Origin of the sequence: Varibaculum vaginae, from assembly GCF_900604285.1 — a bacterium.
GTDB classification, from domain to species: domain Bacteria; phylum Actinomycetota; class Actinomycetes; order Actinomycetales; family Actinomycetaceae; genus Varibaculum; species Varibaculum vaginae.
Genome location: NZ_UWNY01000001.1, coordinates 806233 through 863903 on the forward strand (window position 1 = coordinate 806233; position 57671 = coordinate 863903).

Consider the following 57671-nt stretch of genomic DNA (forward strand, 5'->3'; position numbering starts at 1 on the left):
ATTGGAAATTTCGGCAGAGCGACGGGAGGGAACTAGATTTACCACTCCGTCTGGCACTCCTGCCTGTTTCAAGAGGCGCATTATGGACAGGGCAGTTAAAGGAGTTTCAGAGGCAGGTTTTAACACCACCGTGTTACCGGCGGCGAGGGCGGGGGCGATTTTTCTGGTTGCCATTGCGGCGGGGAAATTCCAGGGGGTAATCAGGGCACATACCCCGACCGGGCGGGCAGTGACCAGGGTGCGCGAGCCTCCTGCTGGCGGGGTAGTGAAGTCGCCATCAGAGCGGACTGCTTCTTCGGAGAACCATCGGAAGAATTCTGCCGCATAGGAGGCTTCGGCAAGAGAATCTTTGTATGCCTTTCCATTTTCCCAACTCATTAAACTAGCGAGTTCCGGGGCGGACGCGATCATCAGTTCCCAGGCACGGCGCAAGACCTCGGCACGTTCTCGGGGCGAGTTAGCCGCCCACCCTGGTTGGGCACTGGCTGCAGCGTTGAGAGCAGCGCGAGCATCGGCCGCGGTACCGCAACTTACTTCGGTAATTTGATTGGCGGTGGCGGGATCTATTACTGGGAAAGTTTCTCCATTGGCAGCTGATCTTGCCGAGTTGTTAATCCAAATGGCTTTCTCCGGCTTCAAGTCTGTTAGGTACTGCCTTAGTTCTGCGTTATCCATGATTGCCTCTGGTTTCTGTTAGTTTTAAATACCGCTTTTTCTGCGCTTTTGCGCTCAGTTTATATTGTTACCGTCTGTAGAGGGGAAAAGTTTCTCCCCCGAGCGCTAAATCCGCTCGGGGGAGAAACGTGTCACCTCAGGGCAGTTTTTCCTGCCTAGACGGCAATCACGGGTAAAGACCGCGCCGTTTGTGTGCTTGTAAAACCCGCTCTACCGCCAAAACAGTGGCAGCTACCCGCAAGGTCACGCCCTTTTCTTCGGCGTAGGCCTCTACGTCTTTCCAAGCAGAGGTAATCCGCTCTTCCTCTTCCTTTTGTACCCGCTCTAGTGGCCAGAAGAAGTTATCGCGTCCTTGTACCCATTCGTAGTAGGACACGATTACCCCACCGGAGTTAGCGAGAATATCGGGAACGATCATCACGCCCTTTTCGTTCAGGATTTTGTCGGCGGCGGAATCGGTTGGGCCATTCGCGCCCTCCACGATAATCTTGGCTTTTACATCGGGTGCATTATCTTTGGTGAGCACGCCTTCAATCGCCGCTGGTACGACTACATCTACGTCTAGGACTAGCAGCTCTTCGGCCTCCAAGGGCTCGGCGCCGGGAAAGCCTACTACTTTGCCCTTCTCGTCAACGTATTCGCCTAGCGCCTTGGTGTCGATGCCGTCAGCATTGTAAATGGCGCCGAAAATGTCCGAGATAGCGACTACTTTGCCTCCGCGGCGCTGTGCGATTTCCGCAGCTCCCCGTCCTACTTTGCCGAAACCTTGGATTGCCAGGGTAGCTTCTTCAAACTTGAGATTTAGTTTTGTGAGGGCGGCCTGCACCATGAGAACTACCCCCAGGGAGGTGGCTTCCGCGCGTCCTAAGGATCCACCTAAAGAAACCGGTTTACCGGTGCAAATCCCGGGTACTGTATAGCCTTGGAACTGCGAATAGGTATCCATAATCCAAGCCATGGTTTGTTCATTAGTTCCCACATCAGGGGCGGGTACGTCCTTTTCTGGGCCGATAATGGGCAAAATTTCTGAAATGTAGCGGCGTGTTATCCGCTCTAGTTCGGCCTGCGAATACTTGCTGGGGTCGATGGTTACCCCGCCTTTGGCTCCACCGTAGGGCAGATTTACGAGAGCGCATTTCCAGGTCATCCACATGGAGAGGGCGCGAACTTCGTCGATGTCTACGTGTTCGTTGTAGCGAATACCCCCCTTGGCCGGCCCCCGGGTGAGGTTGTGTTGCACCCGGTAGCCGTGCAGTACCTCGTAACTACCGTCATCGCGACGAATGGGAATCGAAACGCTCATTTCACGCCGGGGTGTGGCGAGCATCTCGTAATCCCCTGCGGAAAAACCCAGGATTTTCTGAGCTTCTCGCAGCTGATTCTTCGCGTCCTCGTAGGGATTTGGTTTGTAATCCTCGGACATATGTTTTTATCTCCTTTAAGGTTTTGATTAGGGTTGGTACCGCAAGAGCAATTTGCCTTCATTAGGGAAACTGCCACCTGAAAGTTATTTCGGTTTTAAAGCTGGTACCCTCCCCACCTACTTCCGGGCTCAGGTGGAAGTACTTTCAGTCTATATAGGACGTAAGTCGGGGGTAAGTGTGTAAAGTGCACTAAAGCCGCGATAAATATATGCATAATGTACATATGGTTACTGTGCAGGCGCTATTGGAGCGACCACATTTACGTATTCAATCCCTGTGGTGTCCTAATCCTCTGGCGAAGCTGCGCTGGGTAGCAACCTCGGAACAAATAAATCCTGCTACTTTTTTAGAAGGAAACGAACTAGTTCTAACTACTTCCGCGGGTAATCCAGAAGGTGAAGCCGGCTGGATAGCATACGCGCGGCGGTTGGTGGCTGGGGGAATTACTACCTTGGGATTCGGCTTGGGAGCAAGCCATGACAAAGTACCTCCATTGTTGGTGCAGGCAGCCCGGAAAACTGGTCTTAATTTGATTGAGGTCGCTGCCAATCAGTCTTTTGTAGCGCTTTCCCAAGAGGTGGCACGGATGATAGAGGCGGAAGCCGCCTCGGGACAATATAAGCTCACGGCTCTGCAGCAACGCCTGATTCACGCTTCTGCCCAGCCTCGCAGCGCAGAAATGATTACTGGGGAGTTGGCGCGGGGCATTGGAGCCCGGGTAATAATCAGGGATAAGGTGGGCAGGATAATAACGCAGGCCGCCGCGCCTACGATAACTACCGATTTCGAGAACTTAGTGGCAGAGTCCTGGGAACTGTTTTCTGCCCCCAATTCTCCGCTTTCTTTTGAAACCGAGGAAGGCTACTGCCTTTTCGCTGCTATCAATGCTCTGGGACAGGAAACTGCCTGGTTACAGGCCTGTTGGAGCGCCTTCCCGCAGCCGTGGCACCAGCAGGCGCTTTCTCAGGCCGGTTTGTTAATTGCGTCGGCTTTGGCTAACTCACGTTTTGTGGCCTCGTACCATGCACGTTTATTGCAGCGAGCTTTTGAGCTTTTGCTTTCAGAAGAACTGGGGTCGGCGCAGATCTTGACCGAGATGGCTTTCCCGCATGCTCGCATCCTTAGTGGCCGGTATGTTCCGGTGGTAGTAGCGGGAGAGGAGAGCGAATTGCGGGCTTTGACTGCCACCATCGAGCGGGCAGCGACTAAAACTATGCCCCCGCCGTTGTGGCGTTTTCACTCCTCCCAGCTGGAAATGGCGATTCCGGTCACGGCGCTCCCCTTGACGCTATCTCACTTTTCCCGTAAGGAATTTTTAGATTTGCGGGCGGGAGTAGGACAGGATTACCCGATTACTCGTTTTGGTGCGGGTCTGGCCGGAGCTCGTCAAGCCCTGCGACACACTGGAAATAGCCTGCGGGTGGCACGGTGGGAGCAGATTTCTCGTTCTGGACTATTACAGGTGATGGGGCGAGAAACCGTAACAGCTTTCTCCCAGCGTTTTCTGCGGCCAATTCAGGGAGAGACAGATTTGCTGGAACTGCTGGAACAGTACGTAGTTACCAAGGGGAATCGGCAGCAGATGGCAAAGGCACTGGGAATACACCGCAACACCGTGGTAAAACGGCTGGAAAAACTGCAAAGTAAGCTGGGGATTAACCTGGCAGAAGCCGGTGCCCAAGCCTCTGCCTGGGTTGCGTTACAGGGACGGGAAATCTAACGCTCTTCCCGTAGCTTGCGAGCCGCCAGCACCCCGGCACCGCCCAGCGCCAAGATCGCCGAAATCAAAGCCAGGGTGGCTCCGTTAGCACCGGTAATAGTCAGTGACGAAGGTGCAGGACCAGCTACAGAGCTAGAGGCCATCGAGCCACCGCTCATATAGGCATCGGCAGGTGCCTCGATAGCTCCGCCTGCGTGGCTGTCGGACATCTGATTTGCTCCAGCGTTGTCACCTGGCTGGGGTTCAGCGGTGGGTGTAGTACTGGGCGTATTCGGCCGTTCGGTGGAATCGGTAGTTGGATGCCCCTCGGGAGCAACCGGATTAACGAACGGTTCAGCAGGGGTTTGCGACCATTGTTCCTCTGCTCCCTTGCTAAAGGAAAGCATACGCGGCGCTGCTAGTTGCAGACCCTTGGCTGTAGTTAGCTGTTCTAACTGGTACTTTAAGGTGACGTCGCTAACATTAACCCGGTAGGCTCCAGTAGCAGCATCTAGGTCAGTGGGAACCGCAAAGGTACTGATGCCACTAACAAAATCTTTAACGGTGAAGGCTGCCGAAGTAATTGGTTTACCGTTATTCCCGTAAGGGGTAATTCGGAAAGAAGTCCCGGCTACTGCCTTACGCTGAGCATCGAGCACTTTCCAGGTTAGCTTGCCACTAACCCGTTTTGGATCAGTGCTGGGGCTAGTAGTCGGCGTGGTCGGATCAGTGCTGGGGCTGGGATCCGGTGAGGGAGTCGCGGTTTTCTGGTTTCTAATCACCAGGACGCCATCGACAAGATCCACTCCAGTGTCACCGATCGCTACCTGAATTTTTCCATTCTCAAAGCTGATGGTGTAGATTTGGGGATCTTTATCGTAACCTTGGTGCGCGGCGATTTGCTCTAACTTGTAGGTTTTAGCTTGATTCAAGGTGGCCTGGAAGGAGGCATTCGCCGCATTTTCAGTTACATTGACCTTTTCTGTCCCGTTGGTCAGCGAGAAGCCGCCTCCTGATAGCGGCTTAGAATCCTTGTCAACTAGTTTCCAGGTGAACTGCGCGGTCTTAATCACTGGGGTGTTTTCAAATTTGAGACCGCCCAAGTCAACGTTTTGGAGGTAACGTCCGTCAGTTTGCTTCGTGAAGGTAACCTTTTGAGCGCCGGTTTTGATGGCAAAATCAGGGCTGGTGCTTAGTTGCTGTATCTGATAATTGAGCGAACCATCCGGGACTATCACTCGGTATTGTCCCTCGCCCTGATGTAAATCAGTACTAACGGAAGTGGTGGCATCAGATACGGTGAAAGATTTAGCTTCATCTAAAGTCTGGCCATCAGCTTTGAACGCAGTCACCTTAAAGGACGTGCCTGGCACATACTGGGAGGTGTCTGCCGTGGAAACTACTTCCCAACGAATCTCTGCCTTGGTGGGCAGCTTAACGTTTTTAAATACCAGCCCTGCAGCAGGCAAAGGCTTCCCATTTACCTGCGGTTGATAGGTGTCACCATTGGCCACGAAGGTTAGCTTGTAGCTGGCATTATCGGCTTTGTATCCAGCGGGAGCCGCAGTTTCGGTCAAAGTGTAAGTCTGCTTGGGGTCAAGATTCGAAGCGCTGTAAACCCCGGGATCGGCCGCATCTTGCGAGGTAATCGCGAGCGGTGCTTTTCCACCACTGAGGGTAAAGGTTGCCCCGTTAAGGTTTTTGCCGTCGGTGCCAACCAGTTTCCAAGAGAAAGAGGTAGTTGCTGGAGGCTGCGGTAGCGCCACGTTGGTGAAGGTAACGGTGTTGGTTTCCTGACCGGCAACCACCGCTGCCCAAATACCGTTGGCCTTATCTTTTTCTACGAAACTAATTTCGTAGGAGGTGACATCACCCAATTTGTAGCCTTCAGGGGCTGCGCTTTGAGTGAGGGAGCATGATTCCTTAGTGGGATCTAAAGTCACGTTATAAGCGCCTGAGGCGGTGCCGGCGGCGGGAATCTGTTGCTGTTTAGAGTTGCAAACCAGTTTGAAAGTACCGCCGGGCAGCATTTTCTTAGCGGCATCTTGCAGCTTCCAGTTGAAAGCTACCGGCTGGGGAGGAAGCGGAGTCTTAGTATTTTGCACGACAAAAGCATCGCCGGTTACCGCTGTACCGTTCACTTTTGCCTGGTAGCCCTGCGAGGTCTTTTCAAAAGTAACGGTATAGCTGGTTTGCTGCGGCAGGTCATAGCCCTTGGGAGCAGCGGTTTGGGTCAGCACATAGTTCTTAGCCGGATCCAGGTCGCTAGCTGTGAAAGTACCGGAAGCAGAATCTGGTACGGTAACTGCTGCGCCATCTTTTTCCTTCAAAGTGAACTGCCCGCCGCTTAACGCCTGGCCTTTAGAATCTTGCAGCTTCCAGGTGAATACGGTTTTTTCTGGCTGAGGAGCCGGGGGAGTAACCGTATCCTCGCACTTAGTCACGGCTTTCACCACGGTGTCGGTGCTCAGTTTTGCCTGAGCGATCTCGGCCTCACCAGTCGCGGTGCCGTTCAGTTCCCAATGATCTACCGCGCAGGTCTTACCAGAAACCTCAGGTAGGGTGACTGTCGGTAGGGTCTCGATAGCAGTGTTTGGGGGCAGGTAGCGCGCAGTGCTGTAAGCCGGAGGGAGTGAGCCACCATCGCCTGCTACCTGGTACTTTAAGGAATAACCCGGTGCCCACAGCAGTCCGTCCTGGGTGTAAATTGACCCGTTAACCGGGAAGATGAAGGCATCTGCCGCGTTCTTGTCGCCGTGATAGGCGAACAAGCTGGGGGATACCCCCGATTGCAGGTAATAGTTCCCCTTCTGGGGTACCGACAGCGCCAAGTTGTTGTAAAGGGTACTGGTGAGGGCAGAAGAAAGCACAGTTTTGCCCGCGGGGGTGACCAGCTTGAAAGGCACTGCCTGTTTGTTTTGGGTAAGTTTATCTACCGCCGTGGTCAGACCCAGGGTCTTGGGATTTCCAGAGCTGTCCGCCTGGCCATCAGCAAAACGCAAATTCAGAACCTGTCCCTTGCCTCCGGTAGTATCGAGCGGCATGTTCTGCCCTTGAGCTAGAGAAAAACCGCTGCGGACTGCGGAGCCATCTGTCCGAGGTGTGCCCACGGGGGAAGTTACCTGAATCTTAGCGTCCGCATCCAAGTTGGCGGTCACCGAGCTGTTTCCGCGGGTACTCTTGAAGCCTAGTCCCACTCCGGAGCTGGCTTGGCCGCCAATTAAGTCCAGATTGGGACTGCCGGAAATCGTGATTTGAGCAGGAACCTGGGTCTTGTATCCAGAACCAATTGCCGCTCCTAAACCGTAAGCTAGCTTTTTTGCACCTGATTGAGACACCGGCTGCACTACTGCCTGTACTTTGGGGGAGCCGGAAATTGTAATCTTGAAGGGGTCAGAAACATAGGAATCAATCCAACCTGCGCTACCTATAACTGCGCCCCGGCGAACACCGTACACTTTGGCGGTAACTGTAGCATTGTCCGTGATGTCGACCCGGCCAGAACGGTTAGTGGCGGAGCCAATTGCACCGTTAAGGGGCTGTTCGATTTCAGAAGAATCCTTTGCGGTTTCCGCGTTTACCTGTGCATTTCCAGAAATAATCACCTGGTTTTGATCTGCTCCGCGCACGGTGTCGTCATCTAGGCGAGAGTTGCCGGCAAACTCGGCCTCAGCGGGCAGCCCACCCGCTCCGATAGCAGGGGATTCGCGCACTACTCCTAGGGCTTGAACCCGAGCGTTATCGGAGATAGTGACTTTAGAAGTTCCGGAGGCGTAGCCCCCACCAATCGCGGCGCCGCGCCCATTGGAGTAGGCGGTTACCTGCGCTTGCCCAGAAATATTTACGTTTGTGCTGGCAGAATCGGGACCCGATCCAATAGCCGCGATATCCCCGGTCTGGTTTAGCTTGGAGTTAGCAGTTCCCACCGTGACTTTGCCGCCGCTGATCGCGACTTCACAGCCTGGAGCTAGCGGCCAGTCAAAACTGGCAAAATTTTTGTTCCAGTTGCCCACCCCACGGCAACCAATATTCATCGCACTATTTCCGGTATCAGCAGCAGTGGGGGTTACCTGAACTGTGCCACCGGAGATGTCTACCCGCGCATAAGGTTGGGTGAACGTAGTGGTGACCTGACCTGAGGAATCCTGTAGGGGCGTAGTGAAGCTGCCCGCCCCCAAGGCGGTGTGATTACCGTGGGCATTGATTTGCCCCCCGCTGACGTTGATGTTTACCGCAGCATGTTTTTGCGCCCAATCAGCACTTGCCGAATCCGGGAGTTGCACCGCGCCGCGGCCAGTCCCAATGAAAGCCCCGCCGTAGTCGTGGTTACCATCTTTTTCCAGGTTAATAGTGCCGCTAGCAATGTTGATAGTGCCCCCCGCGTTCCAAGGGGTCTCGTCGTAGTTGTTGAGCCAGCTAGGATTAGTATTCGGATTGACCTCATAGAAGGCACCCCCGGAGCCAATCAGAGCCGCACTTTGGGAAGAACCTTTTAGGTTCAAAGCCCCGCCTGCAATGTTGATAGTGCCGAAAGCTGAAAAATATTGGGTCCCGATTAGGGCAGCTTGGGAACGGGGAGAATCCGGGTTAAACAGATTTAAAACTCCGGAACCGTTTTGTCCAATATTCAAAGTGGTGCCTGCTTTTACCTGCACTAATGGCAGAGGAACGGCATGGTCTTTAGAAGCGTTATCCGAGGTAGCCTGCTTGCGGGTGAAGGTGTTTTCCCCGGTAAAGGCCAAACGGTTGTTTTCGTTATCGTCCCCAGCAGTCACCATCGCCCGCTCTGGGAAATCAGAGTTATCGATGTTTAGATTATTTAGCGTCAGGGTATGTCCCTCGTTTACCCGAAAAGATAACCCTTTAAAAGTCCTGTTAGTCGCACCAGTAACAGTCACATTTTCACCCACGGTAAGGGTGCGTCCCGCAGCTTCTGTGGGCAAAGCAGAATCGCTAAGGTCAATATCTGCGGTGATGACCGAGCCGATTTCGTTCCAAGATTTAATAACTTTACCGTTGGCGGCGTTAGCTGCTCCCACCGCCAAAACCGGCCCGATAAGGGCAATCATGTAGCCGATTAGAGATAGGGCAAGGACGAGTGCGGTAGGGCGCTTGGCTGAGGGATTGCGCATCAAAACTCCTGCTGATTTCCTTAAGGTCAAAAAGGTTACAATTCTGTAACGACTTTATCAGGGAATAGGGTCAAAATGCTAGTGGATTCACCCTATAAAAATCAGTATATTCACTGGTTAATGTGACTGTGGCAGAAGTAGCATTAGCGCTTCTAAGGGGATGCTAACCCAGTCGGGGCGTTGTTCCGCTTCGTAGCGCACCTCATAGAGGGCTTTTTCCACTTCAAAAGCCCTTAAAATCACGAGGGCGGGAGCGGGGAGTTGTTCCTCGCCAAAGTATCCGGCCAGGAAAGCTAGCCGTGCCCGATTAAGCCAATCTCCGTCAGCACCACCTTCAACCCGGGCATAATCAAAAGAACGCAACATGCCGGCAATATCTCGCTCTACCTGGTCAGGGGCGGTACGTTCTTCCAGGGGGCACAAAGGTTCGCCCTCGAAATCAATTACGTACCAACTGTCGGAACTGCGTAAACACTGTCCCAGGTGATAATCCCCGTGTACGCGCTGGGTAGGGGGCAGTGCCCCCATTCCGGTTAGGGCTTGGGCGAGGCGATCAACTTCTTCCCCGATTTGCGGATGCTCCCGCAGCGGAGGGTAGGCTGCTTCTGCCTGCTGGTATTGATGACGAAGCCGAGTAGCCATCATAGTGCCTGAGGTCGGATCTTCACCTGAGCCAAAGGCAGCTAGCAGGTGGCGATGCATATCCGCAGTGGTCTGCCCTAACTGGCGAGCCAGCACCGTAGGGTCTTCACCGTTGCGCGCCAGGGAACACACCAGGCGAAAACCGTCCTGGGCTTCATCGAGGCGCACCGCCGCGCAAGCAGTAGTGACCTGTTGGGGTTGACCATCTGGATCCCACAGGTTTATCTGGGAATATCCGCGTGGTTGCGGCACCCCTTGCCAACCGGTGCGGGCTAACGCCAGCGGTACTGTCACCTCTGGGTTGGATCCAGTAACCAGCACTCTAAAAAACTTGATAATCGTAGGGTATTTCCCGCCCAATAGCACCGACGAATTGGACTGTTCCCCACTTAAAACCTTGCTTTCTAAACTGGCTGTAAGCAGATTAGGCAGTACATCTTCGGCTTCGGATAACAGGGGTAAAGTGCCAGCCTGGTGAGTGGAACGAATCCAATAGTGGATGTAGGCCGGGCAATAAGGGCCATCGATTAGATATCCGAAATTTTCGGGAGAGGGGGTGCGTCCCGCAATTCCCGCACCATCCCATTTAGCAACCAGCGCCAAGGGAACGTGGTACCAAACTCCTTGCGCTTCTAGAATCAGCAGCCGGAACTGAGCGTCATCGAGTTCTCGGTAATCCAACACCCTAACCTGGGAGCGTTCCAAATGGGAAGGAAACCAACGTCGCAGGGTAAGGTAGTCCCAAATCGTGTCAATGATAGCCTCTCTGCCAGGCCATTTAAGCTGGTTATTAAGGGAATCAGTGGTCATCTTGATGCTCCTTTAGTGCCGAGAAATCTAAAGCCGGGTAGGCATTGGCAGCTTCCTTGGCCTCGGTAGCGAGCAGTGCAGAGTCCGCCGAGGTGGTGCTGTGAACAATCACCGGCAAAGAAGTAGTGGTAGTAGAGGGTTCTGTGGTTTCTTCCTGGGGCTGTTCCGCCTGTTCGGCAGGGAAAAGCTCCAACCAATAAAAGCCGTGCCGATTCATAGTGACCGTTACCGTTTCATCGGCGATCACAGTGGGGAACCAGCCTCCATCAAAAGCTTCACGCAGGCGCCAACCGGCCATACCCGGTAAAGATAGCCGCGCCGCCACCGCGCCCTCACCCAAGTTATATACACAAAGAACCGTGGAGTTTTGGTCGCGGCGAATAAACGCCAACACCGAGTTTTGATCTGACCCTACCTGCGATAATGATCCTTGCCCGAAACAGGTAAGACGCCGGCGTAACTGGATAGCGTCACGCAGCCAATGCAACAAAGAAGTGGGGCGGCCTAAGGATTCTTGCACGTTGATAGTGCGATTATCCCAACCGGGAGCATCAATCAATGGAACTAGGAACGACTGTGGGTCAGCAGAAGAAAAACCGGCAGTCGCGGAAGTATCCCACTGCATCGGGGTGCGCACCCCAAACCGGTCGGGCAACCAAATATTGTCTCCCATCCCGATTTCGTCACCGTAGTAGAGGAAGGGGGATCCGGGCATAGACAGTAAGAGGGCGTGTGCGAGTTCTATTTTGCGACGTGATCCCCCTAAAAGGGGCGCCAAACGGCGACGAATCCCCACATTGGCTCGCATTCGTGACTCGGGAGCATACCAGGAATACATATCTTCACGTTCCTGGTCAGTAACCATTTCCAAGGTAAGTTCATCGTGGTTACGCAAGAAAGTTCCCCATTGAGCACCTGCCGGCAACTCCGGTAGCTCTGCCAAGATTTGTCGCAGCCCTTTCGAGGAGCCGGTACGTAAAGCGGCAAATAGTTTCGGCATTAGGGGGAAGTGGAAACAAATATGGCATTCTGGATCAGTCTCGGAACCGAAGTAGTCAATCACATCTAAGGGAGGTTGATTGGCTTCGGCCACCATCAAAGTTCCCGGGAACTCCGCGTCTACCATTTTGCGTAGCTCGCTCACAAACCAGTGAGTTTTCGGCAGGTTTTCGCAGTTAGTGCCATTTTCTTCAAATAAGTAGGGGATAGCGTCCAGACGGAAACCATCCACCCCGGTGCGACACCAAAAGCGCACCACATTCATTACTGTCGCCTGTACCTGGGGATTCTCAAAATTCAAATCCGGTTGGTGGGAAAAGAAACGGTGCCAATAATACTGTCCGCGTACCTCGTCATAGGTCCAGTTAGAGGTTTCGGTGTCGATAAAAATAATGCGGGCATCCTGATAGTCCTGGTTGTTGTCACGCCAAACATAGAAATCCCCGTATTCGCCCTCCGGATCCTTGCGAGAAGCCTCGAACCAGGGGTGCTGATCGGAGGTGTGGTTAACTACGATATCGATCAGGATTCGAATCCCGCGTTCATGGGCGGCCTCCACCAAGGCGGTGAAATCCTCCATCGAACCGAACGCCGGGTTCACATCGGTATAGGCACTAATGTCGTAGCCGCCATCGCGCATCGGCGAAGGATAAAAAGGTGGTAGCCACAGACAGTCCACCCCTAGCCACGCCAGGTAATCCAGACGCGAAATTAGCCCCTGGAAATCACCGACCCCATCTCCATTAGAATCCGAGAACGCCTGAATCAGAACCTCGTAGAAAACTGCGCTGCGATACCAGGAGGGAGACTCCGCGGGGGAGGGAACCGCCTGGGAAGTGGGGGGCGGGAGCAGCAGTTTGCTTAGACTCTCGCTTTCCTCAGTTCGGTTTTGGTTCAACAAGGACTCCTTAAAATGGTTGCTCTCAACGATTAAGCAGACTCCACGGACATAATATGGGCAGGCCGCTCATAGGGATTTAACTCGAAATAGTTATCTGCCCCCCAATCATAGACTTTCCCATCTAGCTCATCACGTACCCTAAAACAGGACGAAGAAGAACCACTAAGCTTAAGAGCCGATAAATCCAGGTGAACGCTGCCAATCGCGGTTTCGTGAGGATTCAGGTTTACCACCACAATTACGGTGTCTGCTTCCCCGCTGGGAGATTCCCAAGCATCGAGGTGCCGGGAGAAACACACCACTCCCGGATGGGTGGTTTCATGAATCTTCAGGTTACGTAAACGCTGCAAAGCCGGATGGCGACGGCGAATTCCATTCAAAACCGTCAACAACCCCATCATTTCTTGGGCGGTTTTCCCGGAGTAGTCTCGCGGCTTGAACTGATATTTCTCGTTATCTATTTGCTCTTCAAAACCGGGACGTTGCACATTTTCTACCAGCTCGTAACCGCTATAAATCCCCCAGTTAGGTGCACCGGTAGCAGCCAAAACTGCCCGCAGTTTGAAGGCTCGCATCCCCCCGTCAACCATGATCTGAGTCAAAATATCGTGAGTAGTCGGCCAGAAAGAAGGCCGCATGTAAGGGCTGGATTTCCAGGCGACTTCGTGAAAGTATTCTTCAATCTCTTGACGAGTATTTCTCCAAGCGAAATAGGTATAAGACTGATGGAAACCTACCTGAGCCAAGGTGCGCATCATCGCGGGGCGAGTGAAGGCCTCAGCCAGGAAAAGCACCTCGGGATGCTTCTGATGAAACTCTGCCAAAATCTCTTGCCAGAACTGTACCGGTTTGGTGTGGGGATTATCGACCCGGAAAATGGTTACTCCATGGTCAATCCACTTTTGAATCACATCCCGTACCGCGTTATAGAGACCGCGATAGTCCTGATCGAAAATCAGGGGATAAATATCTTGATACTTCTTGGGAGGATTCTCTGCATAGGCAATGGTGCCATCCGGGCGGTGCTTGAACCATTCCGGATGATTTTTAACCCAGGGATGATCCGGGGAGCATTGCAGCGCTAAATCTAGTGCAACCTCTAATCCCAACCCCTTCGCTTTATCTACGAAATAATCAAAATCATCAAAATTGCCTAGATCAGGGTGAATAGCGTCATGTCCGCCATCGGGGCTACCAATACCGTAGGGAGAACCGGGATCTTCCGGGGTGGCCTCTAAAGAATTATTGCGCCCCTTTCGGAAAGTAGTACCAATCGGATGGATGGGAGTTAAATAGGCAACGTCGAAACCCATACCCGCAATGCGAGGCAAATCAGCGGCCGCAGTGCGCAGGGTTCCCGAATGCCAATGACCTTCCTGATCTTGATAGGCACCGATAGAACGGGGAAAAATCTCGTACCAGGAACCATAAAGCGCCCGCTCGCGGTCAACCCGTAAAGGATAGGTGCGGGAAGAATCTAGCAGGTCACGAAGGGGGAAAGCCCGGAAAATTCCCCGAATGGAAGAATGTAATCCCACGGAGAGACGCTCTTGGGGAGGACGGTTCGGGTCTCGCATCGCCTGGGCAGCGTCACGGAGGCGTGCGACGCGTTCAGCATCTGGCGCTTTTTGGGTCGGATTATTGATAGCTTCTCCGCGGGCAGCCCGTTCGAAAAGCCGCGCCCCCAACTCGAACTCCATCTCTACGTCTTGGTCAGCTTGAACCTTGATAGAAGCTTCTTTAGTCCAGGTCTTATAAGGGTCGCAGAAGGTATCGATCCTAAAACTCCAGTCCCCAACGCCGGTGGGCTTTATCCAAGCCTCCAAACGATCCAAACCGGGGGCAACATCATACATTGGCACCCGCATGGTTTCTTTACCTTGCGGATCCAGCAGCACCACTTCCGCCCCTAACGCATCATGGCCTTCCCGGAACACAGTGGCGCGCACCGGGAAAGACTCATTTTCGACCGCTTTAGCTGGCCACAGGCCATCCTCGAAAACTGGTTCCACTTCGGTGACCGGAATCCGCGCCAAACGTGCCTTTGGGGGAACTAGATTTAAAGATTTAGTGGTAGCCACTTTCACCCGGCTCGCCCGCTTGCGCGGAACGCTAGCACTTTCAGCTTTGCTAGCCGCAGCGGTTTTCTTTATCGAGGCTGTCGTCTGGGTAGCCGGGATGCCTGCAGTAGAAGATTTAGCCTTCTGGCCAGCAGAACTGATAGTTGAGCGAGTATTGCGGGAACGAGGCGTATCGCCGGCCATAGTGTCTCCTTATTAGACGGACTCATTCCCCTCCAGCCTAACAAGTGGCACCGTGCCTCGTGTCATTTCCGTCCGCAGCTCAGAGGAAAAGTGAAACCAAAAAAGAAACAAATACGCCGAAAAGAGAAAAAAGTATTAACCGTCAGTGGCGGAAGCAGGGCCATCTAAAGAAATCTTAGGACCCAGATAAGTCGGTTTTTGATCAGTAATCGCCCAGGCAACATCCTTGGTACGCGCCAAATACTCGCGAATATTACGTTCCGTTTGCCCCGGGTAAGCATTGCCGGCAGCCCCCACGCCCCAAACTTCGATACCGCGGCTTTGACAATCGTAGAGCGCACGAGGCAAGTGATAAGGCTGCGTGACCACAATGGCGCGTTGTACCGAAAAAATCGCTTCTGCACGATAAGCGGACTCGTAGGTAGAAAAACCGGCATGGTCAGCATAGATTACCTCGGGGGAGACCCCCTGGTTTAGCAACCAATTTTTCATTGCCTTAATTTCGTCGTAGTTTACCTGCCCATGGTCACCGCTAATTAAAATTTTCTTGGCCACGCCCGCCTGATACAGATTCAAGGCAGTTTGCAGACGGTGCGCAAGCATCGGTGAAGGAGCACCATCCGGATTCACCGCCGCACCCAAAACCAGGATCACCTGTGCGTTTTTATCCCGCGCCTCGGTCAAAGAAATAATCTCATCCTTAGTCCGCTGCCACACGTACACATTGGCTCCCGCCACAATAATTACGGCGATAACCAGCAAGGTAATCACCAGCCGGATCAGGCCACCTAAAGCACGCATAAGGCTAGTAAACCATGTTCATCGCCTGACGAACTTCCGCCAAGGTCTGGTCAGCAACCTCGTTAGCGCGCCGATTCCCACGCTCTAGCACCTGCCACAAATAACCCGGATCAGCCAATAATTCGGCACGCCGCGCCCTAATCGGAGACAATGCGCCATCCAAAGCCTCCGTGAGCACCTGTTTTAGTTTGCCGGCCCCCTGATCCCCGATCTCCTCGGCCAGAGTACGCGGATCCTGCCCGCTAGCCAGACCCGCCAGGCGCAACAGGTTCGAAACCTCGGGGCGATTCTCTGGATCATAAGTAATCTGGCGCTCAGCGTCCGTCTTAGCGCGTTTAATCAGCTTCGCAGTTTCATCACTGGTCATGCCCAGTTCAACCGTGTTCCCGCGCGACTTCGACATTTTCTCGCCATCCAACCCCAAAATCAGGGCGCCATCACCAGAAAGCAACCCCTCCGGACGGGGGAACACCCGATGCTGCAAAGAAGACTTACGCCGGAAAACCCGCTCGAAACGATCCGAAATCACCCGCGCCTGCTCCAAGTGAGGAAGCTGATCCTTACCCACCGGCACCAGGTTCGCTTTACAGAACAAAATATCGGCCGCCTGATGCACCGGGTAAGTCAGCAACAACCCCGACATAGGACGCTCCGAAGCCTCCAGTTCTGCCTTCACCGTGGGATTGCGGTGCAGCTCCGCCTCCGTAACTAGTGAGAGGAACGGTAACATTAACTGGTTCGCCGCCGGCACCGCCGAATGCGTGAAAATCGTGGTTTGTTCCGGATCGAGGCCGCAAGCAAGATAGTCAGCCAGCATATTCAGGACACGCTCACGGATCGGGCCAGTACCCTCCCGGTCAGTGATTACCTGGTAGTCAGCAATCAGAATCCAAGTTTCCACCCCGCGCTGCTGGATCGTGACCCGATTCTTAATCGTCCCGAAATAATGCCCCAGGTGGAGGGCACCAGTGGGGCGATCCCCGGTAAGTACCCGGAACTTGGAAGGATCCTTATCAATCGCTGCCTCAATCTCTTGAGATTTCAGCTCTGCCCGCTTCAAAGAAGCCGCATCAGTGGAATTTTCTAGTTTCTCGCCGCTATCGCTCATGGTTCCCAGTCTACGGTGCCAAGGATATTCCCGGAAAACCGGGTGCAACTGATAAGCCTCTTTCTGGTTGTTAGTTGTGTGCGGGGGAAAGTTTTTCCTCCTGCTAACCACCCGGGGGCGAGATTTTTCCTCCTGCCCAAGAATTCGGAAAACATGGTCACGTTTTCCGAATTCTTATGCCCACCGCGCCTGCTCGGATAAAATCTCGCCCCCGGGTTCACTCGGAAAAACTTTTACCCCGCGCTTTCCCAATACATTGAAGCTGCTAGCTCTGGTTGCACCCCAGTTTTGGGAATGGAGGTAAATAACAGAGTGTGTTACAGGGTAGTTGTCCGTGCAGTTGATTTTCTATTGCCTTCACAAATGGATGTTAGTTACGCGCGGGTAAAAGTTTTTCCTCCTGCCCAAAATCTAAAAAGACTTTGCCTTTTTAGATTTACGCCCACCTAGCCTGCTCGGATAAAACTTTTCCCCCGCGCATTGTCTGCAAATCTCGCAGTTACTTTGCAGGAGTGAAAGTTAGTAGTTGGTCGCGGTAATACTCGTACTGTTTACGCCGAGCCGCAATCTCTGCCGGTAAACCAGAAGAAAGATCGTTTACCAAAGCGTCAAACTTGTCCAGAACCGCCACAATGCGCTCCTGCTCCTTTAGGGGAGGGACGGGAATTTTTACCTTTTTTAGTTGCGGCGCAGTCAGTTGCGGTATACCCCCGTTTGGAAGTTGATATTTTTTACCTTGCAAACAGTAATACAGGTATTTTGTGTTTAGGAAAGAATTATCTTTAGGGATAGCAGTTAGTAAACGTATTATTGGAAAGTAAGGATAATCTCTGTATTCTGCATATCCGATAGTTCCTCTAGCTGCAATAGTCACCGCAGGAGTATTTATTTTTGCAATGTCGGTGTATCCGTAGAGGGCATTTTCCCCAATGCCGTTGCTTAGAATTGGTACTTTATATTTATCTGTTTTGGATTTACACATTGATTCTTTGGGAGCATCAGCTCCCGTCGATATATCGCATGTTTCTGCCAAAGCGATAATTTCTACTTTTTTCCCTAAACGGTTTTCTTGATTACTTACATCTCGTAGCGAGTCGCGGTAGTACTCGTACTGCTGGCGACGAGCTTCTAGTTCCGTTTGTAGATTCGCTTCTAGCTCCGTGAATGAATCTAGAATCCGTACGATTTCATCTTGCACTTCCAGTGGTGGCACTGGAATCTTTAACTTGGCGATATCTTTTGGATAGACGTGGGGAACTCCGCTTCCCTTTTTTAGGGAATGCAAAAAGTCTTGTTTATTCTTCAACCAGTGGTAGAGAAATCGGGTATTTAGCTGAGGATTAGTGATGATGCTAAAGGCATCTGAAACAAAAATTGGTGAGTCCCAATACTGAACAAAGCCAGCGTAAGCGCCTGAACCTGCAACCGTTAGCAGCTCACCACTTCGGTTGGCTTCGTTATGCCAATAGGCGGGGCCTCTACCACCTGCAATCACTGGAATATCTCCAGGAATCGCAGTTTTCTTAGATATGTACTTTCCCCGCTCTAATGTCGCAACATCAGCTAATAACTTCTGTTCCACCCCGTCGGAGCAGTATTTCTCGATTAGGTCTGCTATGTGGCTCATGTGGTTACCTCGATGTTTGGGGTGCTGCTGGCGCTTTTGGGACTTGGTGTTTGCGCTGTTGCAGCTTTCAAGGTTGACCTCCCGATAATCACAGCCTCGCCCTCTATCGTACAAAGTTAATAGTCATCTAGCGATAAACTTGCCGCCGGTGATCTACATCGATTATTAGGACAACTAGCTCGGCGTCTTCCAGGTAACAAATAATCCGCCAGTCACCCACGCGATATCGCCACAGACCAGATAGGTTCCCGGTGAGCGGCTTTCCCATCTGCCGTGGGTTATCTAGCTGCGCAATTTGGCGGAGTTTACGGACAATTCTTTTTGCGGTGGGCTTATCTATTTTGCCCAGGGTGCGCTCGACACCCTTATCGAGCTTAATCTCCCAAGCCAAGGTGGTCTTCTAACTGGTCAATCGATACCGTTTCTAACCGTCCTGCCCGGTAGTCTTCAACTTTTTTGAGGAGGCCGTACTGGTATTCGAGTTGCGCGATTGATTCTTCGAGTGCCTCAGTAACGTAATAGGTTCGGCTGCGTCCGGTAGCCTTGGCCAGATTGTCATAACGTTCTACTAAATCCACCGGCAGTCTGACCGCAGTCGGTGCAGTAGTAGCTGTTTTACCCATGGACACTCTTTCTGACTAGATATTTGTAAACTTTGTATACATTGTACTACAAATATACATTTAGTAGCGCGGGGGAAAGTTTTATCCGAGTAGGCTAGGTGGGCGCAAATCTAAAAAGGCACAGTCTTTTTAGATTTTGGGCGGGAGGAAAAACTTTTCCCCGGGGGATTAGCGGGAGAAAAAATCTCTCCCTCGCGCACATGACGAATTCCGCGTGATTTACATTTCTGCAGCTACAGCTGCAGGCTAATCCCCACTGGAATCGGCTAGGAAAAGTTTGATGGAGAGGGGCTCCAGGAGGATATCGTCGCCAGCGAGATTGAATGGGGGAGCTTCCTCCTCCGGTTCAGAAACCGCAGAATCCCAAATCTCTTGATAGGCGGTTCCTCGCCCCGGAGCTAACCGCACATGTTTGGGGGACAAGGTTCCGTTGAAAACCGCCAGCAAATCCTGATCTCCATAGGGGCGGCCAGAACGGAGCATTTGGAAAACTCGGCTGGCGGGATCATGCCATGCCCGATCGCCCATTAATAGTCCCACCTGGTTATACCAGGAAAGATCGGGGATGGTATCTCCCGGGGATCGTTGGCCGGTCAAATAGTTTGCAGGGCGGAAAACCGGGTGTTCACGGCGTAGGGTAATCAGCCTGCGTACCGCCGCATAAAAGTCTTTTTGCCAATCCACCAGATCCCAATTCAGCCAGGTAGTTTCATTGTCTTGGCAATAAGCATTGTTGTTTCCGCCTTGGGTGCGGGCAAACTCGTCACCAGCCAAAATCATGGGGGTTCCGGAAGAAATAAGCATGGTGGTAAACAAATTGAGCGCAGACCGTACCCGGGCGGCGAGCAGTTCAGCCAATGGAGAATCCCCATCTGTCCCCGGTTCCAGGTCGTTACTGAGCTGGAAGGCACGCCCCTCACTGCCATGATTCCAAGACAGGTTGTTAGGGGAGCCGTCCCGGTTGTTCTCTAGGTTTTCCTCGTTATGTTTATGGTCGTAACTAACCAAATCTCCTAGGGTGAAGCCATCATGGGCGGTTACGAAGTTAATCGAACAGCGGGGAGGACGAATGGCGGGAATATTGCCCACCCCGTACATATCTTGGGAACCAGAAAGCCGAGAAGCCAGCTCAAAGGGAGGCGCGCCGCGCGATTCGCCGCGGGATTGGGCGCGTCCATCAGCTATCCAAAAGCCGCGGACAGTGTCGCGATAACGGTCATTCCAGGTAGAGAAGGGGAGGGGGAAGTCTCCGGTGCGCCACCCATCTGGTCCTATATCCCAGGGTTCTGCAATCATTTTCTTGTTTCGCAAAACCGGATCATCTAGGCAGGCTTGGAAGAAAGGATGGGAGCGAGTGAAATATTCTTCGCCCCGCCCGCAGGTAACCCCTAGGTCGAAACGGAAACCATCAACTCCCACATCGCCAGCCCAGTAGCGCAAGGAATCTAAAATCATCTGGATTACTCGGGGGTGACCAGTATCTAGGGTGTTGCCGCAACCAGAATAATCGATATTGGCCCCCTGGGCATCTAGGCGATAATACATGGCGTTATCGAGGGCACGCCAAGAAAGTGCCTGTCCGTCACCTCCGCCTTCACAGGTATGGTTATAAACCACGTCTATCAGCAGTTCGATTCCATTTTGGTGCAGAAGTGACACCATTCCGCGGAACTCATCCAAAACTGCCATCGGTCCGAGCAAGCGAGCGTTCTTGGTGGCATAGGAAGGTTCTGGCGCGAAATAGGACAGGGTAGAGTAACCCCAATAGTTAGTTAATCCCCGCTCGTTGAGGAAAGTTTCCGAGAGCTTTGCATGTATTGGCAATAACTCTACTGTGGTGACCCCTAAATCTTTCAGATAGGCGATAGTGACTGGGTGTGCCAGTCCCGCGTAGGTTCCTCGCAGCTCTTCCGGTACTCCCGGTAACTGTTTGGTGAGCCCCTTTACGTGTGCCTCGTAAATAACGGTGTTTTCCCAGGGGATAGCTGGCCCGGGTGCTACCTCGAACTCCTTGCCAGTAACCACCCCGCGCACAGTGTAGGGAGCTGAATTAGTCGGGTCTAGTTGGAAAGGATGCAACGGGTAAAGCTGATCATCGGTCTTATGGGCATAGGTTTGACTAGAAAGATAAACATTACCGCTGATAGCGCGGGCGTAAGGGTCAAGGGCGAGTTTATAGGGGTTGAAAACATGTCCCCGTTCCGGATCCCAAGGCCCCCAGGTGCGAAAACCATAGTAAGTTCCGGCCAAAACCCCGGAAACATGCCCATGCCAGATACCATCTACCGGCCCTAAAAGACGGTAGCGACTTTCGGGAGCTGTAGGCTCGGCAGAAGTGAAAAAACAGACCTCTACCGCAGAAGCATTGGGGGCTACTACCGCGATGTCAACCCCGTTGCCTTGCAAGTGCACCCCTAGGCGGCAAGGGTCGGTGGCGCCAGCATGCACCGGGGAGCTGGACGGCTTAAAAAAGTCGTCTAATACTTGTCTTGACACAGGTGTCATCTTATCTGCTGCTCCAAAATAGAGCCATTCCTATGTATATAGGGAATCGCCTGAACATTCATTTTCCTCCCATAGCTTAGGGGGTAGGGCTTCTCACTTTTTCATCAGGAAACCTTGTGGCAAGGTAGAACTATGAGGATTGTCGTAACTGTAAAGCATGTACCCAACCCGCAATCTGAGCGACGGATCGAAAATGGCCGTTTGGTGCGCGGGGAAGAAGATACCCTGAACGACCTGGATGAAAACGCGATCGAGGCGGCGCTCAGCGCGAAGGCAGCAGCATCCGATGCCGAAATTATTGCGCTCACTATGGGGCCTGAAGGGGCGAAGAAAGCTTTGCTGCGCGCCCTCCAAATGGGGGCAGACCAGGCTTACCATCTATGCGACCCGGCTTTAGCGGGCTCCGATGTGACCGTGACTGCCCGGGTGCTGGCGCGCGCCATCCAGAAAATCGGGGATGTTGATTTGGTTATATGCGGAAGTTCCTCTCTGGACGGGATGACCTCGATGCTGCCGGGAGCCCTGGCTGCTACCTTGAATCTACCGGTGATTAGCGATGCCTCCGAAGTTAGTTTTAGTGCCGAGGGGGTTGCTGCCACCAGTTACCAAGAGGGAACCTCGTTGAGCTTGCGCGTAAAATACCCCCTGGTGATTTCGGTAAATGACGAGGCTAATCGGCCACACTATCCCGGATTTAAAGAAATGTTGGCGGCAAAGAAGAAACCGGTGCAGCAGTGGAATCTAGCCCAGCTAGAGCTAAGCGCGGAAGAAGTTGGGGCTGCTGATTTGGGAACCGAAGTGTTAGATGCCCAGCTTTATCAGCAAACCAAGAACCAGGGAACCATCGTTACCGATTCGGCGAATGCGGGCGAAGCGCTAGCGAAATACTTGGTTGATTCAGGTTTTGCGCAGGAGAAGTAGGAGGAAATCGTGAGCGAAAAAATAGAAAAAGATGTTTTAGTTTTTGCCCACCCGGATGCTGATCGTCCCCAACATCTATCGGTAGCGGCGGCGCGGCTGATTACTTTGGCGCGCGAAATTACTAGCGGTAGAGTGGTGGCTCTAGCTCCCTCCTCCATTGCTTCTCACCAATTTTCCCAGGTAGGGGTAGCAGCAGTGCGCTACTTTGACCCCGCGGAAACCGGAACCTGGCAGGTGGGGGCAGTTCTGGCGGACTTGCTGGTTTCAGCGGTGCGTAGTGGGGACTTCGGGGCAGTGCTGCTGCCCTCGACCTCATGGGGACGCGATAGTGCCGCCCAAAGCGCAATTATTTTAGGTTCCGGAGCCAGTGTGGATGTCACCAGCCTAAAGGTATCCGATGGCAAGCTGGTTGCCGGTAAATCGGTGCTGGATGGTACATGGGAAACCAGCTACTATATCCGCCGTGGCATCCCCATTGTCGCTATGCGTACCACTTCGCTTTCAGCAGTACCGGTGGCCGAAGCTGGCGAGGTAGAAACTGAAAATCTGCAGGTAGAGCTACGGGAATCTACGAAACAGATCCAAGTTGTCTCTCAGGAACAGACCGGATCTTCACACGCTGGTCTCACCGAAGCGCCAGTAGTGGTTTGTGCCGGTAGGGGGGTTAATGGCGATTTCGGTCCCGCTGAAAAATTAGCAGAAGTATTGGGCGGATCCGTAGGAGCTACCCGGGTGGCCTGCGAACAAGGCTGGATTGACCGCTCCGCCCAAATCGGGCAATCCGGTATCTCTGTTGCTCCTAACCTTTATATCGGTTTGGGAATCTCTGGGGATCACCATCATGTTTGTGGGATCCGCGGAGCTAAAAAAATCGTGGCCATCTGCGATGATCCCGAGGCAAGAATTTTTGAAATGGCAGACTTTGGGGTAGTCGGGGATCTATTCACGGTAGTTCCGGATGCCCTATCTAGAATCAAGCCCTTGGACGCATAGTGGAGCTGGCCTACCTAGATAACGCTGCCTCCGAGCCGCTACGCCCCGCAGCGCTAGCGGCTATGAATGAGGCTGCAGCCTCCCTGGCTGGAATCGGGGCTAATCCCTCTTCGGCGCATGCGGCTGGGCGCAAAGCTGCGGCGATGTTAGAGACCGCGCGCGCCCGGGTGGCGAAAGCGCTGGGAGCGGAACCGGCAGAAGTTATTTTCACCGGGGGTGGCACCGATTCTTGCGCGTTGGCGCTGCGCGGCCTGGCTGGGGCAGCGCATAGCCAAGACCCTCGTCGCACCCAAATAGTAGTTAGCCAGGTAGAACATGATGCGGTCGGACTCAACGCCGCTGACCTGCAGGGTGCAGGGTTCCAGGTGCAGGTGCTGCCGGTAGATAGCGGCGGGGTATTAGAGCTGGAAGCAATATCCGCCCTCGACACCTCCCAAATAGCAGCGGTGTCGGTAATGAGTGTGTGCAACGAAAATGGGGTTGTCCAGCCAGTTGCTGAGCTGTGCCGATTGTTGCGTGAAAAAGAAGTTGCGGATAAGCGGGAAACTAAGAGTCATAATGATGCCTTCGGGAAAGGCATCGGGAGTGGCTTAGATAGCGGGTTCGCTATCCACACCGATGCGATTGCGGCTGCTGGACGCCAAGAAATAGACTTCACATCTTCCCCGGTAGATGCCATTTCGCTTGCCTGTCACAAGGTGGGAGGCCCGGCAGCGCTAGGGGTGTTGCTGGCGCGCCGAGAGACAAAAATTGCTAGCGACCGGCGTGGAGGTGGACAAGAACGGGCGCTGCGAGCCGGCACCCAAGATGTAATCGCCGCTGTAGGGGCAGCGGCTGCTTTTGCTGCCGCTCAGCAAGAACTAGCAGAAACTACCCGGCGCCACCAGAATTTACGAGAAAAACTGCTGCAAGGTGCGCTAAAGATTCCAGGAATCAAGCTAGCCAGCCATGCCCCGGCAGTCCCTGGCATTATCCAGTTTGCGCTTGAGGGAGCAGAGGCAGAAGGGTTGCTGTTTGCTCTGGATCAGGCAGGGATCTGTGCCTCGGCGGGTTCTGCCTGCCACACCGGGGTAGCTCGTCCCTCCCCGGTGCTCTTGGCGCAAGGCTACAGCGAACAGGACGCGTTGGGATCTTTACGGATATCCTTTGGTTGGTCCACGCGCCAAGAGGACGTTGATCGGCTTTTAGCGGCATTGCCGGGCGCCCTCAGTGCCTCCCGGAAATTAGCAGAGCGGGAGAGGAAATAAATGAAAGTATTAGCAGCGCTATCTGGAGGGGTAGATTCCGCGGTTGCCGCCGCCCTTGCCAAAGAAGCCGGACACGAAGTTACCGCGGTACACATGGCTCTGTCTGCTAACCAGACCCAAAACCGTTGCGGATCGCGAGGATGCTGCACCGTGGAAGACGCTTCCGATGCCCGCCTCGCCGCTTCCATGCTGGGGATCCCCTTCTATGTATGGGATATGGCGGAAACCTTTGAAGAAACCGTAGTAGAAGATTTTCTGAACGAATACCGGCGCGGACGTACCCCCAACCCCTGTGTACGCTGTAACGAGTTCGTAAAATTTCGTGAACTCGCTACTCGCGCCGATGCTCTCGGATTCGATGCCGTATGTACCGGGCATTACGCACGAGTAATGCCCGGAAAGGCAGGCGTGGAACTGCACCGCGCCAAATGTATTGAAAAGGATCAATCCTACGTATTGGCGGTAATGGGACGTTCGGCTCTAGAAAAAGTGGTTTTTCCGCTGGGAGAGTATGAATCGAAAAGTCAAGTGCGCGCAGAAGCTGAGCGGCGCGGCCTGCCCATGTCGGCCAAACCCGATTCCTACGATATTTGTTTCATTGCTGACGGGGATACTCGCGGATTCTTGCGTTCCCACCTGGGTAGTAAAGCCGGGAAAATTGTGGATACTACCGGACAGGAGGTGGGTACCCACTCGGGGGCCTATCAATTCACTATCGGACAGCGTAAAGGGCTAAATCTGGGTCGGCCGGCTGCCGATGGGCGGCCTCGCTATGTACTGGGTACTGATATGGAAACCAATACGGTAGTAGTCGGTGCCAGCGAGTTACTGAGCGTAGATGGCATCACTGCCACCGATGCAGTTCTGCTAACCGAACCGGATGATCCGGCATTAGCGGGGCAGGCAGAAGTGACTTTGCAGTATCGAGCACACGGGCAACAAGTCCCGGCGAAAGTTTATTTAGAGGCAAACGGTACCTTGCGTGCTCGGCTGCTTACGCCCACCCGCGCGGTTGCCTCCGGACAATCCCTAGTGGTCTATTCCGGGGATCGTGCCATCTGTGAGGCAACTATCGAAGAAGCGTTTAAGCAGGAAAAACGGCAGTAGCCAATTCTAGGACTGGAAAGGGTGCCTATCCTTAGGTTAATATGTTCTAGCCAGCGCGAGTGGCGGAATTGGTAGACGCGCTAGATTTAGGTTCTAGTGTCTTACGACGTGCGGGTTCAAGTCCCGCCTCGCGTACCAGCTATATCGGCTCTGACCAGCTTAAATAAAGTGGTAGAGTTAAAATCAGTAATGCGTTTCGGCGCAACTGTCTCTACGTTTAACTATTTATAAGGGAGTTTCGATGTCAGAGTTAACCGCAGGTCAAAAGGCTCCAGATTTTACTTTGCCTACCGATCAAGGCACAGAAGTTAGTTTGCAGGGTCTCTTGGAACAATCCGAAAAAGGAGCAGTTATCTATTTCTATCCCAAGGCTTCTACCCCGGGATGTACTACTGAGGCCTGCGATTTCCGCGACTCTTTGAATTCCTTGAAATCAGCCGGATATGCAGTCGTGGGGATCAGCCCCGATAAAATGCCGGCACTAGCAAAATTCCGGGAAAAGCAAGAACTAAACTTTCCGCTAGCGTCCGATCCAGAGCGGGAAGTGATGAGCGCCTGGGGAGCCTATGGGGAAAAGAACTCCTATGGCCGCCTGGTAAAAGGAGTAATCCGCACTACCGTAGTCGTAGGCAAAGACGGGAAAATTATATTGGCAAAATATCGGGTACGCGCCAAAGGACATGTTGCCCGTCTGCGCAAAGAACTGGGAATCGACCAGTAGGCAATTCTGAAAACCAGGGGATAACAGTCAAATAGCAGGTAAGTTTGGTACGCCACCGGGGACTCGAACCCCGAACCCTCTGATTAAGAGTCAGATGCTCTAGCCAGTTGAGCTAGTGGCGCAGCTTGAAAGGAAAATCGTGAGATTTTCGTACGCCACCGGGGACTCGAACCCCGAACCCTCTGATTAAGAGTCAGATGCTCTAGCCAGTTGAGCTAGTGGCGCATTCGCGTGAAACGCAACGAATAAACTCTAACCCGTCAGGCGCGTCCTGGCGAAACTAATGCCGGCATTGGGAGCAGTTTCACATGCGGAAGAAACAAAGTCAGCGCCAGGCTAAACTGGTGGGCATGGCGCCAGCGAAAGATTTTGTTCATCTTCATGTTCACACTGACTATTCCATGCTGGATGGAGCAGCTCGGATCGGGAAACTGGTGGAACGGGCAGTTGAAGTTGGTCAACCGGCGGTAGCTATCACCGATCACGGCTACCTTTTTGGTGCCTACGAGTTTTACGCTGCGGCTCGGGAGGCCGGAGTCAAGCCCATAATCGGCCTCGAAGCCTATATAACCCCCGGTACCTCTCGTTTTGATCAAACTAGGCAACGCTGGGGAGAAGAAAGTCAAAGAGCCGACGATGTATCTGCGCGTGGCGCCTATACCCATATGACTTTGCTCTCGCGCACCACCGAAGGGATGCATAACCTGTTTCGCTTGGGATCCCTAGCCTCAATAGATGGACAGATGCAAAAATGGCCCCGCGCCGACCGGGATCTGCTGGAACGCTACTCTACTGGGTTAATCGGAACCAGCGGTTGCCCCTCAGGAGAAATCCAGACCCGCTTACGTTTAGGACAATGGGAGGAAGCCAAGAGAGCGGCCGGGGAACTACAAGATATTTTCGGTAAAGAGAACTTTTTTATCGAACTTATGGATCACGGTCTAAAAATAGAGCGCCGAGTGCGCAATGAATTGCTGAAACTAGCAAAAGTTATCGACGCACCGTTACTGGCCACCAATGACTCCCACTACGTCCTCGAAAGCGATCAACCCACCCAAGATGCGCTGCTATGTATTAACTCAGGAGCGCGGATAAACGACGAAGATCGCTTCCGTTTTGAAGGTTCCGGCTACTACCTTAAAACCGCAGAGCAGATGCGAGAGCTATTCTCTGATCTGCCAGAAGCCTGCGATAACACCTTGAAGATTGCGGAAATGTGCGAGGTGCATTTTCAAACTACCGCCGAAGGCGCCGACTATATGCCCCAATTCCAGGTGCCTGCAGGGGAAGACACCACCAGCTGGTTCGTAAAAGAAGTCCAGCGCGGACTACATAAACGCTATCCGCAAGGGATCCCCGAAAAATCACAGAAACAGGCCGACTATGAATGCGGGATTATCACCCAAATGGGATTCCCCGGCTACTTCCTGGTAGTCGCGGACTATATTAACTGGGCAAAAAAACAAGGCATCCGGGTGGGTCCGGGCAGGGGATCAGGAGCGGGATCCATCGTGGCCTACGCAATGGGAATCACCGAACTAGACCCTCTAGAACACGGGTTAATGTTCGAGCGTTTTCTTAACCCCGAACGGGTATCTATGCCCGATATTGATGTGGACTTCGATGAGCGTCGCCGTGGAGAAGTCATAGATTACGTGACCGAAAAATACGGGAAAGACCGGGTCGCACAAGTAGTAACCTACGGCAAAATCAAAGCTAAACAGGCGTTAAAAGATTCTTGCCGAATTATGGATAAGCCCTATGCGCTCGGCGACCAGCTAACCAAAAAAATGCCGCCCGCGATTATGGGCAAAGATATCCCCCTATCCGGAATCTACGACCCGAAACATCCACGATACGGGGAAGCTAGCGAGTTTCGGCAGTATGTTTCCGATAACGAAGGTGAAGTAAAACCGGTTATCAAAATGGCACAAGGTCTCGAAGGACTTACCCGTCAATGGGGAGTACACGCCTGCGCCGTCATCATGTCCAGTCATGATTTGACCGATATCGTGCCGATGATGAAACGCTTAGCCGACGGAGCGATCATCACCCAATTCGACTATCCCACCTGCGAAACCTTAGGACTGTTAAAAATGGACTTCCTGGGGCTTCGTAACTTGACGGTCATTTCGGATGCCCTCGACAATATTGTGGCTAACGGGAAAGAACCTCTAGATCTAGAGCAAGTTCCCCTAGATAATCGCCCCACCTACGAGTTGCTATCGCGTGCAGAAACCCTGGGTGTATTCCAGCTAGATTCCGCGGGCATGAGGTCGTTGATGCGGCTAATGAAACCCACCGAATTCTCGGATATTTCCGCGGTTGGCGCTCTCTATCGCCCCGGCCCTATGGGGGCGAATTCGCACACCAACTATGCTTTGCGAAAAAATGGGCGGCAAGAAATCGAGCCCATTCACCCCGCGCTCTCCGAAGCCTTAGCCGATATTTTGGATGAAACCTATGGGTTGATCGTTTACCAAGAACAGGTGATGGCAATAGCCCAAAAAGTGGCGGGATATTCCCTGGGGCAGGCAGATATTTTACGGCGTGCCATGGGGAAGAAAAAGAAAAAGGAGATGGATAAACAGTATTCGCGCTTCCACGACGGGATGATTGAGCGTGGATACCCCGAGGAAGCCGCCAGCAAACTGTGGGAAATTCTGGTTCCCTTCTCGTCCTATGCCTTCAATAAATCACACTCGGCTGCCTACGGGTTAGTTTCCTATTGGACGGCCTATCTAAAAGCCAACTATCCCACTGAATATATGGCGGCACTGCTGACCTCAACTAAAGATAATAAAGATAAACTTGCTCTTTACCTGCGAGAATGTCGTCGAATGAATATTGCGGTGCTCCCGCCTGATGTAAATGCCTCCGACTCTGATTTCACCGCAGTGGGGGAGTCTATCCGCTTCGGTCTGTCTGCCGTGCGCAATGTGGGCACCAATGTGGTGGCCGAAATCGTTAAAACTCGAAACGAAAAGGGAACCTACACTTCTTTCCACGATTTCCTAGATAAAGTTCCTATCGAAGTATGCAATAAACGAGTAGTGGAATCCCTGATTAAAGCCGGGGCTTTCGATTCCCTGGGGCATGCTCGTCGCCCCCTCGAAGCTATTCATATCGAGGCCGTAGACTCGGTTATCGACGTGAAGCGAAACGCTGCTCGCGGACAAGAAGACCTCTTCGGAATGATGAATACTGGCACGGAAGTTACGTTCACCGTACAAATTCCAGATCTGCCTGAATGGGATAAGCGGCAAAAACTAAAATTTGAGCGCGACATGTTAGGTCTTTACGTTTCCGACCATCCCTTACAGGGAATGGAAACCGTGCTTGCTCACAATAGTGACACTGAAATCGTGGATCTTTCCACCGAAGACGGAGTTCGGGATGGGCAACAAATCCAGATTTGCGGTCTAGTTACCGGGCTACAACGTAAAACCACCAAACGTGACGGAAATTTGTGGGCTATCGCCACCATCGAAGATATTTCTGGTTCCACCGATGTTTTATTCTTCCCGCAAACCTACCAAAAGTATTCACAAGACCTGGTGGAAGATGAAATTGTGAGTGTACGTGGGCGGGTTAGAATCCGTGATGAAGAAGCTGCTTTGTATGCACAAGAAATGACCCTTCCCGATATTAGCCAAGTAGCAAACGGGCCGTTAAATATCTATCTTGCTGCCAATCGGCTAACCGCGGAGGTAGCGGAGCAACTGCGGGAAATCTTAGGTTCCAGTCCGGGACAAAGCGCAGTTAGGATGCATTTACGCAGTTCCAAGGGCATTACTATCGTGCAGCTGGGCGATGATTTGCGGGTAAACCGCGGCTCGGGTTTGGCTGCGCAGCTGAAAACTCTGCTCGGCCTCCATTGCCTAGAAAACCGCAAATAGCTCTCCTACACTTACACTGCGGGTCAAGCCGTAACATACCGTGTGGGTCGAGCCGTAAAAGCGCTCGGGGAACCCCGGTGATTCTCGCTTCGCTCGACTCAAGCCCCCTCTCGCATCTTTTACGGCTCGACCCTTGTGCGCGGGGTTTAGGTTTTCCTCGCTTCCGCGCACAGGGGCGGATTTTGCCTCGCGCCCCGAAATCCGGAAAATGCTCTGGCATTTTCACGGATTTAAGGCTCGAAGCCTACCCTTCGACATGAATCTGCCCTGCACGCTAAGTGCGTACCTCGCGGGATTCTCGTACCCGCCGTAACCCTTGCGCGGGGGAGAAGTTTTATCCGAGCAGGCTAGGCGGGCGTAAAACTCGGAAAATGCCCTTGGGGCTTTTTCGAGTTTTTGGGCAGGAGGAAAAACTTCTCCCCCGTGCTTAGCCCTACCGTCCAGACTCGCTACCGAGGCAGGGTTTTCAGCCAGGGAAATTAACGGGAGACTTGGGCGCCAATAGTGCCGCTGGGAAGATTTATCTGCACGATATCGCCGGGGGAGAGGGAACTGCCGCGGCGGGTTTCTACTTCGCCGTTGACTGTTACATCACCGGATTGAATAATTAGCCGAGCCTCCGCGCCGTCCTCGACCAAATTTGCCAGCTTTAAAAACTGTCCGAGTTTGATAGTGTCACGCACCGGAATAGCCGGTACAGAGGTGCTGTTATTATCTGCCACGCAATAAATGATACTAAAATGGGGAAAGATGACTTTATTAGCGCATTTTGGAGGAGCTAAATGAGCAACCCCGAACCGCAAGGATTTACACCGAGTAATCCTCAAAGCGGAGCTAACTGGCCTTTCCCCACGCCGCAGGGGCAGATTAAATCTGGTCAGGAACCGGTTCCGGCTTTCCCGGCTCCGGCGGCTCCGCCGGCTCAAAATGTTCCTCAATATAGCCAGCAGTCTGTCCCATCAGCAGCATATCCGCTAGCAGGAGGAAGGCCTCTGTCAGCGGCAGTGCAACCAGTGTCGGCTCCTCCGGCTTCTACTCAGGATAATCCGCAGTTCCCCCAACCGCAGCCGGTAGTTGCTGATAATCCCCTGCCCTCCGCGCAGCCAATAGCGACGCCGGGAGAGCAATATATGGCTTTCCCAATTTCTGATCCGCTGCCCGAAAAACGCGTGGCTGAACAAGCTGCCAGTGATATTTCGATTGTCGCTGTGCCACAAGCAGTCGGTAGTGCAGATGAAAACGGAGCGGAGCCGGGGCAAACAGAAACCGACAGTCTATCTGGTTTGGATGAGATTCAAGAATCTTTGCAGCAGCAGGCATTAACTCCCTGGTGGCTGGATGGCTTAATGGCCTTGTCACTGGCGGGAGTGATGGTGTTCAACGGGTTCGGAGTGTCCATGGGCTTGCGAATTGGATCCTTGATTGCCATGGTGATTGCGCTGGTTTTAATCACCTGGTATCAGGGGGATGCGCAAGAAAAATCCAACACTTTCCTAACGGCAACGCTGCTCGGGGTGATATGCGGATTTTTGGCTGGACTAATTGTGGTGGCTGCCTCGCTATATATGGTGGCGCCGATTCCTGCCTGGTATCCCTGGGTTTTGTGGCTAGTTAGCGGGGCTCTGCTGTTTTTGACCTATCGCGGATTCCGTGACTGGGTAATGCAAAATTTACAAAAGAAATCTCACCGGAAGTCCACTAAATAAGTCAAAACATTTTATCTACTGGACTTAACCGTTAAGAGCAATCAGTTAACAACTAATATATCCCCATGCTGTCAATTACTGATTTTCGTGGGAACATGCCCAGTGGTCTGGCGTTACGCCAGGCGCTGCCCCGTGCTCAAATGAACGTAGAGGATGCGGCAGAGAAAATCCGTCCCGTTATGCGAGACGTTAAGGAACATGGCGCCGCCGCCCTACGCGATCTTTCGGAAAAGTTTGATGGAGTGCGGCCAGAGCATTTGCGAGTTCCACACCAGCAGCTCTCCCAGGCGTTGGAGCAGCTAGACCCGGAAGTTCGTGAAGCCGTGGAGCTGTCTATCGAACATAATCGGGCTGGTCATCGGGCACAGCTCCCCACTGAACGGGTAACCGAAATCATGCCCGGCGGTGTAGTTAAGCAACGTTGGATCCCTGTCGAGCGAGTGGGACTATATGTTCCCGGGGGTTTGGCAGTCTATCCGTCCTCGGTAGTCATGAACGTAGTTGCTGCCCAAGAAGCCGGAGTCAGCGAGATCGCAGTTGCCTCCCCGCCGCAATCTCGTTTTGGCGGAGGAGTCCACCCCACGATTTTGGCTGCCTGCCAGCTGCTTGGAGTTCAGGAAGTCTACGCCGTAGGCGGGGCGCAAGCAATCGCCATGTTTGCGTATGGGGCTAGCGGAGAAGAAGGACTTGACCCCGATCCGCTCTGCCGGCCAGTAGACGTAATCACCGGTCCCGGTAACATCTTCGTGGCTGCAGCGAAACGCCTGGTACGGACGGTTTGTGGGATCGACGCGGAGGCTGGTCCTACCGAGATCGGGATTATCGCAGATAACACCGCCGATCCTGTTCTGGTAGCTGCAGATATGATTTCGCAGGCAGAGCATGATCCCAACGCCGCATCAGTGCTTTTCACCGATTCCGAGGAACTTGCTCGCGAAGTAGAAAAGGTAATTGTTCCTGCCGTCCAAGCTACTAAGCATTCCCAGCGGATTTGCCAGGCGCTCAGTGGGTCGCAATCAGGGATTGTACTGGTTAAGGACATCGCAGGCGCTATCGAAGTAGCTAATGCCTATGCCCCCGAACACTTAGAGATTCATACTGCCCAAGCCAGCGAAGTCGCAGAAAAAATCCGGAATGCGGGCGCGATTTTTGTTGGTCCATACAGTCCGGTTCCCCTGGGAGACTACCTGGCAGGCTCCAACCACGTCCTTCCCACGGGGGGAACAGGTCGTTATGAGGGCGGATTATCAGTGATGGCTTATCTTAAACCGGTGCAGCAGGTCGAGTACCAGCGTGGCGCCCTCGAAAAAATGGCGCGTCCGTTAACCGCGTTTGCGGACGCCGAAGATCTTCCGGCACACGAAGAAGCCGTGAACTGCCGATTTAGATAAATGACAGATAGGAATAACTATGGCAGAAAAAAATGTACGTATCCCCACTGTTTTTAGACAGTTGCTGTTTTGGGTATTAGTCGCGATCGTAGCTGGTGCCTTGATTGGTATGCTCCCGGGTCTACCCAAAGGATTCATTACGCCCTTCGCAACTTTTAATGACATTTTCGGTAAGTTTTTGAGTTTTTGTATTCCCCTAATTATTTTGGGGCTGGTGGGGCCAGCGCTGGCAGACTTAGGGCGCGGAGCCGGTAAATGGTTGCTGGCTACGGTAGCTATCGCTTACGGTTCCACCCTGTTTGCCGGTTTTGGAACCTATGGAGTTGCCTCGCTCGTATTCCCGCGCATCCTCACCGAATCGGCACCCGAACTAAAAGAACCAAAAAACGCGGTGGCTTCCCTACTGGGAGATAACCTGAACATTACCCCGGTACTTGACGTGACTGGCGCCTTGATTCTGGCATTTATCTTGGGGATTTGCATGGCGGCATTGAATACTCCCACTTTGCATCATGCCTACTCGGAATTCCGAGAAATCACTATGCTAATGATCAAGCGAGCAATCGTTCCGCTGCTGCCGCTATTTATTTTCGGCACTTTCCTGAATATGTCGTACTCGGGGCAGATTGCACTGGTCATTAAGGTAATGATCAAAGTAATATTAGTTTCGGTAATCCTCACGGTGGTGCTTTTGCTACTGCAGTACACAGTGGCGGGTGCGATTGCCAAAGTGAACCCGTTTGTGGCTTTGGGAAGGATGGCGAAAGCCTACTTCACCGCACTGGGTACTGCTTCTTCGGCGGCCACAATTCCGGTTACCTACCAGTGTGCCCGTAACAACGGGGTGTCTGCAGAGATTGCGGGGTTCACTATTCCCCTCTGCGCCACGATTCATCTTGGTGGCTCCACGGTCAAGATTACTGCCTTTGCCCTGGCAGTTATGCAGATGACCGGGCAACCTATTACCTTTGGAAAAATGGCGATGGCCATCATCATTTTGGGTATCACCATGGTGGCGGCACCGGGAGTTCCCGGCGGTGCTATCGCGGCTGCCCAGGGGGTATTGATGGGCTTCCTAGGATTCTCCCCGGAGCTTTACTCCCTGATGGTGGCGTTGTATGTGGCGATTGACTCTATCGGTACTGCCACTAACGTTACTGGTGACGGCGCCATTGCCCTTGTAGTTAACAAATTGGCAGGTGGCTCACTAGGCAATGAAAAAGGTAAAGCCATGGCTACCGCCGAAACCATGGTTTCGGCAACGGACTAGAAGATAACCTCTGTTTTTCCCCCGCCTGATCACCAAGGCTGGTTTTCGTCCTTAGAAAAAGTGAAACCAGCTGATCGGCGGGGGCGAAACATTCTAGGAGTAATGCCCTTAGAATGGGAGCAAGAAAGGAACCAACATTTATGGAACAGTCCCCCTTGCTACCGTTGCGAGAAGAGCTTGCTCAGGTTGCCCCCTATGGGGCGCCGCAATTAGAGGTGGCTGCCCGGTTAAATGTGAATGAAAACCCCTATCCGCCCAGTCCAGAGATGATTGCCGACATTACCCGGGCGGTCAGCCAGGTGGCGGCGGGTTTAAACCGTTATCCGGATCGGGATTTTACCGCCCTCCGGGCAGCATTAGCCGGTTATGTGCTCCGCGAGTCCGGCTTGGATTTTCCAGTCGAACAAATTTGGGCAGCTAACGGCTCTAATGAGGTGATGGTGCAGCTACTGGGAGCTTACGCGGGGCCAGGACGTACAGTTTTAGGAACCGAGTATTCCTATTCTATGTATCCCGAATATGTACGTGGCGCTCACTCTACATATGTGACGGTTCCTCGGCAAAGCGACTGGAATCTGGATGTAGATGCTCTGCTTCAGGGACTACGGGATTTCCGCCCCAGCGTGTTGCTACTGGCAAACCCGAACAACCCGACAGGGACTGCCTGTAGGGAAGCCGAACTAGTACAGATTTTGCAGCAAGCCCGGGAAACCGGGCCGGATATTTCCGGCAAACCCAGTTGCACCGTGGTGGTTGTTGACGAGGCCTACGGGGAGTTCCGTGACCCTGGTAAGCCTAGCGCCCTCGCCCTCTTAGAAAAATATCCGCACTTAGCGGTTTCCCGCACCATGTCGAAATCTTTTGGGATGGCGGGGCTGCGACTGGGATACCTGGTGGCGGCAAAAGCGATGATTACCGATATTATGCGGGTGCGTTTACCCTATCACCTGTCGGCACTCACCCAGGCGGCCGCGATTGCGGCTCTGGGGCATGCAGAAGAACAACTGTGCCAGCTGGCTGAGCTGCGCCAGCGCCGCGATACCTTGGCGGCTTGGCTGGAAGACAAAGGTTACACGGTACCCAGATCTCAAGCTAACTTTGTGCTTTTTGGTCCTTTCCCGGATAGACACCAAGTGTTCAGTGATCTGTTAGATCGCGGAGTACTAGTCCGCGAGGTTGGCCCGGAAGGATTTTTACGGGTAAGTATCGGCACCGCCGCAGAAGATCAAGCATTTCGTCAAGCATTCGAGGAGGTAACCGGATGAGTCGCAGCAGTAAAATAACGCGAAAAACCGCGGAATCGGAAATCACAGTAGAGATTAACCTAGATGGCACCGGGAAGAGCGAGATTAGTACCGGGGTTCCGTTCTATGACCATATGCTCACCGCCCTATCTAAGCATTCTTTGATTGATATGAGCATTTCATCCCGTGGTGATATCGATGTCGATGTGCATCACACGGTAGAAGATACCGCTATTTGTTTGGGAATAGCGTTGCGCCAAGCTCTGGGGGATAAAGCGGGGATTCGCCGCTTCGCCGATGCTACGGTCCCCCTAGATGAAGCGTTAGCTCGAGCGGTAGTTGACGTGGCCGGCCGTCCCTATTGCGTACACAGTGGAGAACCAGCCGGCCAGGAGTATCACTTGATCGGCGGGCACTTTACCGGATCGATGACCCGTCATGTGTGGGAATCTTTTGCCTATAACTCCGGAATCTGCCTGCACGTCCAGGTACTTTCCGGGCGCGATCCGCACCATATCGTAGAGGCACAGTTCAAAGCAGTAGCCCGGGCGCTGCGAGGAGCGGTGGAAACCGATCCTCGGGTCAGCGGGATACCTTCCACTAAGGGGACCCTGTGAACGCCGCGAACCTGCCGGAAGAGGACAATCCGCACGAGCAAAATCCAATAGAGGATCCCGCACCGGATAATGGAGCCAAGCCAGAGGACTACTTCGACCAAGTAATCGCGCAATCAGGCATTAGCGGTGAGGATTTAGATGGCTTTGGTAAAGAGGTAGATCAGGATTTGCAGGCTTGGCAACATCTAGAATCCTTGCCCCCTGAGGCTGGGGATGTGGCGTTAGTATTGACCAACCTGCTAGAACCGGTGCCTTTAGCCACGATGATGGCAGCTCACGAGATTGATGCCCGGATTGTGGAGACCGAGTCTGGGTGCGTGGTGTGGAAACGGCTCCACCCGACCCCCGATGATGAACTAGGGGCACTGTTAGGGGAGGAACGTCCGGTGTCTCCGGAGGCTGAGGAGCTAGCCCTCGCGGTATCAAAAATTACGCCCTATGGGGCGGTGCTATTTGTTTCCACGTTACGTTCGGACTCTGATGATGATCCGGGGGTGCAAGGACAAATCACGGCGCGCGTTTACTATGACGGGCATTTTGACCGCACTATTCCTGCTGGTCCCTTGGTTTCTTGCGCTGATGAACGTGTTGAAGATTTACTGTTGGGACGCACTTCCCCCGAGGACTATCCCCAGATCCGTCCTCCTCGACTACGGGATTTACCGGGACTTTTGCTGCGGCAATTGCGGGGAATGCAAGAAGATATTAACCGCCGGGATAACCCAGATACTTCGGAGGAAAAGGGGCGTGAGTAAAAAGGTAGCCGTGTTTGACTATGGCTCGGGAAATGTACGTTCGGCGGTTAATGCTTTCCGTCGCCTCGGAATCGATGCCAATCTGACCAGTGACTTTTCCACCTGTCTGGAGGCTGATGGCCTGCTAGTGCCGGGGGTAGGGGCTTTTGCAGCAGTAATGAAGGATTTGCGTGCTCGTCGGGGTGACACTCTTATTGACCGGCGTTTGGCTGGTGGCAGGCCGGTACTGGGAATCTGTGTGGGGATGCAAGTCATGTTTGAACGCGGCCTCGAACATGGTGAAGATACCCCTGGGATGGGGGAATGGCCGGGAACGGTAGAAAAACTGCGTGCCCCAATTCTTCCGCATATGGGTTGGTCAAAGATTCAGGTAGGGGCAGATTCGCAATTATTCTCCGGGATTGAGGACGAGTATTTTTACTTCGTACATTCCTACGGGGTCACCGCTGACCCTACGAAACATTATCGGCAATCTGCTCGTATGAAACCCCCGATTTTTTCTTGGGGAACCCATGGGCAACGTTTCCTTGCCGCGGTAGAAAACGGGCCTCTATCGGCTACCCAGTTCCACCCGGAAAAGTCAGGTGATGCCGGCATGGAACTACTTCGCAACTGGATCCAAACCTGTTAAGGGAGAAAAATGTTAGACCTGTTACCGGCAGTAGATATTGTTGCAGGCCAAGCGGTACGTCTTCATCAAGGTAAGGCCGGCAGTGAAAAAATTTACGGAGTTCCTCTGGAGGCAGCGCGCACTTTCGAAGCAGCCGGAGCCCGTTGGTTACATCTGGTAGATTTGGATGCCGCCTTTGGGCGGGGAAATAACACCCAGGTGGTGCAAGAAATCGTTGAGCAGGTAGATTTGCAGGTAGAGGTATCTGGAGGGATTCGCGATGATGAGTCTTTGGCGCGGGTTCTGCAAGCAGGGGCGCGCCGGGTAAACCTGGGAACTGCGGCGATTGAGAAACCAGAATGGACCTGCCAGGTGATTGCCGAGTACGGGGAGCAGATTGCGGTCGGATTAGATGTGCGTGGACATACTGTGGCTACTCACGGATGGACTAAAGATGCAGGGAATCTTTTTGAAATGATCACCCAGCTTGATGCGGCAGGGTGCGTACGCTACGTAGTCACTGATGTGATGCGGGATGGGACTTTAACCGGTCCTAATACTCAACTGTTGCGGGAAGTGTGTGAAGCAACCTCCGCGAAAGTGGTGGCCAGTGGAGGCGTCAGTACTCTAGATGATTTACGAGCTTTGCGCGAGCTCAACAGTATCGGGGTTGAGGGCGTGATTGTGGGTAAAGCCCTTTACTCCGGGCAGTTCACTATTGAGCAGGCGCTAGCGGTAGCTAACGGAAGAGCATAGCCTTGTCTGCTTCTCATACGAATTCAGAGATTTCCAACGGGAAAATTATGTCCCCTGTCCAGGAAAACGCGATTTTACGTGCCCTGGGCCGCAGTGTTAATTCCGCAGATAGAGGGGATTTAGAACCGGCGATGGCGCAGGCGTTGAGCCGCGGTAACCTAGAGGAATGTCTCTTAGGGATAGCAGAGGCATTACGCTTTGGGCGGGTAATCTTGCCGATACTTCCGCATGAGCTAAATAACCAGGCTGAATGTCCCCGCGGACAACTCCCGCAAGTTAGCTTAAGTGCTGTTACCCGCGCGCTAGCGGTTCCTGTCTTTTCTTCGCTTTCTACATTTGAGGAAGCCGTAAAGAATGGTTTAGCCACCCAGATGGAACCACGGGAAGACAGTTCTCACCCGGTACGTCCTATGCCAGTAAAGGGGCGTGCCCTCGCGATTGCTGCCCTAGATTCTCCTGGTCGGATACTTCTGGATGGGCGTTACCTCTTACCGCGTCCACTGCTTAACGCTTTGGTTTGTTCTGATACCTGGGTTCCAAGCTGGAAAAATCAGCATTTCTTAACCTTAATAGCGCAGCTATTTGCGGAAAAGCTTCCCGGGTCTACCTGGAAAATTATTCCTCAAGAAGCAGCTCCTGATCGGTTAGTAGTTTGGGTTGACCCCGCAACTCCGGCTCTTGCCCAATCTCTAAATGCTTTACAAATGGGAATCAATGACCTCTACAACTTGGAGGCTGCCGCCGATCTAATAGAGGTAACCCCGGTGCCCACCGGTTGTACAAGCGATAGCAATCACCAGGTATATGTCCGCTAATGCTCGCCCCCAGAAAAGTTCGCTAACGGTCAACGTAAATCATTCGTTTAGCGACAGGCAGGTCTTTTTGCGGTAGGACACTATCTCCCTTGGTTCGCAAAGGCTTATTGGTTTTAGGGAAGGCCTTGACTAGTGCCTGCGAGAAATGCAAGGAACGCTGGGTGTTACCCTCTTGGTTGTAGTGCACCCCGTCGCCCTCCAGGAACCAGCTTTGATCAACCTCCTGATCCCAGCGATAGACCCACAGATTAGGGTAGGTGGACATTGCCGCGAATAAGGATTCGTTCCAATGCTGCATTCGGGGAAATCGTACCAACGGGGAGCCATATTAGAATGACCACCCCAGATACTCCGATAAGGCCGGTTATTTCTGCCCAAAGGCGATTTGAACCGGTTTTATTGCGGTTGCTGTAATATATCGCCAGCGCGGCTCCCACTAACAATCCTCCCGCTCGGGTGTCAGTACCTTCATAGATGCGGGTGGGGTCGGCTCCGGGAGTGAATAAATACCACATCCAGGCAAAAGAAGCGGCTGCTAATAACAGGGTGAAAACTGTTATCAGTAACCGTTTTTTGCGAAAAATCACCAGTAACAGCAGCAAGATTAGTGGCCAGAAAACATAGAATTGTTCTTCAATCGACAATGACCACATATGTTCCAGCGGGCTGACCTGGAACTGGTCAAAATAAGAATTCCCCGAGAAAATGGTGGTCCAGTTGTTGATGTAGAAGATGGCAGCGAGTCCGGCGAAAAGATTTACTCTGAAATCTTCGGGTTTGAAGAACGCGGTCAGCATCCAGATTGTCAGTACCGTGACGATTACTGCCGGCATTAGGCGGCGGATGCGGCGCAGCCAGAAGTTCCCTAGGTGCAGGGTTCCTTGTCGATCCCAACTGCGCATTAAGTTTCCGGTAATCAGGAAACCGGAGATGGTAAAGAATACTCCCACTCCTAGCAGGCCGCCGGGTATGAAGTTAATCTTCATGTGGTACAGAACCACCCCCGCAACTGCGAGGGTACGAATCCCGTCTAATGCTGGGTTATAACGTGAGGAATCTTCGATGGGCTTAGGCACTGTTTATTAATCCTTGGGGTTGAATTACAGGCTGTTCATTCAGCATATGCTTCCCGTGCGTTGTCTTCGCGTCGCTAGTTGGCCACTATCTATCCAAAATAATGGGAAAAACATCCTTAAAATCCCGGGTAAAAGGTAAAGATAGGGGACGGGACGCAAGATTTTGTCTAATGGTTTAGTGATGCTCACAATCTGGAGGCTCCTGAGGAGTGTGCAGATGTCGACGGTAAACCAGAGGACGTAGTGCGGCTGCTAGGGCATAGAGGGCGATGAGTCCCATAACGATAGCCGAGCCCGAGGCCGCGGCAGTGAAATAGGAAAACACCAGACCTGCGATACACATTATTACCCCCAACGCCATTGCCCATCCCATAGTGGCGCTAAAGGAAGGAGCGTAAATCTGGGAAATAGCTACCGGCACAATCATCAGGGCTGAGACTAGTAAAACTCCCACCACTCGCATCGCGGTAGAGACAGTTAGGGCGCTGACAACCGCTAAACAAATTGTTAGCAGCCGCACCGGAATCCCGGAAGCTAGCGCGAACTCCTCGTCATTGCAGATAGAAAATAGTTCACGGCGTAGTCCCAGCCCGAATAGGAGGATTAATACCGATAGAGCAATGGTTAAGTAAACATCCGACCAGGAAACTGCAGCGATGGAGCCAAAGAGATAAGAATTTAACTGGTTCGTGGTGCCTCCCGCCAGGGAAATTACTAGTACCCCGGAGGCAATTCCCCCATAAAAGAGGAGCGCCATCGCCACGTCTCCGCTGGCGCCGCCTTTGGCGCGCACCAGTTCGATAATTACCGCTCCCACAATTGAGGCGATTACCGCTCCTGGTACTGCTAATGTATCCCCACCGGCAACTGCAGTCAGGTTACCGATAACCCATCCCAGAGCCACTCCGGTGAGAGCAACATGGCCGATGCCATCTCCTAGCAGGGATAGACGTCGTTGTACCAGGTAGGTGCCAATAATTGGGGCACTGAGACCAACCAAAACCGCCACGATCAGAGAGCGTAGGAAGAAGGGAGAGGCTAATAAGCTGTTCCAATCGGCAGTAAAGCTCGGCACGGATGAGCCACGGCTAGGGGAGAGCGCGAAGGTAAGGTGCAGGCTGCTAGCTACTAGAGCCTGGTAAGAAAAGCCGGTGGTAGAAGTAATCATTATTCTTTACCCTTCGCTCGCGGAAGCGGAGGTAGCGCCTCCCTTAAGCTATCGCTGGCGATCCGTCCTGATTTTAAGGTGATAGTCCGGTCGATTAGGGGAGCTAAGAAACCGTGTTCATGCAGCACAATCAACATAGTTTTACCGGTGGTTTTTGCCTCCGCAATCGTTGCGGCCAGGCTTTGCGCGCTTTGGCGGTCAATCCCGGCCAAAGGCTCATCCATAATTAAGAACTCCGGGTCGCGCACCAGCGCGCGAGCGATCAAAACCCGCTGCTGTTGGCCGCCTGACATAAACTGAAATTTTTTGCCCGCTGCCTCCGCTAAACCCACTTTTCTCAGAGCTTTTAGAGCACGTTCCCGGTCGGATCGTTTTGCTCCGATGTGTCCTCGCCGTAATAGCCCGGAGCGGACTACTTCCAGGGCAGTAGCTGGAACCGTGCCGAGCGCGCTTTTACGTTGGGGAACATACCCCACTTTTGCCAGGGCTTTAGGATATTTTTTCTCGCCGGGGTGGGCATCAAAAATCTCTAGGCTCCCGGAACTTATCGGATTAAGTCCTACGGCTGCTCTGACCAGAGTCGATTTACCGGAACCGTTTTCTCCGCACAGTGCTACCGTAGTGCCGGGAGCAATCTGTAAGTTGATATTTTCCAGGATTAAATTGCCCTGAAGGGCGACAGATAAATCTGTCGCCCTAAAAGGTAGAGATGTTTTATTCTCAGTTACTGGCATTTCATCGCTTTACTTAGTTTTCCAAGATTATCCCGCATAACCTGCAGGTAATCCCGATTCTTATCCACTTGGATTTCTAAGGGATCAAGTACCTCAGACTTAATCCCCAGCTGCTCGGCTAAAGTCTTGGTATCTTTATCGCCGAGAGCGCTCTCTGAAAACAATACGTTTACTTTTTTGGCTTTCGCGATATTGGCAACTTCCTGTAGCCGCGTAAGTGAGGTTTCGGCTTCCGGGTCGACTCCCTTAACTCCCACCTGTTCGAATCCGTAGCGATCCGCCATATATCCATAGGCTTCATGCGCGGTAACTGCGGTAGGGGTAGCGCATTTAGTCAGGCCTTCCCGGTATTGCTTATCCAAGGTGGACAGTTTGTCTTGCAAAGCTTTCCCATTTTTCTTAAAAGTGTCGCCGTGCTTAGGGTCAGCTTTGGTGAGGGTGGCTACCACCTGCGGTACCACTTGGGATAGCCGCTGTGGATCTAACCAGAAGTGAGGGTCAAAAGCGCCATGGTGATGGTCATGCCCGGCTTTCTCCTCGTGTTCGCCTTCATGGTCTGCCTCATGCTCGTGTTCTTCTTCGTGCTCAGCGGCCTGCTCGGCAGAAAGTTTCTTTAGCTTGGCGGCCTTGGCTACATCCAAAGTGTTCTTAGGAGCTGCTTCTTTCACTGCGTCATCAACGGAAGCTTGGAAACCGGACAGATAAATCAACGCATCGGCCTGCGACATGGTGGTGAGGTCTTTAGCGGATAGCTCCACCTCGTGAGCTTCCCCCGAGGGCGTCAGGTTGGTTACCTGCACTAAATCTCCACCTACTTGGCTGGTTACGTACGCTAGGGGATAGAAGGAGGCGACGGCATCTACTTTTTCGGTTTGCCCACCTTTTGCGCCTGCTGAACAACCAGTGAGTGCTAAAGCGCCGATTGCAGCGGCGCCGATAATTTTCCGTATTCCATTGTGCATAGTAAAAATATAAACGATAACCGTTCTCAAAAGCAAGGGGGTGGGGTTGGTCTAATAAAGCAAAAAACAGCAGGCGGTAGGCAGTAGTAGCGAATTTTCGGGCCAGTAAAAGTGGGTTTTAGAGTTGTAAGTCACGCTGAGAGATTCCAGTTCTCGCAAAGCGAGGCAACCAGGTAGAATCTGGAAAGGTAGCGCCTTGGCGCAGCAAGTTGAGCTTAAGGAGAAATACAGTGGCTGAAACGCCCTCGAAGTTGGATAGCGTAATCAATCTAGCAAAGCGACGTGGTTTTGTTTACCCTTGCGGTGAAATCTATGGCGGAACCCGTTCTGCCTGGGACTACGGCCCATTAGGGGTAGAGCTAAAAGAGAATATTAAACGCCAATGGTGGAATCGGATAGTGCGTTCGCGCGCCGACGTGGTCGGTTTGGATTCCTCGGTGATTTTACCTTCCAAAGTCTGGGAGGCTTCTGGTCACCTGAAAGCTTTTACCGATCCTCTGATTGAATGCACCGCTTGTCATACCCGTCACCGCGAGGATGACCTACAGGAGGCCTACGCAGAAAAGCATCAGCTGCCCTCCGCCGACCAGGTATCCATGGAAGATGTTCCTTGCCCTGCTTGCGGAAAGCGGGGACAGTGGACGGAACCGCGGGCATTTTCCGGGTTGCTAAAAACTTTCCTAGGTCCGGTTGATGATGAAAAAGGCCTGCACTTCCTGCGTCCGGAAACTGCGCAGGGTATTTTTATTAACTTTGCGAATGTGATGTCGTCTGCCCGGATGAAGCCGCCCTTTGGTATCGGACAGATTGGTAAATCCTTCCGCAACGAGATCACACCCGGAAACTTTATTTTCCGTACTCGCGAGTTTGAGCAGATGGAACTGGAGTTTTTTGTAGAACCGGGGACTGACGAAGAATGGCATCAGTACTGGATTGATGAACGACTAGATTGGTACCGCAACCTGGGAATTAACGAAGAGAATCTACGCTTGTACGAGCACCCCAAAGAAAAGCTTTCTCACTACTCCAAGCGCACCGTCGACATTGAGTACGCCTTTGGATTCCAGGGGTCGAAGTGGGGCGAACTAGAAGGAATTGCGAATCGCACCGACTATGATCTGGGTGTTCATCAACAGGCTTCTGGCAAGAATTTGGACTACTTCGACCAGACGAAGGGGGAGCGGTGGACTCCCTACGTAATTGAGCCTTCCGCGGGACTTACCCGTTCGCTAATGGCGTTTATGGTTGAGGCCTATTGCGAGGACGAAGCCCCCAATGCCAAGGGTGGAGTGGATAAACGCACGGTGCTACGCCTGGATCCGCGGCTGGCTCCGGTTAAAGTCGCAGTTTTGCCACTTTCCCGTAAAGACGAGCTGACTGGCCCGGCCCAGGAAATCGCCCAAGAGCTGCGGGTAAATTGGAATATCGAATATGACCAGGCGGGACAGGTAGGTAGGCGCTATCGCCGCCAGGACGAAATTGGTACCCCCTTCTGTATCACCTATGATTTCCAGTCCGGAGAAGACCAGTGCGTGACTGTGCGTGAGCGTGATTCGATGCAGCAAGAACGGGTAAAGATTGCGGAGCTAACTAATTATTTAGCGACGCGCCTGGTGGGTTGCTAAAGGCGGGACGCTTTTGCATCAGCATATAGTTCACTCAGCTACTTCTCGGCCAGATCCGCGGGCATTACGCCGTGCGCGGCGAGTACTAACTGCGCTGATAATACCGGTTTTAGTTGTGATTATTATCGGTATCGCCACGCTTTATAGCTCGAATCCCGTAGAGGGTGCCAAACAGTAGTGGGCTCAGACTGGGGCAAATCGCATCAGTGGTCAGGTGACGGGATTAGATGGGGAAAAATGTCTGATTTCGGGGCTGAAAATACCCAAAGGGGCAGCTAATCCCGCTAATGGCCTGCAAGAATCGCAACCGTTAATCTGCGTGAAAGTGCTGGATGGCCAATGGAAGAACAATATAGTTCCAGTTAGGGTACCCGAAGAATCAAAGCCTGCTATTAGAGTGGGTACCTCGGTTTGGATGCTCTACGACAAAGAAGCCATGGCAACCGGCACCCCCTTCTTGTTTACCGATATTAAACGGGGAAATGCCCTGGCTATCATGGGGCTGCTGTATGTGATTATTGTGGTGGCGGTGGCTGGCAGGCGAGGCTTCTTGGCGCTATTGGGACTGTTAGCCTCCACACTGGTAATCGTATTCTTTATGCTGCCGGCACTAATGGCTGGAAAACCCCCGATGCTAGTGACCTTGGCAGGGGTAGGGGCGATTATGTTCCTATCGGTGTACCTGGCGCATGGGATTACTATCCGCACTACTACCGCGCTGTTGGGCACCCTCCTAGGGCTGGTAGTTACGGTTTTTCTGGCCTATGCGGGTACTCGAGCTGCGGGACTTACCGGAGCTAGTGATGAGGACGCGTTGATTCTGGGAACCCAGTTACCGGCTTTGGTACTGCCCTCCCTATTTATGTGCGGGATTGTAGTAGCCGGTTTAGGAGCTTTGAATGACGTAACTATCACCCAGGCTTCAGCGGTTTGGGAGTTGGACGAGGCCGACCCGCAAATGCCCAGGAGAAAACTATTTTCGCGAGCTATGAGGATTGGGCGAGACCATATTGCTTCTACGGTTTACACTCTCGCGTTTGCCTACGTAGGTACGGCGCTGCCTACGTTAATATTGGCGATGCTTTCGCAACGGCCGTTTCTGGAACTGCTAACGGTTTCGCAGATTGCAGAGGAAATTGTGCGCACTTTGGTGGCTTCTATCGGATTGGTGTTGGCGATTCCGGCGACCACGATGGTGGGGACTTTCCTAGTTAAATTCGTGCGTAACTCCTCCGACTTGAAAGAGACATCTCGGACATCCGTACTGGCAGATACCGCGGAGCCATCCCCAATGTCAGTAAAGATAGAGGAAGCAGGGATTTTACATCGGGGCGAAGAAGGAATCTATGCCGACTAAACTCGGAGAGATTACAGTTGGCACTCCCATGGCTTTGGCGCCGATGGCCGGGGTGACTAATGCGCCTTTTCGCCGGATATGTCGGGAGCAGGCAGTTCAAGCGCTAAAAGATTTAAACGCCGCTACCACTGCTGGCCCGGCCAGCGGCATCTATGTCTGCGAAATGATTACTGCCCGCGCCCTGGTGGAAGGTAATTCCCGTACCCTGGATTTAATCAAACCTGACCCGGAAGAAACTTTCCGTTCGGTGCAGCTACACGGGGTAGACCCCGGAACCATGTATCAGGGTGCTCGGATGCTGGTACGTGAAGGCTTGGCCGATCACCTGGATATTAACTTTGGGTGTCCGGTGCCTAAAGTGACCCGCAAGGGTGCCGGAGCGGCTTTGCCTTGGAAAATAGAGCGCTTTGGGCAGTTAGTAGCCGCGGTAGTTGCCGGGGCTCGGGATGGAGAAAAAGATTCTCCCCGTGAAAATCCAGTGCCGGTAACCGCGAAAATCCGGTTAGGGATAGATGCCGAGCATGAAACCTATCGCGATGCTGGCGAACTAGCTCAAAAGGTTGGTGCCAGCGCGGTGGTTCTGCATGGGCGCAGTGCCAATCAATACTATTCCGGACGGGCACACTGGGAGGAGATTGCTCAGTTAAGACAAGATTTAGAGATTCCGGTCTGGGGCAATGGTGATATTTTTTCTGCCGAGGATGCCCTGGCAATGCTGGCGCAAACCGGTTGTGCCGGGGTTGAAATAGGGCGCGGATGCCAGGGGAGGCCATGGTTATTCTATGATCTGGCTAGTGCACTTAACGGCTCGGATAATCGTGCCCGTCCCCATTTGGGACAGGTATGCGAAATGGCATTGCGACATACTGAGCTGCTAAGTTCTTGGATGGGAAACCAGGAACGTGCCCTGCGGGATATGCGCAAACATCTGGGGTGGTACTTTCGGGGATTTTCCGTAGGCGGAGATTTCCGCCGTGCCCTCACTAGTGCTAATAGTATGAAACAGCTAGAGCAACTGTTTTCTACCCTGGATCCGTCTTTACCTTATCCTCCGGCGGCGGAGGGTAAACGCGGCCGGCGGGGCAATCCCCGCAAAACCCATTTGCCCGAGGGGTGGCTGGAAACCAGAGAAGTAGACGCGGCTGCTGCCAGGATTCTAGAGGCCGCCAAGTTAGATACTTCTTTGGATGAAGGTGGTTATTAGGGGGTAAATCCCCGCGCACAGGCTAAAGTGAAAGATATGGAAACCGCGCCCTATTCTCCCCGTGACCGCGAACGCTACCAGGAGGAGCCGAGTAAGTCTTCGCATCGTACTGAATTCGCCCGGGATCGCGCCCGGATTATGTATTCTTCGGCGCTTCGGCGCCTTGGGGCAAAAACCCAGGTGTTGGGGCCGGCTACAGATTCTTTTATTCGCACCCGACTTACTCATTCCATTGAGGTTTCCCAGGTGGGCAGGTCGATCGCGCAAGAGATGGGATGTGACCCCGATATTGTGGATGCCGCTTGCCAAGCCCATGATCTGGGGCATCCGCCTTTTGGGCACAATGGTGAAAAAGCGCTCGATAAAGTGGCTCAGGATATTGGTGGCTTCGAGGGAAACGCACAAACTTTCCGCTTACTTACCCGGCTAGAACCGAAAGTCCTTAGCTTGACCGGTCGCCCGCTGGGGTTAAATCTTACCCGTGCCACCCTGGATGCGGTTTGTAAATATCCTTGGCTCAAAGGGCAAGGGGCCAATAGCGAGTATTCACGCAAAAAATACAATTGTTACCGCGAGGACTCTGAGGTTTTTAACTGGATGCGAAAGTTTTCTCCCCCGCACCAGCGTTGCCTGGAGGCGCAAATCATGGATATTTCCGATGATATTGCCTACTCGGTGCATGACATAGAGGACGGTATCCAAACCGGGGAACTAAACCCGGCTACCCTGGGGGAGAGTACCTCCATAGAGATGGTGTTTAAAACCACGACTGAATGGTATGGGGATGCCCCGGGTGACGAACTTGAAAACGCCTGGAAGCGGATTTGCGATCTCCCGGAATGGCTGGCAAGTTTCGATGGTTCTTATCGCGATATGGCGCGGTTAAAGAATATGACGTCCCAGCTGATTGGGCGTTTTTGTTCGGCAGTTTCTGCCGCGACTTTGCAGGCGGCAGGAACCGGTCCGCTGCATCGCTATGATGCGGATTTAGTTATCCCCCAAGCCACCCTCGCCGAGATTAAGCTCTTAAAAGGGATAGCTGCTGCCTATATGATGGTGCCGCGAGAAACTGAACCTATATATTTGGCGCAACGTACCACTATCTATGAACTTGCCGATGCTCTCTGGGAAAAACCAGAGCAGTTGGAAGAACCACATCGCAGTACTTGGCGGGAAGCTAGTGATGATGATGGCCGTTTGCGAGCCCTAGTTGATCAAATTGCCTCTTTGACTGACACTACCGCTAACCAATGGCACGCCCGTCTTTGCGGCATGTTCCGTTCGGTGTGAAACCAACTCCCGTGCCTCCTTGCCCCGCCCTCGCTTATGATTAAGGCATGGCTGGGTTAATTCGACGGGAAGACATCGATCAAGTGCGCGAGCGTGCCCGCATCGATGAAATCGTGGGGGAGCAGGTGTCCTTGCGTCCGGCGGGAGTCGGGGCTTTGAAAGGATTATGTCCCTTCCATGATGAGCGCACCCCTTCATTCCATGTGCGCCCAGCTCAGGGGTATTATCATTGCTTTGGCTGTGGTGAAGGCGGAGATGTAATTAAATTTGTAGAAAATATTCATCACCTCTCTTTTTCCGAAGCAGTACAGTACCTGGCAGATAAAACTGGCGTTACCTTGCATTACGAAGAGGGCGGAGGAAATGCTAGGAAAGATCCCAACCAGGTTTCACGCGCTCGAATTATGGAAGCAAACCGCAACGCAGCACAGTTTTTCCGTTCCCAGCTCGGAAGTAAAGAAGCGGTGGAGGCACAAAAATTTCTTAATGCTCGTGGTTTTGATGCTGATGCCGCTGCCAAGTTTTCCCTAGGGTATGCGCTTAATTCCTGGGATTCTCTCCTTGTTTATTTGCGAAAACGAGGGTTTACAGAGCCAGAGTTAGCGGCATCGGGGTTATTTTCAAAGGGGCAGCGCGGACTCTATGATCGTTTCCGGGGGCGACTGATTTGGCCAATATCCAACCTGACCGGGGAAGTAGTCGGCTTTGGAGCTCGCCGGCTATCAGAAGCAGATAAAGGACCGAAATACTTAAATACTCCGGAAACTGCGGCCTATAAGAAATCCCAGGTGCTTTATGGAATTGAGCAGGCTAAGAAAGCTATCAGCAAACAACGACGAATAGTGGTGGTTGAAGGCTACACCGATGTGATGGCAGCTCATCTTTCGGGGGTGGAATGTGCGGTTGCTACCTGCGGAACTGCTTTTAGTGCCGGGCATGTACAGATTGTGCGTCGCCTCCTGGGAGATAATGCAGATCCGGCGGCCGGGGTGCTATTGTCTTCGGGGAAGGCTCGCGGTGGGGAAGTAATCTTTACTTTCGATGGTGATGAGGCCGGGCAAAAGGCGGCACTGCATGCTTTTGGAGAAGATCAGGCATTTGCGTCTCAAACTTTTGTGGCGATTGAGCCGTCGGGTAAAGATCCCTGTGATTTGTGGCAGGCACAAGGAGCTAGTGCTGTGCGCGCATTGGTGGATTCACGCCGTCCCCTTTTCGAGTTTGTTTTACGTACTATTTTGAAAGCGCATAACTTAGAAACTTCCGAAGGACGGGTGGCTGGTTCGCGAGCTGCTGCCCCAGTAGTGGCCAGAATTAGGGATGTGGCGCTGCGCTCGGAATATACTCGGCGCCTAGCGGGATGGGTGGGGATGCCCGAGGATGAAGTGCGCAAGATAGTTCAAAATATTTCCCATAGGCCATCCCAGTCTGCTCCTGTCCCCGCCAACGTCTCCTCTGCAGCCCCCTATGGGGCGACTATGTCCGGCCAAAATGGAAATGCAGCGAGGCCGATTGCGTCCTCTGCAACTGTTTTTCCGGACAATTCCGATCCGGTAGCTAGCTTAGAGCGGCAAGCTCTGGAATGCTTATTGCAACTTCCGGCCAGTCTTTTCGGTCTTGGGGTAGAAGCAGTTTCTCCCGCAGCCTTTCGGATCCCCATGTTTAGTGCCCTGTTCTCCTCCATTTCCAGTTTGGGAGGCCTGGAGAAATACGCGGAACTTTGGCGAGACGCCGAGGATGAATTGGGGATAAAAGGGCAGCGTGCGGTAATCCTGGCAAATAAACGATGGGTGGAGCTACTAAGTACACAGGTCGGGCAGCAGTTACAGGGGTTAGTGTCGGCGTTGGTAGTATCTCCGCTCCCACAAGACGATCCTGCACGTTTAAATGAATATGCACAGGGAGTGTGGGGGGCGATGATTCGTGGGGATCTATCCCGTCAAATCGCGGAGCTGCGGGCGCGACTACAAAGATGCGATTCCCAAGAGGAGCAATATCAGCAAATTTTTTCGGAGCTGATGCGCCTAGAGAATACCCGTCGTAAAGTGCAAGAATATAAATAAACAACAACTTAGGTACGCAATACTAATTTAAGTAATGGGGTTATTGCTATTTAAATTTAGGAAACACTATTTTGATTATTAGAGTAAAAAGATATCTTTATCAGCGCTTATAGTATTAATCGTGGGTAGTTACTGTTTTCTAATTTAAATCCTTTTCTTTTACTATTCCCTTTTGTAGATTGAAATTGTCTTAATAAGAAAACTTCAATTTCAAAGGGGGAACTCAAATGGCAATGCCGGGAGTAAACTGTTCAGCTAGTGATTGTGCTTTTAACGATAATGGTTGCAACGCTTATGCGGTCACCATCGCACAAGGTGGGTGTGCAACCTTTATCGCCCTTGACGAAAAGGGCGGCCTGGGGAAAGTTAATTCTCAGGTTGGGGCATGTCAGCTTGCAGATTGCAAGTTCAATAACCACCTGCTCTGCCAGGCAGATTCGGTTAAGGTAGGCGCTGATGAAAAGTGCCTTACCTTTGCTACCGCCTAGCCAATCGGGCAGGGAAAAGTTAAGAATTCTGATTCTTACTTTTAACTAGTAAGGATTACAACCTAAAAGGGGGGTTTGGAGAGTAGCTTGACTCTCCAAACCCCCCTTTAACTATTTGTCTACAGTAATTGGGAACGCAGCTGTTCCGGGGAGAGCGGGGAATACCAAGCGGGCGGAATGTCCAGGACAGTAGCCGCGCCTTGGTGACCATGTTCATGCAGGCGGACTAAGGCGCGAGCACTGGCAGTAACCATAGAGCCGGTAAAATCGGGGTTTGAATCCAGTTGTAGTTGGAACCGCGCCAAATGTTTGATTCCCTCGCGGGTGTGTCCTACCCGAATCACTTCTCCGCCATGAGGCATCCCAGAATGTTCCCGGGCAAGTTCATCAGCAGAAATAAAGTTCACGGTGGTTTCATAATCGGCAAAATACTTAGGCATCTGCTTGATTTCGCGGGCAATCCGCTCTTTATCAGCATCAGGTGCTGCCACCACGTAGCAGAGCCGGGAATGCTTATCAGCCGTGGATAGCTGGGGATTTTCTCCGCTTTCTACCGCACGCATCGCCTCTTGACTGGGGACGGTGTACTGGATCGCGTCCTCTACTCCCTCGATTCGGCGAATAGCATCGGAGTGTCCTTGGGAAACCCCACGTCCCCAGAAAGTCTGGGTGTAGCCGTCTGGAAGTACCGCTCCGGTGAGGGTACGTGCGATAGAGAATAGACCAGGATCCCAGCCAGTAGAGATCAAGGCGGAATGGCCTGCGTTCTTGGCAGCGGCATCCATATCCGCGAAATAGGCGGGAATATCAGCATGGGTGTCAAACGAATCTACGGTATTGAAGTAGGCGACAGCTGCCGGTCCTTGAGTGCGTAAATCTGTGGCACTACCTCCACAGCAAATACAGACATCTACCTTTCCCTCAAAATCAGCCATCTGGTCGAGAGGATAAACCGGGGTGCCGGCAGTTTCCAGAGTCTCTGGTTTTCGACGAGTGAACACCGCCACTGCTTCCATATCTTTAGCGGCGTTAACTGCTCTTTCGACTGCCCGCCCCAGATTTCCATATCCATTTATTGCCACTTTTATTGTCATAGCCAGATATTACAATCTGGAACAGTCCTCATGAAAAAGCTGACCAAAACCTAGACAATCGAGGTTTTGGCCAGCTTCAAAAAGCTACGCTAGACGTCCAGGGGAATCTCGGGGTATTTAGCCTGCCAGGTCTCGCGATAGTAGTCGGCCAACTGCAATTTACTAGCGGCCGCGTTATCTACAATCACCACTACGTCCAGGTGGTACTGCAGAATTGAGGCAGGACAAAAAGCACTGACGGCGCCTTCTACCGTGTGGGCGATAGCCTCGGCTTTTTGTTCCCCAAAAGCTAGCAGGATGGCTTTGCGTGAACGCATAATGGTTGCTAGTCCCTGGGTAATGGCGCGACGGGGTACTTTGGCTTTATCGCCGTTAAAGAAACGAGCGTTATCGCTGATAGTGCGGGGAGCTAGGGTAACCACATTTGTGGGGTTAACCAGGCATCCCGAGGGCTCGTTAAAACCGATATGTCCATCGGCGCCAATACCTAGAATCTGCAGATCAACGCCAGAGGTAATCGCTTCCTCATAACGGCGAGCCGACTCTTCCGGATCGGGAGAAAGCCCGTCGGGAGTATGTAGATTGGCATCCATGAGCCCAGTTTTTTCTTCGCCTACCAGTTCACGTCGAAGCACATTGCGATAGCGTTCCGGGTGGTCTGGGGTAATCCCGACATATTCATCCAATGCCCAACCGGTGCAGTGCTCTAAAGTGAAATCTGTTTCGGTATGGGCTTTGCGTAACTCTGCGTAGAGTCCTTCGGGGGTGGAACCAGTAGCTAGCCCTAAACGAAACCCCGGTTTTATCAAGGGGATGAGCAATTTAGCTGCCAACTTGGAGCCGGCTTCCGGAGTGGAGGTAATCGCAATTCGCATATAAATCTCCTTTGCTAGGAATTTTCCGTCGTTGGTTAGCGAAAGTTGTTACCATTTTCTCACGTCTAGGGCAGTTCATGGTGGTGGCGCGCGTTAACCGTAAAATGTTTCCTTCTCAAGCTGGGGGTAAAACGTGAGAACATAGGTTTACATGGTACTGGGAGGAAGAGATGACGCAACGCAGAAGAGTTACCTTAAAGGATATTGCAGAGGAAATTGGCCTATCGATTTCCTCGGTATCACTTGCTTTACGGGACGATTCGCGCATATCTGAGCCGGTACGTGCACGTATTAAAGAGGTCGCTCACCGTCTGGGCTATCAAGTGGATCTATCGGGGGCTATGCTCCGCAGCTCTAAACCAAAGATTATTGGTATCGTCGCGCAGCTAGATCAAGAGTTGCATAACAAGTACGTTGCGAATATTAACCGTTATGCGCAAGCAGCTGGTTACCGTACAATTACGCAAAATGCTTCGCTGGCAAATGGTTATCGGCAGAGCTTAGAAGCCTTGTCTCAGTTACGGATTAATACCAGTGTTGCGATTAATCCCGATTTTTCCGATGATGAACTTCCTCCCAATCTTGCCCCCTCCGTGGTGGTAGGGCAAAGCAGGGTAAGCGGTGCCGATTTAGTGCGTTCTTGTAACTACACTGGACTCTTGGAACTGGTGACACATTTAAAATCATTGGGGCATGCGGAAATAACGTATTTAGATGGGCCGGAAAGCTACTCCTCAAAGGTTCGCCGTCAGGCGCTAGTGCAAGCTGCTGGTGAGGAAGGGGTAAAAGTTCACCCGATTCCGGCAGGAAATACAGTTGATGATGGATTCAAAGCTTTGCAAAATCTGTTGACTGAGTCCTGGACCAAGCAAAAGAATCATGGTGATTCCGCGCGGGTAGGCCTATCTGGAATTACTGCACTTGCTTGCTATAACGATCAGGTAGCTGAGGGTGCCATGGTGGCTTTGTATCGTGCCGGTTTTTCAATTCCCAGAGATATCTCGGTGACTGGTTTCGATAATTCACTGGGGGCTTCATCGGTAGCTTTTAATCTGACTACAGTCGATAGGGGAGCCGCTAAAGTTGCGGAGCATGTGACCAGACTGGCCATTAGGAGAGCAGAGAAACAGATTGATTCAGTGGAAGAAATTACGGTTGAAAGTTCTTTAGTGGTCAGACGATCAACTGGGCCGGCTTTTTTCTTACAAAATTAGTCTCTCCGCTGTAGTTAAACGTTCAAGCAATAATTGGCGTAACTAGGAAAAACTGTCATTTTTCTGACTGATGATGCTGATTAAATAAATTCAAACGTTTGACTTCGGTTTTTAAATCGTTTATTTTGTTGTTGTACCGTCCGGGTACTTTGAAGGGTTAATCGGAGCAAAGGAGCTACGTAGATGCGAACGAAACTAAAAAATTTGGGATTTACGGCGACTTCATTTTTGTCGTTAGTACTAATTACAGTAAATGCCCAGTTAATCTATGCTTTTTGGGATATTAGGAATACTATTCCCAAAGATTTTCCGACAGCCATGGGGGTCACTGATGCTCAGGCCGGAAACCTGTATTCAATGCAGGGTTTAGTTATTATCCTCGGAACAATCGCCCTGGGGTGGATAGGTGACCGCTTTGCGATTCGGACGATCATGCTGATTTCTTCACTAGGGGCTGGGGGTGTTTCGTTATTTATTACCGTCTTTTCCCCGAATCTGTCCCTAGGGACGCTTCTAGTCTGTTTCTTCCTAATGCTGCTCTTCACCGAGGTACTGTTTAAGCCAGCAAACTTCAAAGCAGTGAGCCTATCTACCACTGAGGATCATCAGGGAACTGCCTTTGGCTTTTTCGAGTTCGGTCGCGGGCTGCTAGCGTTCCTAGTTTCTTTAATGTGGACGGTAATGGTTGCCTCTGGTGCCAGCGCGCGCACTATTATGTACACCTCTTCAATAATCGTTCTGGTTGCGGGGCTCATGGTATTTTGGGCAGTGCCCAAAGGTCAGAAAGTTGGCGATGAAGATACGCAAACATCCAACAGCCTAGAAGCGATTAAAGGGGTTGGTAAAGTCGCAAAACTACCAGTTGTCTGGTTGACCGGTATCAACGTATTTTGTATCTATGGAACATTCGTAGCAGCGGGAACCTATTTTGCGCGTTTCCTGCAGGCTGGATACGGGACTTCAGCGGTTGCGGCGGCAACTTTTGCAACTACCGTAATTGCTCTGCGGATGTTGCCTCTGGTGTCTACAATCTTGGTAGAAAAAGTCTTTAAATCAACTGTTCGCTTCATGCGGACCATGGAAATAGCTCTAGTAATCTTGCTGGTTGCTATTGCGGCTATCTTCTTCACTAATAACCCAGATATTACTTCTTACCCGGCAGGGAAAGTTCCGGAAGGTCTCATTTCTAGCGGGATGTTCTGGGCGCTAGTCGTAATGATGCTGCTCGCATCGGCAACCACCTTTATGATCCGTGGCGTGTACTATGCTCCCATCGGAGAATTTGGGGTCGCGAAGAAGAATTCTTCGGCTGCCATGTCTTTTGCGATTACCATAGGTTATATCCCTGCTCTGCTAGCTCCCATTGTTCTGGGTGGTCTAATCACTCCTTCAATCACCGACGATAAGGGCGAAGTAATTACGGAAGTACTTACTTCCACCAATATTTTGGGATCGGCATTCTTAGGATTAGCGGTGCTAGCTTTGGTGGCAGCGGTAATGTCGCACATTATGGTGAAAATGCAACAGCGTCAAAAGCAGATGAACTGAGGTAACGATGACAGATTTACCAAAGCCAGCAGAATGGATGGCGGGATATTCAGATTCGGTTCCTATTTGCGATCTCACCATTCCAGGAACTCATGATTCGCTGACCGCAACTTGTCCGCAAAGATACTACAAAACTCAGACTCTCGAACTACAAGAACAGCTCTTGGCTGGAGTTAGGTTTTTAGATTTACGGATTAGAAGCACTTTAGTGGCAGCCCACCGGGAGTGGATAAGTGACATTAAAGCGAAAGACATTTTGGAAACTATGAGGAAATTCCTCAGGGAACATCCACAGGAATTTCTATTAGTTAGATTCCAAAACGCCAATGAAAATAAGGATGACTTTCCGCAGTACTGCGAACAAATAACTAAACTTATCGATGAGAATCGGGATTTATTTTTCCTCTGGGACGAACAAAATCAGGTTTCTATCAGTGAGCTAACTTTGGGACAAGTACGTGGAAAGGTTCTGGCACTTGAATGTGCTCCTTCCCAATACCGATCGACTCATTTAGAAGATTGCGTGTGGGCATATCCATGGCACGAGGCTGAGAATATCTTGCTTCAAGACTTATGGGATGGCCCCAGTCTAAAAGATAAAAAGCAGGCGATCGCGCAGTTATCGGAAGGGGACGCTTCGGGCGTGTTACGTCTGAATCACATTAGTGCCACCAACGGCGAGTTAGGGTTTCCCGATGCTTATGCTAGCGATTTAAATCCGTGGATTTCCGACAGATACGCGAATGAAGAAGCTAGGTGTAGGCAAAAGCCTCAGGTATTGATTTTTGACTATGTAACACCCGAGATTGCTCAGACCCTAATAGAAGCTGGACGAAATAACTGCCAAAGTTAGGTGAATAACATGGAAAAAGATGAGTTGCAAAAACTTTTAGATTGCGCGGTATCTACCGTAAAGCAAGCTGCTGAAATGGCACTTGATCCGGGAATAGAACTGAATATTGAAACTAAAAGTAACCGCAATGATTTAGTTACCGATGTAGATAAGGCAGTCGAGCAGTTTATCGTCGATAAGATGACGGCGGCTACGGGTTACCCTGTCTTGGGAGAAGAAGGCCATCGGGTTGATTCTTTCGAAGGGAGAGTATGGTTAATCGATCCTATTGATGGGACGATGAATTACATTGAAACCCGTCGTGACTATGCGATTTCCTTGGCGCTATGCGAAAACGGTGTTCCGGTTTTGGGGGTAGTGCAAGATGTGGTAGCTGGTAAAACCTATACCGCTACTTTGGGGGGAGGGGCCTTCTGTAACGGAACTCCCCTAGGTAAAGTTGATTCAGCTATCGACTATCGGCAAGTAGTTCTAATTACTGACCTTAAAGAGATTCGTGCGCTTCCGCGTTTAGCTAAAGCTTTAGAGGAATCTCGAGGTCACCGTCGGTATGGCTCCGCTGCATTGGAAATGGCAGAGGTAGCTGCTGGGAAGGCAGGGGGATTCATCCATTTGTGGGTGTCTCCATGGGATATTGCCGCAGCTACTCTAATCTGTACCGAAACAGGATGCACAGTTTCGCGTCTTGATGGTACCAATATGGATGTGCGTCAAAAAGGTTCAATTTTGGCTGCCTGGCCGACGGTACATTCGGATCTGCAATACCGGTTGATTCAGGCTCCTAACTAGGAGCTAAAGATGGCAATTCCCTGCCCGGGACTGACTCCGCCTTTGGGCAGGGAATTAGCCTAAGTAAATAAT

At 52.2% G+C, this 57671-nt stretch carries 47 protein-coding genes and 3 tRNA genes (1 of these 50 running past the window's edge); 28 read left to right on the forward strand and 22 right to left on the reverse strand.

Translation table 11 applies throughout. From position 1 onward, the window contains the following. On the reverse strand, nucleotides 1-675 hold the 5' end (the start) of the coding sequence (locus EFB02_RS03470; RefSeq protein WP_122820195.1) for an NAD-dependent succinate-semialdehyde dehydrogenase. The gene continues 795 nt to the left of window position 1, outside the view; the window shows 675 of its 1470 coding nt (coding positions 1-675); the start codon lies at nucleotides 673-675; its stop codon lies off the left edge, out of view. A 166-nt stretch (nucleotides 676-841) separates the two neighbouring features. Next, a complete protein-coding gene (locus EFB02_RS03475; RefSeq protein ID WP_122820196.1) occupies nucleotides 842-2098 on the reverse strand; it encodes a Glu/Leu/Phe/Val family dehydrogenase in 1257 nt (418 codons plus the stop codon). 209 nt (nucleotides 2099-2307) lie between these two features. Here EFB02_RS03475 and EFB02_RS03480 point away from each other — a divergent pair, with 209 nt between their 5' ends. Beyond that, nucleotides 2308-3819, forward strand: a complete 1512-nt coding sequence (locus tag EFB02_RS03480) for a PucR family transcriptional regulator (RefSeq protein ID WP_122820197.1) — start codon at nucleotides 2308-2310, stop codon at nucleotides 3817-3819. On the opposite strand, the gene EFB02_RS03485 is transcribed toward EFB02_RS03480, so the two are convergent. The 10 genes from EFB02_RS03485 to glgX form a co-directional block, all read right to left on the reverse strand. After that, nucleotides 3816-8930 (reverse strand): SpaA isopeptide-forming pilin-related protein, encoded by a 5115-nt coding sequence (locus EFB02_RS03485; RefSeq protein WP_122820198.1) that lies wholly within the window; start codon nucleotides 8928-8930, stop codon nucleotides 3816-3818. The genes EFB02_RS03480 and EFB02_RS03485 overlap by 4 nt on opposite strands. Before the next feature lie 117 nt (nucleotides 8931-9047). After that, entirely contained in the window at nucleotides 9048-10382 is a 1335-nt protein-coding gene (locus EFB02_RS03490) for a phosphotransferase (protein WP_122820199.1), read from the reverse strand. Further along, nucleotides 10372-12279, reverse strand: a complete 1908-nt coding sequence (treS, locus tag EFB02_RS03495) for a maltose alpha-D-glucosyltransferase (protein WP_438947131.1) — start codon at nucleotides 12277-12279, stop codon at nucleotides 10372-10374. Before treS ends, EFB02_RS03490 begins: the two co-directional genes overlap by 11 nt. 32 nt (nucleotides 12280-12311) lie before the next feature. Next, nucleotides 12312-14546 carry an alpha-1,4-glucan--maltose-1-phosphate maltosyltransferase gene (locus EFB02_RS03500; RefSeq protein WP_122820200.1) on the reverse strand — a complete coding sequence of 745 codons (2235 nt, stop codon included), beginning with the start codon at nucleotides 14544-14546 and terminating at the stop codon, nucleotides 12312-12314. A gap of 135 nt (nucleotides 14547-14681) precedes the next feature. Next, a complete protein-coding gene (locus EFB02_RS03505; protein WP_122820201.1) occupies nucleotides 14682-15347 on the reverse strand; it encodes a SanA/YdcF family protein in 666 nt (221 codons plus the stop codon). 4 nt (nucleotides 15348-15351) lie between these two features. Further along, complete coding sequence (gene trpS, locus EFB02_RS03510) at nucleotides 15352-16455, reverse strand: tryptophan--tRNA ligase (RefSeq protein WP_122820643.1); 1104 nt, start codon at nucleotides 16453-16455, stop codon at nucleotides 15352-15354. Nucleotides 16456-16954: 499 nt separating this feature from the next. Then, nucleotides 16955-18082: a restriction endonuclease subunit S gene (locus EFB02_RS03515; RefSeq protein WP_122820202.1), complete on the reverse strand. Its 1128-nt coding sequence runs from the start codon at nucleotides 18080-18082 to the stop codon at nucleotides 16955-16957. A gap of 127 nt (nucleotides 18083-18209) precedes the next feature. Then, nucleotides 18210-18473, reverse strand: a complete 264-nt coding sequence (locus EFB02_RS03520) for a type II toxin-antitoxin system RelE family toxin (protein WP_122820203.1) — start codon at nucleotides 18471-18473, stop codon at nucleotides 18210-18212. After that, nucleotides 18457-18705, reverse strand: a complete 249-nt coding sequence (gene relB, locus EFB02_RS03525) for a type II toxin-antitoxin system RelB family antitoxin (protein WP_122820204.1) — start codon at nucleotides 18703-18705, stop codon at nucleotides 18457-18459. The genes EFB02_RS03520 and relB overlap by 17 nt, the downstream gene beginning before the upstream one ends. Before the next feature lie 246 nt (nucleotides 18706-18951). Continuing rightward, nucleotides 18952-21201: a glycogen debranching protein GlgX gene (gene glgX, locus EFB02_RS03530; RefSeq protein ID WP_234992716.1), complete on the reverse strand. Its 2250-nt coding sequence runs from the start codon at nucleotides 21199-21201 to the stop codon at nucleotides 18952-18954. Between the two features lie 141 nt (nucleotides 21202-21342). On the opposite strand from glgX, the gene EFB02_RS03535 reads away from it, so the two are divergent. The 6 genes from EFB02_RS03535 (at nucleotide 21343) to EFB02_RS03560 (ending at nucleotide 26199) form a co-directional block, all read left to right on the forward strand. Continuing rightward, a complete protein-coding gene (locus EFB02_RS03535) occupies nucleotides 21343-22131 on the forward strand; it encodes an electron transfer flavoprotein subunit beta/FixA family protein (protein WP_122820206.1) in 789 nt (262 codons plus the stop codon). 9 nt (nucleotides 22132-22140) lie between these two features. Next, entirely contained in the window at nucleotides 22141-23124 is a 984-nt protein-coding gene (locus EFB02_RS03540; protein WP_122820207.1) for an electron transfer flavoprotein subunit alpha/FixB family protein, read from the forward strand. Continuing rightward, complete coding sequence (locus tag EFB02_RS03545; RefSeq protein WP_122820208.1) at nucleotides 23124-24371, forward strand: cysteine desulfurase family protein; 1248 nt, start codon at nucleotides 23124-23126, stop codon at nucleotides 24369-24371. Before EFB02_RS03540 ends, EFB02_RS03545 begins: the two co-directional genes overlap by 1 nt. After that, nucleotides 24372-25478, forward strand: coding sequence for a tRNA 2-thiouridine(34) synthase MnmA (mnmA, locus tag EFB02_RS03550; protein WP_122820209.1), 1107 nt, complete (start codon nucleotides 24372-24374; stop codon nucleotides 25476-25478). A 53-nt stretch (nucleotides 25479-25531) separates the two neighbouring features. Next, nucleotides 25532-25616, forward strand: a tRNA-Leu gene (locus tag EFB02_RS03555). A gap of 103 nt (nucleotides 25617-25719) precedes the next feature. Beyond that, nucleotides 25720-26199, forward strand: a complete 480-nt coding sequence (locus EFB02_RS03560; RefSeq protein ID WP_122820210.1) for a peroxiredoxin — start codon at nucleotides 25720-25722, stop codon at nucleotides 26197-26199. Between the two features lie 45 nt (nucleotides 26200-26244). Here the strand turns inward: EFB02_RS03560 and EFB02_RS03565 are convergent. After that, nucleotides 26245-26321 (reverse strand) — tRNA-Lys (locus EFB02_RS03565). Nucleotides 26322-26350: 29 nt separating this feature from the next. Further along, a tRNA-Lys gene (locus EFB02_RS03570) sits at nucleotides 26351-26424 on the reverse strand. An 83-nt stretch (nucleotides 26425-26507) separates the two neighbouring features. Between EFB02_RS03570 and dnaE the strand changes: the two genes are divergently transcribed. Beyond that, a complete protein-coding gene (gene dnaE, locus EFB02_RS03575; protein ID WP_160115365.1) occupies nucleotides 26508-30098 on the forward strand; it encodes a DNA polymerase III subunit alpha in 3591 nt (1196 codons plus the stop codon). Between the two features lie 479 nt (nucleotides 30099-30577). Here dnaE and EFB02_RS03580 read toward each other — a convergent pair whose 3' ends face one another. Next, nucleotides 30578-30820, reverse strand: a complete 243-nt coding sequence (locus EFB02_RS03580) for an RNA-binding S4 domain-containing protein (RefSeq protein ID WP_234992717.1) — start codon at nucleotides 30818-30820, stop codon at nucleotides 30578-30580. 60 nt (nucleotides 30821-30880) lie between these two features. Between EFB02_RS03580 and EFB02_RS03585 the strand changes: the two genes are divergently transcribed. The 9 genes from EFB02_RS03585 to EFB02_RS03620 all read left to right on the forward strand — a co-directional run bounded on the left by EFB02_RS03585 (nucleotide 30881) and on the right by EFB02_RS03620 (nucleotide 39262). Continuing rightward, nucleotides 30881-31804, forward strand: coding sequence for a hypothetical protein (locus EFB02_RS03585; RefSeq protein ID WP_122820211.1), 924 nt, complete (start codon nucleotides 30881-30883; stop codon nucleotides 31802-31804). A 65-nt stretch (nucleotides 31805-31869) separates the two neighbouring features. Beyond that, on the forward strand, nucleotides 31870-33195 hold the full coding sequence (hisD, locus tag EFB02_RS03590) for a histidinol dehydrogenase (protein ID WP_122820212.1): 1326 nt from the start codon (nucleotides 31870-31872) through the stop codon (nucleotides 33193-33195). 19 nt (nucleotides 33196-33214) lie between these two features. Continuing rightward, on the forward strand, nucleotides 33215-34465 hold the full coding sequence (locus EFB02_RS03595; RefSeq protein ID WP_122820213.1) for a dicarboxylate/amino acid:cation symporter: 1251 nt from the start codon (nucleotides 33215-33217) through the stop codon (nucleotides 34463-34465). 113 nt (nucleotides 34466-34578) lie between these two features. Further along, nucleotides 34579-35730, forward strand: coding sequence for a histidinol-phosphate transaminase (locus EFB02_RS03600; protein ID WP_234992718.1), 1152 nt, complete (start codon nucleotides 34579-34581; stop codon nucleotides 35728-35730). Continuing rightward, a complete protein-coding gene (gene hisB, locus EFB02_RS03605; protein WP_122820215.1) occupies nucleotides 35727-36326 on the forward strand; it encodes an imidazoleglycerol-phosphate dehydratase HisB in 600 nt (199 codons plus the stop codon). Before EFB02_RS03600 ends, hisB begins: the two co-directional genes overlap by 4 nt. Next, nucleotides 36323-37081, forward strand: a complete 759-nt coding sequence (locus EFB02_RS08820; protein ID WP_234992719.1) for a hypothetical protein — start codon at nucleotides 36323-36325, stop codon at nucleotides 37079-37081. The genes hisB and EFB02_RS08820 overlap by 4 nt, the downstream gene beginning before the upstream one ends. Then, on the forward strand, nucleotides 37074-37712 hold the full coding sequence (hisH, locus tag EFB02_RS03610; RefSeq protein WP_234992720.1) for an imidazole glycerol phosphate synthase subunit HisH: 639 nt from the start codon (nucleotides 37074-37076) through the stop codon (nucleotides 37710-37712). The genes EFB02_RS08820 and hisH overlap by 8 nt, the downstream gene beginning before the upstream one ends. Nucleotides 37713-37721: 9 nt before the next feature. Next, on the forward strand, nucleotides 37722-38447 hold the full coding sequence (gene priA / locus EFB02_RS03615; RefSeq protein WP_122820217.1) for a bifunctional 1-(5-phosphoribosyl)-5-((5-phosphoribosylamino)methylideneamino)imidazole-4-carboxamide isomerase/phosphoribosylanthranilate isomerase PriA: 726 nt from the start codon (nucleotides 37722-37724) through the stop codon (nucleotides 38445-38447). A 2-nt stretch (nucleotides 38448-38449) separates the two neighbouring features. Next, nucleotides 38450-39262, forward strand: coding sequence for a hypothetical protein (locus EFB02_RS03620; RefSeq protein WP_122820218.1), 813 nt, complete (start codon nucleotides 38450-38452; stop codon nucleotides 39260-39262). 22 nt (nucleotides 39263-39284) lie between these two features. Here EFB02_RS03620 and EFB02_RS03625 read toward each other — a convergent pair whose 3' ends face one another. The 5 genes from EFB02_RS03625 to EFB02_RS03645 form a co-directional block, all read right to left on the reverse strand. Continuing rightward, nucleotides 39285-39527: a hypothetical protein gene (locus EFB02_RS03625; protein ID WP_122820219.1), complete on the reverse strand. Its 243-nt coding sequence runs from the start codon at nucleotides 39525-39527 to the stop codon at nucleotides 39285-39287. Further along, a complete protein-coding gene (locus EFB02_RS03630; protein ID WP_122820220.1) occupies nucleotides 39511-40338 on the reverse strand; it encodes an acyltransferase family protein in 828 nt (275 codons plus the stop codon). The genes EFB02_RS03625 and EFB02_RS03630 overlap by 17 nt, the downstream gene beginning before the upstream one ends. 175 nt (nucleotides 40339-40513) lie before the next feature. Beyond that, complete coding sequence (locus EFB02_RS03635) at nucleotides 40514-41506, reverse strand: metal ABC transporter permease (protein ID WP_122820221.1); 993 nt, start codon at nucleotides 41504-41506, stop codon at nucleotides 40514-40516. After that, on the reverse strand, nucleotides 41506-42240 hold the full coding sequence (locus EFB02_RS03640; protein ID WP_122820222.1) for a metal ABC transporter ATP-binding protein: 735 nt from the start codon (nucleotides 42238-42240) through the stop codon (nucleotides 41506-41508). The genes EFB02_RS03635 and EFB02_RS03640 overlap by 1 nt, the downstream gene beginning before the upstream one ends. After that, on the reverse strand, nucleotides 42231-43202 hold the full coding sequence (locus EFB02_RS03645) for a metal ABC transporter substrate-binding protein (RefSeq protein WP_122820223.1): 972 nt from the start codon (nucleotides 43200-43202) through the stop codon (nucleotides 42231-42233). Before EFB02_RS03645 ends, EFB02_RS03640 begins: the two co-directional genes overlap by 10 nt. Nucleotides 43203-43432: 230 nt before the next feature. Here EFB02_RS03645 and EFB02_RS03650 point away from each other — a divergent pair, with 230 nt between their 5' ends. The 7 genes from EFB02_RS03650 to EFB02_RS03675 all read left to right on the forward strand — a co-directional run bounded on the left by EFB02_RS03650 (nucleotide 43433) and on the right by EFB02_RS03675 (nucleotide 51226). After that, on the forward strand, nucleotides 43433-44827 hold the full coding sequence (locus EFB02_RS03650; RefSeq protein ID WP_200831532.1) for a glycine--tRNA ligase: 1395 nt from the start codon (nucleotides 43433-43435) through the stop codon (nucleotides 44825-44827). A gap of 13 nt (nucleotides 44828-44840) precedes the next feature. Beyond that, complete coding sequence (locus EFB02_RS08695) at nucleotides 44841-45005, forward strand: hypothetical protein (protein ID WP_160115366.1); 165 nt, start codon at nucleotides 44841-44843, stop codon at nucleotides 45003-45005. 36 nt (nucleotides 45006-45041) lie between these two features. After that, entirely contained in the window at nucleotides 45042-46184 is a 1143-nt protein-coding gene (locus tag EFB02_RS03655) for a YibE/F family protein (protein WP_122820224.1), read from the forward strand. Further along, nucleotides 46174-47388, forward strand: coding sequence for a tRNA dihydrouridine synthase DusB (gene dusB, locus EFB02_RS03660; protein WP_122820225.1), 1215 nt, complete (start codon nucleotides 46174-46176; stop codon nucleotides 47386-47388). Before EFB02_RS03655 ends, dusB begins: the two co-directional genes overlap by 11 nt. Before the next feature lie 36 nt (nucleotides 47389-47424). Further along, a complete protein-coding gene (locus EFB02_RS03665) occupies nucleotides 47425-48678 on the forward strand; it encodes a deoxyguanosinetriphosphate triphosphohydrolase (RefSeq protein ID WP_122820647.1) in 1254 nt (417 codons plus the stop codon). Nucleotides 48679-48725: 47 nt separating this feature from the next. After that, nucleotides 48726-50738: a DNA primase gene (gene dnaG, locus EFB02_RS03670; protein WP_122820226.1), complete on the forward strand. Its 2013-nt coding sequence runs from the start codon at nucleotides 48726-48728 to the stop codon at nucleotides 50736-50738. A 227-nt stretch (nucleotides 50739-50965) separates the two neighbouring features. Beyond that, the gene (locus tag EFB02_RS03675; protein ID WP_122820227.1) at nucleotides 50966-51226 is read left to right on the forward strand and encodes a DUF1540 domain-containing protein; all 261 of its coding nucleotides are present in this window, start codon (nucleotides 50966-50968) and stop codon (nucleotides 51224-51226) included. Nucleotides 51227-51345: 119 nt separating this feature from the next. On the opposite strand, the gene EFB02_RS03680 is transcribed toward EFB02_RS03675, so the two are convergent. Both EFB02_RS03680 and EFB02_RS03685 read right to left on the reverse strand, forming a co-directional pair. After that, nucleotides 51346-52320 carry a diaminopimelate dehydrogenase gene (locus EFB02_RS03680; protein ID WP_122820228.1) on the reverse strand — a complete coding sequence of 325 codons (975 nt, stop codon included), beginning with the start codon at nucleotides 52318-52320 and terminating at the stop codon, nucleotides 51346-51348. A gap of 89 nt (nucleotides 52321-52409) precedes the next feature. Further along, complete coding sequence (locus EFB02_RS03685; protein ID WP_122820229.1) at nucleotides 52410-53195, reverse strand: glucosamine-6-phosphate deaminase; 786 nt, start codon at nucleotides 53193-53195, stop codon at nucleotides 52410-52412. A gap of 170 nt (nucleotides 53196-53365) precedes the next feature. Between EFB02_RS03685 and EFB02_RS03690 the strand changes: the two genes are divergently transcribed. From EFB02_RS03690 to EFB02_RS03705, 4 genes are all read left to right on the forward strand, one after another. Then, complete coding sequence (locus EFB02_RS03690) at nucleotides 53366-54409, forward strand: LacI family DNA-binding transcriptional regulator (RefSeq protein WP_122820230.1); 1044 nt, start codon at nucleotides 53366-53368, stop codon at nucleotides 54407-54409. 183 nt (nucleotides 54410-54592) lie between these two features. Then, nucleotides 54593-55957, forward strand: coding sequence for an MFS transporter (locus EFB02_RS03695; protein WP_122820231.1), 1365 nt, complete (start codon nucleotides 54593-54595; stop codon nucleotides 55955-55957). A gap of 7 nt (nucleotides 55958-55964) precedes the next feature. Further along, the gene (locus EFB02_RS03700) at nucleotides 55965-56810 is read left to right on the forward strand and encodes a PI-PLC domain-containing protein (RefSeq protein WP_234992721.1); all 846 of its coding nucleotides are present in this window, start codon (nucleotides 55965-55967) and stop codon (nucleotides 56808-56810) included. A 9-nt stretch (nucleotides 56811-56819) separates the two neighbouring features. Next, nucleotides 56820-57599: an inositol monophosphatase family protein gene (locus EFB02_RS03705; protein WP_122820232.1), complete on the forward strand. Its 780-nt coding sequence runs from the start codon at nucleotides 56820-56822 to the stop codon at nucleotides 57597-57599. Nucleotides 57600-57671: the final 72 nt, after the last annotated feature.

Excerpts from the sequence above, each read along its gene's own strand:
- EFB02_RS03475 (WP_122820196.1), bottom strand. The coding sequence starts at position 2,098 with ATGTCCGAGGATTACAAACCAAATCCCTACGAGGACGCGAAGAATCAG.
- EFB02_RS03480 (WP_122820197.1), top strand. The coding sequence starts at position 2,308 with ATGCATAATGTACATATGGTTACTGTGCAGGCGCTATTGGAGCGACCA.
- EFB02_RS03485 (WP_122820198.1), bottom strand. The coding sequence starts at position 8,930 with ATGCGCAATCCCTCAGCCAAGCGCCCTACCGCACTCGTCCTTGCCCTA.
- EFB02_RS03490 (WP_122820199.1), bottom strand. The coding sequence starts at position 10,382 with ATGACCACTGATTCCCTTAATAACCAGCTTAAATGGCCTGGCAGAGAG.
- EFB02_RS03500 (WP_122820200.1), bottom strand. The coding sequence starts at position 14,546 with ATGGCCGGCGATACGCCTCGTTCCCGCAATACTCGCTCAACTATCAGT.
- EFB02_RS03505 (WP_122820201.1), bottom strand. The coding sequence starts at position 15,347 with ATGCGTGCTTTAGGTGGCCTGATCCGGCTGGTGATTACCTTGCTGGTT.
- trpS (WP_122820643.1), bottom strand. The coding sequence starts at position 16,455 with ATGAGCGATAGCGGCGAGAAACTAGAAAATTCCACTGATGCGGCTTCT.
- EFB02_RS03515 (WP_122820202.1), bottom strand. The coding sequence starts at position 18,082 with ATGAGCCACATAGCAGACCTAATCGAGAAATACTGCTCCGACGGGGTG.
- relB (WP_122820204.1), bottom strand. The coding sequence starts at position 18,705 with ATGGGTAAAACAGCTACTACTGCACCGACTGCGGTCAGACTGCCGGTG.
- EFB02_RS03535 (WP_122820206.1), top strand. The coding sequence starts at position 21,343 with ATGAGGATTGTCGTAACTGTAAAGCATGTACCCAACCCGCAATCTGAG.
- mnmA (WP_122820209.1), top strand. The coding sequence starts at position 24,372 with ATGAAAGTATTAGCAGCGCTATCTGGAGGGGTAGATTCCGCGGTTGCC.
- EFB02_RS03560 (WP_122820210.1), top strand. The coding sequence starts at position 25,720 with ATGTCAGAGTTAACCGCAGGTCAAAAGGCTCCAGATTTTACTTTGCCT.
- dnaE (WP_160115365.1), top strand. The coding sequence starts at position 26,508 with ATGCGGAAGAAACAAAGTCAGCGCCAGGCTAAACTGGTGGGCATGGCG.
- EFB02_RS03585 (WP_122820211.1), top strand. The coding sequence starts at position 30,881 with ATGAGCAACCCCGAACCGCAAGGATTTACACCGAGTAATCCTCAAAGC.
- hisD (WP_122820212.1), top strand. The coding sequence starts at position 31,870 with ATGCTGTCAATTACTGATTTTCGTGGGAACATGCCCAGTGGTCTGGCG.
- EFB02_RS03595 (WP_122820213.1), top strand. The coding sequence starts at position 33,215 with ATGGCAGAAAAAAATGTACGTATCCCCACTGTTTTTAGACAGTTGCTG.
- EFB02_RS03600 (WP_234992718.1), top strand. The coding sequence starts at position 34,579 with ATGGGAGCAAGAAAGGAACCAACATTTATGGAACAGTCCCCCTTGCTA.
- hisB (WP_122820215.1), top strand. The coding sequence starts at position 35,727 with ATGAGTCGCAGCAGTAAAATAACGCGAAAAACCGCGGAATCGGAAATC.
- priA (WP_122820217.1), top strand. The coding sequence starts at position 37,722 with ATGTTAGACCTGTTACCGGCAGTAGATATTGTTGCAGGCCAAGCGGTA.
- EFB02_RS03625 (WP_122820219.1), bottom strand. The coding sequence starts at position 39,527 with ATGTCCACCTACCCTAATCTGTGGGTCTATCGCTGGGATCAGGAGGTT.
- EFB02_RS03635 (WP_122820221.1), bottom strand. The coding sequence starts at position 41,506 with ATGATTACTTCTACCACCGGCTTTTCTTACCAGGCTCTAGTAGCTAGC.
- EFB02_RS03640 (WP_122820222.1), bottom strand. The coding sequence starts at position 42,240 with ATGCCAGTAACTGAGAATAAAACATCTCTACCTTTTAGGGCGACAGAT.
- EFB02_RS03645 (WP_122820223.1), bottom strand. The coding sequence starts at position 43,202 with ATGCACAATGGAATACGGAAAATTATCGGCGCCGCTGCAATCGGCGCT.
- dusB (WP_122820225.1), top strand. The coding sequence starts at position 46,174 with ATGCCGACTAAACTCGGAGAGATTACAGTTGGCACTCCCATGGCTTTG.
- EFB02_RS03665 (WP_122820647.1), top strand. The coding sequence starts at position 47,425 with ATGGAAACCGCGCCCTATTCTCCCCGTGACCGCGAACGCTACCAGGAG.
- dnaG (WP_122820226.1), top strand. The coding sequence starts at position 48,726 with ATGGCTGGGTTAATTCGACGGGAAGACATCGATCAAGTGCGCGAGCGT.
- EFB02_RS03675 (WP_122820227.1), top strand. The coding sequence starts at position 50,966 with ATGGCAATGCCGGGAGTAAACTGTTCAGCTAGTGATTGTGCTTTTAAC.
- EFB02_RS03680 (WP_122820228.1), bottom strand. The coding sequence starts at position 52,320 with ATGACAATAAAAGTGGCAATAAATGGATATGGAAATCTGGGGCGGGCA.
- EFB02_RS03685 (WP_122820229.1), bottom strand. The coding sequence starts at position 53,195 with ATGCGAATTGCGATTACCTCCACTCCGGAAGCCGGCTCCAAGTTGGCA.
- EFB02_RS03690 (WP_122820230.1), top strand. The coding sequence starts at position 53,366 with ATGACGCAACGCAGAAGAGTTACCTTAAAGGATATTGCAGAGGAAATT.
- EFB02_RS03695 (WP_122820231.1), top strand. The coding sequence starts at position 54,593 with ATGCGAACGAAACTAAAAAATTTGGGATTTACGGCGACTTCATTTTTG.
- EFB02_RS03700 (WP_234992721.1), top strand. The coding sequence starts at position 55,965 with ATGACAGATTTACCAAAGCCAGCAGAATGGATGGCGGGATATTCAGAT.
- EFB02_RS03705 (WP_122820232.1), top strand. The coding sequence starts at position 56,820 with ATGGAAAAAGATGAGTTGCAAAAACTTTTAGATTGCGCGGTATCTACC.